Source organism: Streptomyces sp. NPDC051940 (assembly GCF_040680895.1).
Taxonomy (GTDB): domain Bacteria; phylum Actinomycetota; class Actinomycetes; order Streptomycetales; family Streptomycetaceae; genus Streptomyces.
Genome location: NZ_JBFAXR010000038.1, coordinates 1 through 56,262 on the forward strand (window position 1 = coordinate 1; position 56,262 = coordinate 56,262).

At 72.3% G+C, this 56,262-nt stretch carries 51 protein-coding genes and 6 pseudogenes (1 of these 57 only partly in view); 23 read left to right on the plus strand and 34 right to left on the minus strand.

The window, feature by feature from the left end; translation table 11 throughout:
* The first annotated feature begins 165 nt into the window (after positions 1-165).
* Positions 166-1,299 carry an epoxide hydrolase family protein gene (locus tag AB0M28_RS17110; RefSeq protein ID WP_365404702.1) on the plus strand — a complete coding sequence of 378 codons (1,134 nt, stop codon included), beginning with the start codon at positions 166-168 and terminating at the stop codon, positions 1,297-1,299.
* A 15-nt stretch (positions 1,300-1,314) separates the two neighbouring features.
* Here AB0M28_RS17110 and AB0M28_RS17115 read toward each other — a convergent pair whose 3' ends face one another.
* From AB0M28_RS17115 to AB0M28_RS17150, 8 genes are all read right to left on the minus strand, one after another.
* Positions 1,315-2,076: an ankyrin repeat domain-containing protein gene (locus AB0M28_RS17115; protein WP_365404705.1), complete on the minus strand. Its 762-nt coding sequence runs from the start codon at positions 2,074-2,076 to the stop codon at positions 1,315-1,317.
* Between the two features lie 150 nt (positions 2,077-2,226).
* The gene (locus AB0M28_RS17120) at positions 2,227-2,898 is read right to left on the minus strand and encodes a hypothetical protein (RefSeq protein ID WP_365404708.1); all 672 of its coding nucleotides are present in this window, start codon (positions 2,896-2,898) and stop codon (positions 2,227-2,229) included.
* On the minus strand, positions 2,898-3,665 hold the full coding sequence (locus AB0M28_RS17125) for an HAD family hydrolase (RefSeq protein WP_365404711.1): 768 nt from the start codon (positions 3,663-3,665) through the stop codon (positions 2,898-2,900). Before AB0M28_RS17125 ends, AB0M28_RS17120 begins: the two co-directional genes overlap by 1 nt.
* Before the next feature lie 284 nt (positions 3,666-3,949).
* Complete coding sequence (locus AB0M28_RS17130) at positions 3,950-4,270, minus strand: DUF1048 domain-containing protein (protein WP_365404714.1); 321 nt, start codon at positions 4,268-4,270, stop codon at positions 3,950-3,952.
* Between the two features lies 1 nt (position 4,271).
* Complete coding sequence (locus AB0M28_RS17135) at positions 4,272-4,628, minus strand: DUF1048 domain-containing protein (RefSeq protein WP_365404717.1); 357 nt, start codon at positions 4,626-4,628, stop codon at positions 4,272-4,274.
* Complete coding sequence (locus AB0M28_RS17140) at positions 4,625-4,951, minus strand: PadR family transcriptional regulator (RefSeq protein WP_365404720.1); 327 nt, start codon at positions 4,949-4,951, stop codon at positions 4,625-4,627. The genes AB0M28_RS17135 and AB0M28_RS17140 overlap by 4 nt, the downstream gene beginning before the upstream one ends.
* Before the next feature lie 144 nt (positions 4,952-5,095).
* Positions 5,096-5,761, minus strand: coding sequence for an SDR family NAD(P)-dependent oxidoreductase (locus AB0M28_RS17145; RefSeq protein WP_365404723.1), 666 nt, complete (start codon positions 5,759-5,761; stop codon positions 5,096-5,098).
* Between the two features lie 217 nt (positions 5,762-5,978).
* Positions 5,979-6,932, minus strand: a complete 954-nt coding sequence (locus AB0M28_RS17150) for a cyclase family protein (protein ID WP_365404726.1) — start codon at positions 6,930-6,932, stop codon at positions 5,979-5,981.
* A 203-nt stretch (positions 6,933-7,135) separates the two neighbouring features.
* Here AB0M28_RS17150 and AB0M28_RS17155 point away from each other — a divergent pair, with 203 nt between their 5' ends.
* Positions 7,136-7,750, plus strand: coding sequence for an AAA family ATPase (locus AB0M28_RS17155; RefSeq protein WP_365404729.1), 615 nt, complete (start codon positions 7,136-7,138; stop codon positions 7,748-7,750).
* Positions 7,751-7,798: 48 nt separating this feature from the next.
* Here the strand turns inward: AB0M28_RS17155 and AB0M28_RS17160 are convergent, their stop codons facing one another.
* The 4 genes from AB0M28_RS17160 to AB0M28_RS17175 all read right to left on the minus strand — a co-directional run bounded on the left by AB0M28_RS17160 (position 7,799) and on the right by AB0M28_RS17175 (position 11,323).
* Positions 7,799-8,596, minus strand: a complete 798-nt coding sequence (locus AB0M28_RS17160) for a hypothetical protein (protein WP_365404732.1) — start codon at positions 8,594-8,596, stop codon at positions 7,799-7,801.
* A 123-nt stretch (positions 8,597-8,719) separates the two neighbouring features.
* Positions 8,720-9,085, minus strand: coding sequence for a metalloregulator ArsR/SmtB family transcription factor (locus AB0M28_RS17165; protein ID WP_365404734.1), 366 nt, complete (start codon positions 9,083-9,085; stop codon positions 8,720-8,722).
* Positions 9,086-9,269: 184 nt separating this feature from the next.
* Entirely contained in the window at positions 9,270-10,985 is a 1,716-nt protein-coding gene (locus tag AB0M28_RS17170) for a SulP family inorganic anion transporter (protein WP_365404737.1), read from the minus strand.
* On the minus strand, positions 10,982-11,323 hold the full coding sequence (locus tag AB0M28_RS17175; RefSeq protein ID WP_365404740.1) for a metalloregulator ArsR/SmtB family transcription factor: 342 nt from the start codon (positions 11,321-11,323) through the stop codon (positions 10,982-10,984). Before AB0M28_RS17175 ends, AB0M28_RS17170 begins: the two co-directional genes overlap by 4 nt.
* Before the next feature lie 119 nt (positions 11,324-11,442).
* On the opposite strand from AB0M28_RS17175, the gene AB0M28_RS17180 reads away from it, so the two are divergent.
* Entirely contained in the window at positions 11,443-11,802 is a 360-nt protein-coding gene (locus AB0M28_RS17180) for a zinc ribbon domain-containing protein YjdM (protein WP_365404743.1), read from the plus strand.
* A gap of 219 nt (positions 11,803-12,021) precedes the next feature.
* Entirely contained in the window at positions 12,022-13,815 is a 1,794-nt protein-coding gene (locus AB0M28_RS17185; protein WP_365404746.1) for a protein kinase, read from the plus strand.
* A gap of 28 nt (positions 13,816-13,843) precedes the next feature.
* Here AB0M28_RS17185 and AB0M28_RS17190 read toward each other — a convergent pair whose 3' ends face one another.
* Positions 13,844-14,392, minus strand: coding sequence for a TerB family tellurite resistance protein (locus AB0M28_RS17190; protein ID WP_365404749.1), 549 nt, complete (start codon positions 14,390-14,392; stop codon positions 13,844-13,846).
* A 137-nt stretch (positions 14,393-14,529) separates the two neighbouring features.
* Entirely contained in the window at positions 14,530-15,858 is a 1,329-nt protein-coding gene (locus AB0M28_RS17195; RefSeq protein WP_365404752.1) for an aspartate aminotransferase family protein, read from the minus strand.
* An 87-nt stretch (positions 15,859-15,945) separates the two neighbouring features.
* Here AB0M28_RS17195 and AB0M28_RS17200 point away from each other — a divergent pair, with 87 nt between their 5' ends.
* The gene (locus AB0M28_RS17200; RefSeq protein WP_365404755.1) at positions 15,946-16,854 is read left to right on the plus strand and encodes a LysR substrate-binding domain-containing protein; all 909 of its coding nucleotides are present in this window, start codon (positions 15,946-15,948) and stop codon (positions 16,852-16,854) included.
* A gap of 28 nt (positions 16,855-16,882) precedes the next feature.
* Here AB0M28_RS17200 and AB0M28_RS17205 read toward each other — a convergent pair whose 3' ends face one another.
* A complete protein-coding gene (locus tag AB0M28_RS17205; protein ID WP_365404758.1) occupies positions 16,883-17,233 on the minus strand; it encodes an MmcQ/YjbR family DNA-binding protein in 351 nt (116 codons plus the stop codon).
* A 24-nt stretch (positions 17,234-17,257) separates the two neighbouring features.
* Positions 17,258-20,233 (minus strand): AAA family ATPase, encoded by a 2,976-nt coding sequence (locus AB0M28_RS17210; RefSeq protein WP_365404761.1) that lies wholly within the window; start codon positions 20,231-20,233, stop codon positions 17,258-17,260.
* A 165-nt stretch (positions 20,234-20,398) separates the two neighbouring features.
* Between AB0M28_RS17210 and AB0M28_RS17215 the strand changes: the two genes are divergently transcribed.
* Positions 20,399-21,877 carry a glutamate--cysteine ligase gene (locus AB0M28_RS17215; RefSeq protein WP_365404763.1) on the plus strand — a complete coding sequence of 493 codons (1,479 nt, stop codon included), beginning with the start codon at positions 20,399-20,401 and terminating at the stop codon, positions 21,875-21,877.
* Positions 21,878-21,967: 90 nt separating this feature from the next.
* Here the strand turns inward: AB0M28_RS17215 and AB0M28_RS17220 are convergent, their stop codons facing one another.
* Positions 21,968-22,411: an SPW repeat protein gene (locus AB0M28_RS17220; RefSeq protein ID WP_365404766.1), complete on the minus strand. Its 444-nt coding sequence runs from the start codon at positions 22,409-22,411 to the stop codon at positions 21,968-21,970.
* A 416-nt stretch (positions 22,412-22,827) separates the two neighbouring features.
* On the opposite strand from AB0M28_RS17220, the gene AB0M28_RS17225 reads away from it, so the two are divergent.
* Positions 22,828-24,777 carry an amino acid transporter gene (locus AB0M28_RS17225; protein ID WP_365404769.1) on the plus strand — a complete coding sequence of 650 codons (1,950 nt, stop codon included), beginning with the start codon at positions 22,828-22,830 and terminating at the stop codon, positions 24,775-24,777.
* 22 nt (positions 24,778-24,799) lie between these two features.
* On the opposite strand, the gene AB0M28_RS17230 is transcribed toward AB0M28_RS17225, so the two are convergent.
* Both AB0M28_RS17230 and AB0M28_RS17235 read right to left on the minus strand, forming a co-directional pair.
* Positions 24,800-25,519, minus strand: a complete 720-nt coding sequence (locus AB0M28_RS17230) for a DinB family protein (RefSeq protein ID WP_365404772.1) — start codon at positions 25,517-25,519, stop codon at positions 24,800-24,802.
* A gap of 106 nt (positions 25,520-25,625) precedes the next feature.
* Positions 25,626-26,009, minus strand: a complete 384-nt coding sequence (locus tag AB0M28_RS17235) for a nuclear transport factor 2 family protein (protein ID WP_365404774.1) — start codon at positions 26,007-26,009, stop codon at positions 25,626-25,628.
* A gap of 87 nt (positions 26,010-26,096) precedes the next feature.
* Here AB0M28_RS17235 and AB0M28_RS17240 point away from each other — a divergent pair.
* Positions 26,097-26,684, plus strand: a pseudogene (locus AB0M28_RS17240) (helix-turn-helix transcriptional regulator); the annotation flags it as partial.
* Between the two features lie 28 nt (positions 26,685-26,712).
* Positions 26,713-26,868 (plus strand): hypothetical protein, encoded by a 156-nt coding sequence (locus AB0M28_RS17245; RefSeq protein WP_365404777.1) that lies wholly within the window; start codon positions 26,713-26,715, stop codon positions 26,866-26,868.
* Positions 26,869-26,881: 13 nt separating this feature from the next.
* On the opposite strand, the gene AB0M28_RS17250 is transcribed toward AB0M28_RS17245, so the two are convergent.
* Entirely contained in the window at positions 26,882-27,496 is a 615-nt protein-coding gene (locus AB0M28_RS17250; RefSeq protein ID WP_365404779.1) for a helix-turn-helix domain-containing protein, read from the minus strand.
* Positions 27,497-27,584: 88 nt separating this feature from the next.
* On the opposite strand from AB0M28_RS17250, the gene AB0M28_RS17255 reads away from it, so the two are divergent.
* Complete coding sequence (locus AB0M28_RS17255; protein ID WP_365404781.1) at positions 27,585-28,622, plus strand: LLM class flavin-dependent oxidoreductase; 1,038 nt, start codon at positions 27,585-27,587, stop codon at positions 28,620-28,622.
* A 39-nt stretch (positions 28,623-28,661) separates the two neighbouring features.
* Positions 28,662-29,360, plus strand: a pseudogene (locus AB0M28_RS17260) (NADPH-dependent F420 reductase); the annotation flags it as partial.
* A 42-nt stretch (positions 29,361-29,402) separates the two neighbouring features.
* On the opposite strand, the gene infA reads toward AB0M28_RS17260, so the two are convergent.
* Together infA and AB0M28_RS17270 are read right to left on the minus strand one after the other, a co-directional pair.
* Positions 29,403-29,627, minus strand: coding sequence for a translation initiation factor IF-1 (infA, locus tag AB0M28_RS17265; protein ID WP_365404784.1), 225 nt, complete (start codon positions 29,625-29,627; stop codon positions 29,403-29,405).
* Entirely contained in the window at positions 29,624-30,418 is a 795-nt protein-coding gene (locus tag AB0M28_RS17270) for a GNAT family N-acetyltransferase (protein WP_365404787.1), read from the minus strand. Before AB0M28_RS17270 ends, infA begins: the two co-directional genes overlap by 4 nt.
* Before the next feature lie 292 nt (positions 30,419-30,710).
* Here AB0M28_RS17270 and AB0M28_RS17275 point away from each other — a divergent pair, with 292 nt between their 5' ends.
* Positions 30,711-31,835: an FAD-dependent oxidoreductase gene (locus AB0M28_RS17275; protein WP_365404790.1), complete on the plus strand. Its 1,125-nt coding sequence runs from the start codon at positions 30,711-30,713 to the stop codon at positions 31,833-31,835.
* Positions 31,836-31,862: 27 nt separating this feature from the next.
* Here the strand turns inward: AB0M28_RS17275 and AB0M28_RS17280 are convergent, their stop codons facing one another.
* The gene (locus tag AB0M28_RS17280; protein ID WP_365404792.1) at positions 31,863-32,840 is read right to left on the minus strand and encodes a LacI family DNA-binding transcriptional regulator; all 978 of its coding nucleotides are present in this window, start codon (positions 32,838-32,840) and stop codon (positions 31,863-31,865) included.
* A 200-nt stretch (positions 32,841-33,040) separates the two neighbouring features.
* Between AB0M28_RS17280 and AB0M28_RS17285 the strand changes: the two genes are divergently transcribed.
* On the plus strand, positions 33,041-35,920 hold the full coding sequence (locus tag AB0M28_RS17285) for a glycosyl hydrolase (protein ID WP_365404795.1): 2,880 nt from the start codon (positions 33,041-33,043) through the stop codon (positions 35,918-35,920).
* Positions 35,921-36,198: 278 nt separating this feature from the next.
* Positions 36,199-36,486, plus strand: a pseudogene (locus AB0M28_RS17290) (helix-turn-helix transcriptional regulator); the annotation flags it as partial.
* Between the two features lie 293 nt (positions 36,487-36,779).
* Here AB0M28_RS17290 and AB0M28_RS17295 read toward each other — a convergent pair.
* Both AB0M28_RS17295 and AB0M28_RS17300 read right to left on the minus strand, forming a co-directional pair.
* Positions 36,780-37,724, minus strand: a complete 945-nt coding sequence (locus tag AB0M28_RS17295) for an NAD(P)-dependent oxidoreductase (protein ID WP_365404798.1) — start codon at positions 37,722-37,724, stop codon at positions 36,780-36,782.
* Between the two features lie 162 nt (positions 37,725-37,886).
* Positions 37,887-38,864: a DUF5937 family protein gene (locus AB0M28_RS17300; RefSeq protein ID WP_365404801.1), complete on the minus strand. Its 978-nt coding sequence runs from the start codon at positions 38,862-38,864 to the stop codon at positions 37,887-37,889.
* Positions 38,865-38,912: 48 nt separating this feature from the next.
* Here AB0M28_RS17300 and AB0M28_RS17305 point away from each other — a divergent pair, with 48 nt between their 5' ends.
* Positions 38,913-40,109, plus strand: a complete 1,197-nt coding sequence (locus AB0M28_RS17305) for an MFS transporter (RefSeq protein WP_365404804.1) — start codon at positions 38,913-38,915, stop codon at positions 40,107-40,109.
* On the opposite strand, the gene AB0M28_RS17310 is transcribed toward AB0M28_RS17305, so the two are convergent.
* The 5 genes from AB0M28_RS17310 to AB0M28_RS17330 all read right to left on the minus strand — a co-directional run bounded on the left by AB0M28_RS17310 (position 40,072) and on the right by AB0M28_RS17330 (position 44,198).
* Entirely contained in the window at positions 40,072-41,241 is a 1,170-nt protein-coding gene (locus AB0M28_RS17310; protein ID WP_365404807.1) for an NUDIX domain-containing protein, read from the minus strand. The genes AB0M28_RS17305 and AB0M28_RS17310 overlap by 38 nt on opposite strands.
* Positions 41,242-41,288: 47 nt before the next feature.
* On the minus strand, positions 41,289-43,172 hold the full coding sequence (locus AB0M28_RS17315; protein ID WP_365404810.1) for an ATP-binding cassette domain-containing protein: 1,884 nt from the start codon (positions 43,170-43,172) through the stop codon (positions 41,289-41,291).
* Positions 43,169-43,627: an NUDIX domain-containing protein gene (locus AB0M28_RS17320; protein ID WP_365404813.1), complete on the minus strand. Its 459-nt coding sequence runs from the start codon at positions 43,625-43,627 to the stop codon at positions 43,169-43,171. The genes AB0M28_RS17315 and AB0M28_RS17320 overlap by 4 nt, the downstream gene beginning before the upstream one ends.
* Positions 43,624-43,752, minus strand: a complete 129-nt coding sequence (locus AB0M28_RS17325; RefSeq protein ID WP_365404816.1) for a hypothetical protein — start codon at positions 43,750-43,752, stop codon at positions 43,624-43,626. The genes AB0M28_RS17320 and AB0M28_RS17325 overlap by 4 nt, the downstream gene beginning before the upstream one ends.
* Before the next feature lie 302 nt (positions 43,753-44,054).
* Entirely contained in the window at positions 44,055-44,198 is a 144-nt protein-coding gene (locus tag AB0M28_RS17330) for a hypothetical protein (protein WP_365404819.1), read from the minus strand.
* Between the two features lie 253 nt (positions 44,199-44,451).
* On the opposite strand from AB0M28_RS17330, the gene AB0M28_RS17335 reads away from it, so the two are divergent.
* The 5 genes and pseudogenes from AB0M28_RS17335 to AB0M28_RS17355 all read left to right on the plus strand — a co-directional run bounded on the left by AB0M28_RS17335 (position 44,452) and on the right by AB0M28_RS17355 (position 50,951).
* Complete coding sequence (locus AB0M28_RS17335) at positions 44,452-45,429, plus strand: DUF5937 family protein (RefSeq protein ID WP_365404822.1); 978 nt, start codon at positions 44,452-44,454, stop codon at positions 45,427-45,429.
* 96 nt (positions 45,430-45,525) lie between these two features.
* Entirely contained in the window at positions 45,526-46,800 is a 1,275-nt protein-coding gene (locus AB0M28_RS17340) for an epoxide hydrolase family protein (protein ID WP_365404825.1), read from the plus strand.
* A gap of 120 nt (positions 46,801-46,920) precedes the next feature.
* Positions 46,921-47,115, plus strand: coding sequence for a hypothetical protein (locus AB0M28_RS17345; RefSeq protein WP_365404828.1), 195 nt, complete (start codon positions 46,921-46,923; stop codon positions 47,113-47,115).
* A gap of 534 nt (positions 47,116-47,649) precedes the next feature.
* Positions 47,650-48,259 (plus strand): annotated as a pseudogene (locus AB0M28_RS17350) (hypothetical protein).
* A gap of 183 nt (positions 48,260-48,442) precedes the next feature.
* Positions 48,443-50,951, plus strand: a pseudogene (locus AB0M28_RS17355) (LuxR C-terminal-related transcriptional regulator).
* Between the two features lie 9 nt (positions 50,952-50,960).
* Here the strand turns inward: AB0M28_RS17355 and AB0M28_RS17360 are convergent.
* Together AB0M28_RS17360 and AB0M28_RS17365 are read right to left on the minus strand one after the other, a co-directional pair.
* Positions 50,961-51,761 (minus strand): alpha/beta fold hydrolase, encoded by an 801-nt coding sequence (locus AB0M28_RS17360; protein ID WP_365404831.1) that lies wholly within the window; start codon positions 51,759-51,761, stop codon positions 50,961-50,963.
* 223 nt (positions 51,762-51,984) lie between these two features.
* Positions 51,985-52,158: pseudogene (locus tag AB0M28_RS17365) on the minus strand (alpha/beta hydrolase); the annotation flags it as partial.
* A gap of 189 nt (positions 52,159-52,347) precedes the next feature.
* Between AB0M28_RS17365 and AB0M28_RS17370 the strand changes: the two are divergent.
* The 3 genes from AB0M28_RS17370 (at position 52,348) to AB0M28_RS17380 (ending at position 54,567) form a co-directional block, all read left to right on the plus strand.
* Positions 52,348-52,620, plus strand: a complete 273-nt coding sequence (locus AB0M28_RS17370; protein WP_365404834.1) for a DUF2255 family protein — start codon at positions 52,348-52,350, stop codon at positions 52,618-52,620.
* A gap of 216 nt (positions 52,621-52,836) precedes the next feature.
* Positions 52,837-53,691 (plus strand): Bax inhibitor-1/YccA family protein, encoded by an 855-nt coding sequence (locus AB0M28_RS17375; protein ID WP_365404837.1) that lies wholly within the window; start codon positions 52,837-52,839, stop codon positions 53,689-53,691.
* Between the two features lie 393 nt (positions 53,692-54,084).
* Positions 54,085-54,567, plus strand: coding sequence for a hypothetical protein (locus AB0M28_RS17380; protein ID WP_365404839.1), 483 nt, complete (start codon positions 54,085-54,087; stop codon positions 54,565-54,567).
* 136 nt (positions 54,568-54,703) lie between these two features.
* On the opposite strand, the gene AB0M28_RS17385 is transcribed toward AB0M28_RS17380, so the two are convergent.
* Both AB0M28_RS17385 and AB0M28_RS17390 read right to left on the minus strand, forming a co-directional pair.
* Entirely contained in the window at positions 54,704-56,143 is a 1,440-nt protein-coding gene (locus AB0M28_RS17385; RefSeq protein WP_365404842.1) for an NAD(P)/FAD-dependent oxidoreductase, read from the minus strand.
* Between the two features lie 55 nt (positions 56,144-56,198).
* On the minus strand, positions 56,199-56,262 hold the 3' portion of the coding sequence (locus tag AB0M28_RS17390) for a VOC family protein (RefSeq protein ID WP_365404845.1). Its footprint extends 383 nt past the window's final position; only the last 64 of its 447 coding nucleotides appear in the window; its start codon lies beyond the right edge, outside the window — the gene reads right to left on this strand; the stop codon is at positions 56,199-56,201.

Sequence of the window (56,262 nt, forward strand, 5' to 3'; positions counted from 1 at the left end):
TGGTCCCGCCGTACCGCGACCGGCGCCCGCTGGACGTGACGGACCTGGACGCGCTCCAGTTCGGCGGGGACGCGGGCGCCCCGGTGATCCTCGGCGGGGGCGGGTCGACAGGCTCGCCCCCGCTGCCGTCGTACAAGCTGGGATCGGACACGTCTGGAGACTCCTGTGACCCACCGCGCGCCCATGATCGCCGTCACCGAGGCCGAGCTCGGCGAGCTGCGCTCACGACTGCTCCGCACCCGCTGGCCGACCCCCTGGCCCGACACCGGATGGGAGGCCGGCACCGACCCCGGCGAACTGCGCCGCCTCGTCGCCCACTGGGCCTCCGACTACGACTGGCGCGCCCAGGAAGCCGCCATCAACGCCCTGCCGTCCCACCTCGCGGACATCGACGGAACTCCCGTGCACTACCTCCGCTTCGACGGCGAGCACCCCGGCGCCCTGCCGATCGTCCTGACGAACGGATGGCCCAGCTCCTTCCTCGAACTGACCACCCTCGCCCGCCGGCTCGCCACGCCGTCGCGGTACGGAGGCGACGCCGGGGACGCGTTCACGGTCATCGTGCCCTCGCTGCCCGGGTTCGCCTTCTCACCGCAGCGGCCCTCGCTCGCCGGGGCGCCGCAGACCCATGAGATCTGGCACCGGCTCATGCACGGCGAACTCGGCTTCGAGCGCTACGCCGCGCACGGCGGCGATCTGGGCGCCGGCATCACCTCCCGGCTCGGCGAGGCCCACCCCGAGGCGGTGGCCGGCATCCACCTGCTGGCGGTCGCCGCCCCGGCCGCCTACGACCCCGCCGGTGTCACGCCCGAGGAGCAGGAGTACCTCGACTCCGTCGCGCGGTGGTCCGCCGACGAGGGCGGATACCAGCACCAGCAGAGCACGCGCCCTCTCACCCTGAGCTACGGGCTGGCCGACTCGCCGGCCGGGCTGCTCGCCTGGATGGTGGAGAAGTACCGCGCGTGGAGCGACTGCGGGGGCGATCTGTCGTCACGGTTCAGCGACGACTACCTCCTCACGCAGGCGTCGCTCTACTGGTTCACCGGGACGGTCTCCACGTCCTTCCGGCCCTACTACGAATACGCCCGGGGGCTGACGCGGCGAGTGGAGCGGGTCGACGTACCCACCGCGCTCGCGGTGTTCCCCGCCGACCTCACCCGGCCGCCGCGCAGCTGGACCGAGCGCACGTACCACGTCACCCGGTACACCCGCATGCCCCGCGGCGGCCACTTCGCCGCCCACGAGGAACCGGAGCTCCTCGCGCACGACATCACGGAGTTCTTCCGCGCGCTGCGGTGAACATCGGGGGTGCGGCTACCGGTCGCCGACCGCCGGCGGGTAGGAGGCGAGGAGGTCGACGATGGCGGCGTGGCCGGTCTGGATGTCTGTCCACACGCGCGGTTCGCCGCCGCGCAGCACCTCGGCCACCAGCACCGCCGAGTCGTCCTCGGCGAACTCCTCGCGGACCACCACCCGGTCGCCGGGCAGCGCCTCGGCCAGGATGCGGGCGCGATGGCGGACCTCCCTGCGCAGGTCGACGCCCACCCAGGGCCGCGCCGCCTCCCGGGCGGTCAGCCCCTCGTCGTCGCGGGCCGTGGTGTCGGCGCCGGCCTGCACGAGCGCCTCGACGACCTGCAACGAGCCGCGGGCGGCCGCGCGGTGCAGCGGGGTACGCCCGGCCTCGTCGGCGACGGAGGTGTCGGCGCCGTGGCCGAGCAGCAGCCGCAGGGTCGAGGTGTGCCCGTTCTCGGCGGCCCACAGAAGCGCGGTGTTGCCGTCCCACTCCCGCAGGTTCACGTCGGCGCCCGCGGTGATCAGCTCGGCCACGGCCTCCGTGTGCCCCCAGCAGGCGGCCGCGCACAGGGGCAGCCCGTCCTCGTCCTGCGGCCCGGGCGCGTCGGGATCGGCCCCGTGCCGCAGCAGCACGCGCACCAGATCGGACCGCCCCTCGACGGCCGCCTCGTACAACGCCGCCCGCAGCCGCTCGGGCGGGTCGTCGCCCTGCTCGAGCAACTGGGTGAGGACCCGGAGGTCCCCCTCGTAGACGGCTTCGAGTAGCTCGGCGCTGCGGTCCATGGGGTTCAGTATCGAAGGCTCACCGGGGGCGGGGGCGGGCGGCGCGCCGTTCCGGTGATCCGCGGGCGGGCTTCGCGGCCGGCGGGGGTGCGAGACCTCGGCCTCGGCGGGGAGCAGCTCGCCGAGATCCTCCCCGCCGGCCCGTGCGCGCTAACTGTCGCGGCGGGGCCGGCTTCCCGCGCCGAGATCCCATGTCCGGAGTTCGCGTTGCGCGGTCCCGTTGTTGCCGAGCTGGAAGACGGCGAAGGCGGCCGGGTGGAACGCGAAGGCGTCGAAGGGCCCGCTCTCCAGATCGGCGAGGAAGTCGAGTCCGGCAAGGCCGACGGTGACGTGCGCGATGAAGTTCTCGCCGCTGTGATCGGGCACATACCGCTCGACATACTCGATGGTGTTCTCGTTGATCTCAGGCTCCTGCTCCGTGATCACGTAGGCGTCGGCGGTCCCGCCCTGCGCGACGAACGGCTCGACCGCGACGATCAGCGAGCGCTGCAGGTCGAGTACCCCTTGACCCGGCTGGACAACGATGCCGGCGAGACCTACCCCGGGGTAGGAAGCGACCTCCATGTGAGCAACCTTGACTCCGCGCAGCTGGAGCGAACCCTGATCCGCCGCGCCGATCACGCCCGCGACCGCGTCGAAGACGCGTTCGAGCTCGCTGGTGCGGACGTAACGCTGCAGCAGCGTGATGTGGGGCCGGTGCCGGGCATCGAGCGCGAAGCCGTCGGGAACGCTGGTGCGCATCTGCGCGTTCAGCGCCCCGGCCTGCTCCAGCATCGTCTCGTCCGGGAGCATGAGGATGTCGACGGCGGTGAGGTCGCTCATCAGAAGACCACTTTCCAGTCGTTCTTGATGCTGACCAGGGTCCATCCCTGGCGCTTCGCCTCCCCCACCGATTTCTCGGCAGCGGCCGTATAGGCGAATTCGCGCTCCTCGTCGTCGTGGACGAGGAGCATCGCGAACGTCGCGCACTCCAGCATCTCGATGTCGACGTCCGCGTTGCCGCCCGCGAAGGCCGGCATCCGGCCGGTCGTGGCGAAGATGTGCTCGGGCTTCCCCGGGCCCAGGGCGATCCCGCCCAGCACCTTGTCGGTCCGGTAGAGCTCGCCGTCCCGGTACTCGTACTGAGCGGCCGTCCCGATTACGTCCTCCCTGTTGAGGCCCCAGGCGTCCTCGGCGATCACCCGCATGAAGTCCCGGCCTCCTCCAGAGCAGACGAAGATCCGGAACTCGCACGACCTCAGCAGGTCGAAGAGTTCCAGCATCGGCCTGTAGACCAGCTCGGTGTAGCGCACGCCGAAACGCTCGGACTTCGCACCGTCCAGGTACCGCAGCACCTCGGCGTCGAACTCGCCTGGCGTCGCCCCGTGCCAGTTGCGGGCGAGCGCCTCCTCAAGTGCCATGATCGCGTCCGGGTGCTGCTGACCCACCGCTGCGAAGAAGTCGTGGTCCTGCTCGAGGATCGCCTTGTAGGGCTGCTTCTCGGCCAGCGAGGAATCCTGCCGGCCCGCCGCCGCCAGAGCACGGAAGATGAAGTCCAGCTGAACCGGCAACGGCTGCTCGACCCAGAGAGTGCCGTCATTGTCGAACACCGCCACCCGCGCCGCAGGCTCCAGATACCCGTCACCGGGGGGTCGTCACCCGGCGAACGAACTCGACAATGGCCCGCTTCGCAGTCCCGTCGTTCCAGCTCGCAAGCATTTCATCCATGCAGTGTCCTTCCGTTGCCTCGGCGCACCTCCGGACGTGGTGAGTTCGCCGACGCCATCCACATCGGAGGTCTTGGTCGCCCACGCTAATCTCCGGCTGACCATTCACAGCAGATCCCACCGTCTCGCCGTGTCGCCGCCCGACATGGGCCCGGCCGTCCCGGGTGTTACGCCTCGGCCGTGCCGGGTTCCCTGCCTGAGGATTCCTGGTAGACGTCCGCGTAGGTGCGGGAGTCCTTGATCAGGTCGTCGCAGAACGCGGCGACGTCGTTGCCGATGAGCTGCACGACCCCCTTGCCCGCCGCGGCGCCTTCCTCGAAGAAGTCGACGATCCCGGGGAGTACGTCGGGCAGGTCGACCGGTCCGACCTTGAACAGGTACTTCTGCATCTCCCTGTAGACGATCCGGTAGTCCTGAGGGAGCGCTTTGACCCGGGCCATGTGCGCCCGCCACTGCTTCTTGCCCTCGATGATGTCCTGGATGCTCACGTCAGCCTCCCAGCCGGCTCAGCTTCTTCGCGACGTTCCTGTTCAACTGCTCGCGCCACCGGTCGCGATAGGTTCGGGCCCCTTCCCCACCGGCCAGTGCCGTGCAGAAGCCCCCGATGTCGTCGCCGAGCACCTCGTGGACGCTCTGCCCGTCCGCCGCTGCCGCCTCCAGCAGTCCCAGGGCACCGTCGAGGATCGGCATCAGGTTGCGGCCGGTGAAGTCCCCGTAGGGGAAGAGGTGGGCGATGATCTCCCCCCACGCCGCCCGGTAGTCGTCCGGCAGGGCCTCGGCCCGGGCTTCGAACGCCTTCCATTCCCTGGTGAGATCGCTGCCGGTGATCCTCTCCCAGAAGTTCATCTCCCGCCCTCCTTGAGCTTGTTGATGCGCGACGAGACGTACTGCCATTTCGCCCAGAACTTGGCGAGTTCCGCGCGTCCGGCGTCGTTGAGCGTGTAGAACTTGCGCGGCGGACCGACTCCGGATGGTCGTTTCGCCACCTGGACGAGCCGGTTCCTCTCCAGTCTCAGCAAGATGGTGTAGACCGTCCCCTCGACGACGTCGGCGAAGCCGAGCTCGTTCAGCCGACGGGTGATGGCGTACCCGTAGGTCTCCTCACCGCCGATGATCTCGAGCACGCACCCTTCGAGCGTGCCCTTCAGCATCTCCGTCAGGTCCTCCATCCCGAATCCTCCTCGACCCCTCGCAGTACTGCGTAGCACTGAGTACCACTACAAAGTATCACCGAGTAGTGGGGGGGATGGCAGTGCGACGAGGGGCGATCATCCCGGCCCGCCCTCGCGCAGACGCCGAAGCGGGCGGAGCGATCAGTCGGGCATGGGCTCCGCGTAGTGCCGGAACTGCTTGCGGTCGGTGTGGATGGCGTACAGGCGCTCGGCCAGCACCGCCGGGCTGGAGTGCTCGGCGTCCGGGCTGATGACCCCGGGGATGATCAGCTGTGCGGCGTGGATGTTCCACGGGGCGAGCACGTCGTGGAGCATCCGGGCGTAGGCGCTCTCCGCGGCGAAGGCGATCGAGGTGCCGGCCCGCTCGGGGTTCGGGCGTACGGCGCTGCCGCCGTTGACGAACAGCAGCGTGCCGCGGCCGAGCGCCCGCATCCCCGGCAGGACGGTGTTGACGCAGGTGAGCGGGCCCCTGACGGAGAAGGCCAGCGGGGCGTAGAGATCGGACGCGCCGGTTTCGAGGACCGGCTTCATGAAGTCCGGCGGGGGTACCGGGCTGTACTGGAGGATCTCGACCGGCCCGAGCGTCTCGGTGGCCTCCTGAAGGGCGTCGACGAGGGAGTCGGGGTCCAGGACGTCGGCGGCGAACCCGCGGGCCTGGATGCCGTTGCTGCCCAGTTCGGCCGCCAGTTCGTCCAGGCGCTCGGCGCCGCGGGAGAGGAGCGCGACGCTGTGCCCGGCAGCACCGAATCGCCGGGCGCTGGCGAGCCCGAGGCCGGGGCCTGCGCCGATGAGAGCGTACGTGGTCACGGTGAGTCCTTTCGCGAGCTGTATACGAGGTGCGGGCCCGCGCCGGCGGTATGTCAGGGCTTGGGCAGCGCCCTGATCTCTTTGCGGAGGCCGCTCACGATCGAGCCTCACACAGGGGAGCAGGGGCGGAAAGCGGAGGAGACCCTCCGGGTAGGGCTCACCGCGTCGCCGCCCGCACCGTGGTGGGCGTACGGGACCCGCCGCGCGCCCGCGGCAGTCAGAAGGTGGCGATCGGGTTGACCGGGCTGCCCGACGTGCCGGCGAGGCGGACCGGTGCGACGGCGAGGTGGAAGTCCCACTGGCCGAGGTCGGCAGCCGTCGCCGCGCACGCCTCCAGGTCGCAGTTGTCGAGCATCCACAGACCCATCGCGACGAGGCTCACCGCGTGCACCGGCATCAACACCTCTTCGTACCCCGACGGCTGGACGTCCTGGGGAGTGTCGGCGCCGATCAGCGCGACCCCCCGTTCGTGCAGCCACGGCAGGCAGGACGCGTGCCAGCCGGCCTGCGTGACGCCGCCGGCCGTACCGCCCTCGTGGCGGGCGCGGCCCTGGCCGGTCCGCAGGAGTACCGCGTCGCCGGGTCGCACCCGCACACCCTGGCGACGCTCGGCCTCCTCGAGATCGGCGGGGAACACACCCTGTCCCGGTTCCAGCCACGGCGCATCGCGCACCCGCGCGACGTCCAGCAGCACCCCACGCGTGATGATCCCGTTCGCCGCCGCCGTGACGGCCGCCCACGCCGATCCCGTCGCCGCGTCGACCAACGAGTGCGAGCGCCCGTTGTACATCGCGCCGTCCCAGAAGATGTGGCACGGCGAGTCGAGGTGGGTGAGGGTGTTGCCGTGGAACGTGATGCCGAGCCGCTCGGACGAGAAGCCCCAGCGCCGGTCGGCATGGAATGCGGGCGGCATGTTCTCGGCACCGGGCATGTCGACGGCGTACGGGCACGTCGTCGTCGACCGTTCCATGTCCGCCGGTACGGCGACCTCCCATGCGCACGACACGCTCCTGCCGTGGCGTACGGCTCGCGCCGCCGCCAGCCGTACGCCGTCGGTGATGTGGTTCAGCGTGCCGAGCTCGTCGTCGTCGCCCCACCGTCCCCAGTTCGACAGCGTGCGGAAGTATCCGAGCACGTCGTCCTGCGTGGGCATCGGTCGCCCTGCCGTCATCCCAGCATCGACTCCTCCGGTCACGCGGTTCCGGGCACCAAGGCAGGCTACGGCACACCCGTGATGGCGTGTTGCCGCCTGCGGCAGATAGGGGGAACGCTCCGCTCGATGGCCCAGCGGCGCGGACTTCTACGTCCCGAAGGGCGACCCGTGGCACCGAAAACGACTGGCTCCGCCATGGAAGTCCTCCCTACGCTCGGCCGATGAGCGCCGCGTCCAGTGAGCCCGCATCCGATCTGCTCTTCGTCACCGGGCCGCCGGCGGTCGGCAAGATGACGGTCGGGCAGGAGATCGCCGACCGGACGGGGTTCCGGCTGCTGCACAACCACCTGACCATCGAGCCCGTCCTGCAGCTCTTCCCCTTCGGCAGTGCCCCGTTCAAGCGCCTGGTCGGCGACTTCCGCCGGCGGTTGGTCGAGGAGGCGGCGGCGAGTGACCTGCCGGGCCTGATCTTCACCTATGTGTGGGCCCACGACGTACCCGAAGACCACGCGGTCGTGGAGCGTTACGCCCAGTGCTTCCGCGTACGAGGGGGCCGCGTGCTGCATCTGGAGCTCACCGCCGAGCTGCGGGAGCGGCTCAGCCGCAACACCGGGCCTTCGCGGCTCGCCGCCAAGCCGTCCAAGCGGAACGTCGACGCCTCCCGCCGCAACCTGCTCGACCTCGACGCCCGCCACCGCCTCAACTCCGAGCCCGGCGAGCTCGACGGCTGGGCGGATGCCAGTCTGCGGATCGACAACACGCACCGCTCCCCGCAGGACGTCGCCAACGAGGCCATCGACCACTTCGGCCTCGCTGTGCCTCGCGAAGCACCTTGAGGCGAACCCGGGATCGAGATCCGTTGTCGCCGCCGGTGGCCGCGGGTATCACCCGCTCGGTGGCTGGGAGCCGTCCTGGTCCTTGTCCTGCTGCTGGGACTGCTGGGACTGGCTGGGGGCGCCGGCGATGGCGTTCTGGAAGCGGGTGCGGAGGCCGTTCCAGCGGGCGTCGTGACGGTCCGCGCGGCGGGTGGCGCGGGTGAGCTTGTGCGGGCGGCGGCCGTAGAAGCGGTGCGCCCAGGGTGAGGTGGGACGGGCGAGGCGGATCGCGCCGATCGCCCCGACCACGGGGATGACCACGCCGATCACGCCCATGCGGAACTTGCCCTTGGCGAACGCGACCACGGCGATGAGGGTCCCGATGATGAGGTTCACCGACCACACGGCCAGCCCCTGCTCCTCCGGCCCCCCTCCGTCGTCCACGTCGAAGGGGGACGAGCCCAGCAGCACCATGCCGACGACCACGACCGTCAGCACGGTGACCTCGACCGAGGTGCGGCCCTGCTCGCTCCAGTAGACGTCGTGCAGGTGGACGATCAGGGCGAACTCGTCCAGCACCAGACCGGTGCCCATACCGAACACGACGGCGGCCACGGACCTGGCGACCACGTCCTCCCCCACGAAGATCGCGCCGAAGCCCCCGATCACCATGAGGACGACTCCCGGCACCACATGGTGGATGTGCATCCCGCCGGGGTTGACGTTCCGGAACGGTCCCCGCCCGGCGCGGATCATGCGGGTGATGCCGCGGGTGACGAGGAAGGTGACCACCAGGGCCGCCAGCGCCAGCAGCGGGGGCACCCGGCTGGTGTCGACCATGGTGAGGGTGAGCCGGCCGTCAGCCATGCCGCGTGTGCGCCTTTCGCCTTGATCCATGGGCCTTTCCGGATCATTGTGGCGAAAGGCGCGACGGACCGCCCGCCGCCTCGCCGCACAGCGGGCGTACGCCCCGTGATCCGGCAAGGGTGGTCAACTCCCCGAGGGCCCCGCCGGTGGCGGCTCCTGCGTGCCGGCCTCCCGCAGATCGGCCAGCAGTTCCGCCTGGCCGGCCAGCACCCCGGACAGGATCGCCCGGGCCACCCGCAGCAGTTCGGCCACCTGCGGAGAGGTCAGCGAGTAGTACACCGTCGAACCCTGCCGGCGGGATGCGACCAGGTTCGCCCGCCGCAACACCGCCAGCTGCTGGGACAGATGGGCCGGCTCCACGCCGATCTCGGGCAGCATCTCGGCGACCGCGTGCTCGCGGACACTGAGCAGCTCGAGCACGCGGATGCGGACCGGGTGTCCCAGGGTTTTGAAGAAGTCCGCCTTCAGTTGGTAGAGCGGTGCGCTCACGGCGACATCTCCTCCCGAGGGGAGAAGGACCGGCGCCGCGTCCGGCCCGGCATCGCGCGTCGCATCCACCCGAGCGTCTTTGGCATGCCGCCCATCTTGACCCGGATCGATCGGGCTCATGACCCGGACACGGGCAGGAGGCAGTGCCGCGGGCGAACGCGGACGTGCCGGCGCTGCCCCGGGGTCAGCGGGCGGTCTCCTCGCGGGGGCTGTGCTGGACGGGCAGGATCCCGGCGGACTGCAGACGGCCCCGGGCGGCGCGGATCGCGTCCGGGGTGGTGGGGTACTCGCCGCCCTCGCGGCGTAGCAGGTCCAGCGCACCGACGGAGTCCAGCACGCGGTGCTGTCCGGGGCGTATCCCCGAGATCAGCACCGCGATCCCGCGCCGGTTCAGCTTCTCGACCGCGTCCTTGAGCACCTGCGCACCGGTCGCGTCCATCGTCGTCACCCGGGACATCCGCAGGATCACCACCCGCACGTCGGCGACCTCGCTCAGCTCCAGCAGAAACCGGTGGGCGGCGGCGAAGAACAGCGGTCCGTCCAGCCGGTACGCCACGATGTGCTCCGCCAGCAGCGCCCGCTCCTCCTCGGAGTGCGCACCGGGCAGCTCGCCGGCGACGTCGACCTCGTCGAGCCGGACCTGCTCGGCCACGGCACGCAGCGCCAGCGCCCCGGCCACCACCAGGCCGATGATCACGGCGTAGACCAGGTCCAGCGCCAGGGTGGCCGCGGCGGTCAGAACGAAGACCACGGCGTCGGAGCGCGTGGCCCGGGTCATCGCCCGCACGCTGCCGACCTCGACCATCCGCACCGCGGTGGCCAGCAGCACGCCGGCCAGCGCGGCGAGCGGGATCTGCGACACCAGCGGCGCCGCGGCGAAAACGATCACCGCGAGCACGGCGGCGTGGGTGAGCGCGGCCAGCCGGGAGCGGGCTCCGGTACGCACGTTGACCGCCGTACGGGCGATCGCGGCGGTGGCCGGGACCCCGCCGAACATCGGCGCCGCCAGGTTCGCGATGCCCTGGCCGAACAGCTCCCGGTCCGGGTCGTGCTTCTGGCCGACCGTCATGCCGTCCGCCACGGTCGCCGACAGCAGCGACTCCAGCGCGGCCAGCGCCGCGACCGCCACGGCGGGGGCGAGCAGCGACGACAGGGCGGTCGGGTCGAGGAAGCCGAGCGACGGCGCGGGCAGCCCGGCCGGCAGGTCGCCGATCGGCGTCGCGTCCAGGCCGATCAGGCGTACGGCCAGGGTGGCACCGACCACGGCGAGGAGGGAGAACGGGACGGTGGGCCGCCGGCGCGCTCCGACCAGCATGACCGCGGCGACCCCGAGCGACAGACCCAGCGCGGTCCAGTCCGGTGACGAGGCGAAGTCCGTGATCGCCCGCCAGGCCACGAGGAGCACCCGCTCGCCCTCCGGCCTGGCCACCCCGAGTGCGTCCGGGACCTGCTGCAGGCCGATCACGGCCGCGATGCCCAGGGTGAAGCCCTCCACCACCGGGGCCGGGATGTACCGCATGTACTTCCCGGCACGGGCGAGGGCCAGACCGATCAGCATCAGGCCGGCCAGGAAGCCCACCGCCAGCACGCCGCCGGCCCCGTACCGGGCCACGATCGGCACCAGCACCACCGTCATCGCGCCGGTGGGCCCGGACACCTGAAGGTTCGAGCCGCCGAAGAGCGCCGCCAGGGCGCCGGCCACCACGGCCGTCGCGAGCCCCGCCTGCGCGCCCAGTCCGGAGGAGACGCCGAAACCCAGCGCCAGCGGCAACGCCACGATCGCGACCGTGAGCCCGGCCAGCAGGTCCCGCCTCGGGTTCCGGCGCATGGCGGCGAAGTCGGCCGGGGCGGGCAGGAGGGAACGCACCGGGCGCCAGGCCCGGCCGAGCAGCGCATTCACCCCGCGCCGACCTCGGCTTCCCGCAGCTCGGCCAGCAGCTCCCCCTGCCCCGCCAGCATCTCGGTGAGGATCCTCCGCGCGGCGCGCAGCAGCTCGGCGACATCCCCGCCCGCCAGCTCGTACACCACGCTGCCGCTCTCCCGGGTGGAGCGCACGATGCCGGAGCGGCGCAGCACGGCCAGCTGCTGCGAGAGCGTCGGCGGCTCCACCTCGATCGCCGCCAGCAGGTCCCGGACCGGCAGCGGGCCGTCCTGCAGCAGCTCCAGCACGCGGATGCGCACCGGATGCCCCAGCATCCGGAAGAACTCGGCCTTGGCCTGGTACAGCGGCACCGACACGAAACCGCCACTCCCCTCACATGCGTCACCGGCGGCGAACTCCGACGGACACACTATCTAGCCAATTGCATAATTTTGCAATTTGCCATTCCGGCGGATGGTCCACCTATGCTGGTGACGTGAACGAGAACCTTCCGCCCTGCCCGGAGTGCTCCAGCGAGCACACCTACGAGATGAACGCCCTGATGGTGTGCCCGGAGTGCGGCCACGAATGGGTGCCCGCCGCCGACGGCGGGACCGGGCCGGACACCGCGGACGCACCTGTGGTGAAGGACGCCGTCGGCAACGCGTTGCGGGACGGCGACACCGTCACCGTGGTCAAGACGCTGAAGGTCAAGGGCAGCCCCTCGGGGATCAAGGCCGGCACCAAGGTCCGCAACATCCGACTGACCGACGGGGTCGACGGACACGACATCGACTGCAGGATCGACGGGTTCGGCGCCATGCAGCTGAAGTCCAGCGTGGTCAAGAAGGCGTGACCGGAGGCCCCGCTGAGGCTCTCCCACGTGAACGGTGGCGACCGGCGAAGGGCCGCTCAGGTTCTTTCAATGTGAACGCGAAGTGGCCCGTACGGCCTGTTCGGTGACCCGCAGTCGAACCGAACCGCATCCCCGGAACCCTTCAACTCGCCTGCCCCGTAAGCCCCGTTAGTGTGTCCCCGGCACAGAGGGAACCAACCTCGAATCGGGGAGTACGCGATGGCGGGCGAAGGTCGGGCGGACGACGGCGGCAGGATGATCGCCGGCCGCTACCGCACGGTGGCGATGCTGGGGCGCGGCGGGATGGGCACCGTCTGGCGGGCCGTCGACGAGACGCTGGGACGCCAGGTCGCGGTCAAGGAGCTGCATCCCCCCGCCGGAGCGGACGCGGCCGCGGCGCTGGCCGGGCTGCAGCGCCGTATGCAGCGTGAGGCGCGGGCGGCGGCGCGGATCAACCACCCCGGCGTGGTGTCCGTGCACGATGTCACCGAGCACGAGGGCCACCCCGTCATCGTGATGGAGCTGGTCGAGGGCGAGTCGCTCGCCGACGTGATGCGCCGCGACGGCGTCCTCGATCCCCTGGACGCGGCCGGGATCGGCGCCAGGGTCTCCGAGGCCCTGGCCGCCGCCCACGAGGTCGGCGTGCTGCACCGCGATGTCAAGCCCGGCAACATCCTGCTCGAAAAGGGCGGCCGGGTGGTGCTGACCGACTTCGGTATCGCCGCCATCGACGACGCCGGCGACGCCGACACCCTGACCGGCCACGGCGAACTCGTCGGCTCCCTCGACTACCTCGCGCCTGAACGGGCCCGCGGGACGCAGCCGGGTCCGCCCTCCGACCTGTGGTCACTGGGCGCCACGCTGTACGCCGCGGTGGAGGGCGGGACCCCGTTCCGCAGCTCGTCCACCTGGTCCACCATCACCGCGATCGTCGTCCAGCCGCTGCCCGAGCCGCGCCGGGCCGGGCCGCTCGCGCCGGTCCTGCACGCGCTGATGGCCAAGGATCCCGGATCCCGTCCGGACGCCACGCAGGCGGCGCGGCTGCTCGCCGCGGTCGCGGCGGCCGAGCCCCTGCCCACCGACGCGACCGGGACGGTGCGCCTCGGCCGCCCGGCCCCGCCGGCGTATGCGTCGGAGGCGCCCTCCCCGCCCATACCGGCGGGGTCCTTCGGACCGCCGCCCGCCGCCCCCGACCAGGACACCGCCCCGGCGGTGACGCCCCGCGCGACGCACACATCCGGCGTCTCCCCCGCCGGCCCCCGGCCGCGCCGCCGCGGGCCGGCGATCGCCGCGGCCGCCGCCGCCGTGCTCGTCGTCGGCGGCGGCGTCACGTATCTGGCGGTCGACAACGGCGCCGACGCGAACGCGGGGGCTCCCGCCGACGCCACACCCACACAGTCGGGCGGGCCGTCGTCGCAGGACCCCGGCGGCGCCTCCTCGAAGCGCCTCAGCAGCCCGTCCGCGGACGGCGGCAAGGGGAAGAAGGGCGCGGGCGGCACGGCAGCCTCCCGCAGTGCCGAACCCGCGGACAACCACTCCCCCACCGCCGGCAGTTCACCGACCGCGTCGAACGCACCAGCCCCGGAGCCCTCGGCAGCCGACTCCGGTGACGAGTTCGTCAACACCAAGAGCGGGAAGTGCCTGTCCCTCGACGGCACCGCCAACGGCACCCCCGTCGTCCAGCGGACCTGCTCCGGGGGCGCGGAACAGCAGTGGCGCTGGGCAGGATCCGGCACGCTGCGGCACGTCACGTCCGGGAAGTGCCTGTCGGTCGACGACGGCGGCAGCACCGCCGACGGCGCCCGGGCCGTGCTGTGGACCTGCATCACGGACTGGGACGCACCGGAGCAGCGGTGGACCCGCACCTCGAGCGGTCAGATGAAGAACAGCAAGAGCAGCAAGTGCCTGTCGATCGCCGACGGCGGCAGCACCGCCGACGGCGCGGGGGCCATCCAGTGGAGCTGCATCACCGACTGGGACGCCCCCGAGCAGCGCTGGAAGCAGACCACCTGACCGCCGGGCCGTGACGGGCCGCGCCGGGTCAGAGCTGGAACTCGGCCGGTGAGACTCCCAGCGTTGCGCACGCCTCGCGGATGACCGTCTGCTCGGGCTGGGAGAAGTCGCCGTCCGCCGCCGCGATGACGATGCCGGTCTGGATCACCGCCCTCGCCTCGGTCGGCTTCTTGGCCGCCTTCGCGATGTCCCGCATGGCCTCGGCCCTGCCCTGCGCGAAGTCGCGGGTGAGCCGGTCCACGTGCGCGTTGAAGCGCTGGCGCAGCTGGTCGGGCGGGAAGTTCTGGAGTACGTCGTTGCTGAGGATCATCGACTCCACGTGCTGGCGCTCGGCCGGGTCCACATGGCCGTCGGCGGCGGCCACCAGCGCGCACATCGCCATGCTCGCGTCCCGGTACGCACCGCTCTTCAGCTCGGTCTTCAGCGAGCCGAGCTGCGTCTTGAGCGTGCTCACCAGCTGGGACCGGGCACCACTGCCGGAACCCCCGCCGTGGCGCTGCCCGCCCATCGGGGAACGCCCTCCCTGCGCCTGCTGGAGCGCTCTGGCCTGGTCCTTGAGCCGGTTCCACACTGCCATGCCTGGGTCACCTCGGTCTGCGTCTGCGTCATCGGTCCGGCCCGCGTGCGGGCGCTCACCGGATCAACGGCCGCGGCAAGGTAAAGGTTCCACCAAGCCAGGTGGTCCGCCGGGCGCGTGGTCACCGGGCAACGCGGTCAGCGCCCGGCGGTGGCGTCCCCGATCGCCTCGTCCAGGATCGCCAGGCCCAGCGCCAGCTCGTCCTCGGTCGCGGTCAGCGGCGGCGCGATCCGGAAGACCCCGCCCATCCCCGGGAGCTGCACGATGTTCATGTGCAGGCCCAGCTCCAGGCAGCGCCGGGTGACCCGCGCGCCCAGTTCGTCCGAGCTCTGCTTCGTCTCCCGGTCCGCGACCAGTTCGAGACCGGCCAGCAGGCCCCGCCCGCGGATGTCGCCGACCACCGCGTGGCGTGCGGCGATGTCCTCCAGGCCGCGCCGCAGGAACGCGCCGAGCGTCCGCGCCCGCTCGTCGAGCCGGTCCCGGACCAGGACGTCGAGGACGGTGTTGCCGACCGCCGCCACCAGCGGGTCGGCGACGTGTGTGGTGTAGAACAGGAACCCCCGCTCGTACGCGTCCTGCTCGATCTCGGCACTGGTGATCACGGCCGCGAGAGGCAGGCCGGCGCCGAGCGTCTTGGAGAGCGTGAGGATGTCGGGGACCACGCCGTCGCGCTCGAACGCGTACCAGGTCCCGGTGCGGCACAGCCCGGTCTGGGCCTCGTCGAAGACCAGCAGCATGCCGCGCTCCCGGCATTTTGCCTGCAGGGCCGCGAAGTATCCGGGCGGCGGTTCGATGATGCCGCCGGAGCTGAGGACCGGCTCGACCAGGCACGCCGCCAGGCTCCCCGTCGACTGGGCGTCGATCAGGTCGAAGGCGAAGTCCAGTTGGCGGCGCCAGTCGAGTGCGCCGTCGGCCGTGGTGAAGTCGGGCCGGTACGCGTTCGGCACCGGGATGGCGAAGTTGCCGGGCGCGGCCGGGCCGTAGCCCTTGCGGCCCGCGCTGTACGTGGCGGACGCGGCGGCCTGCGTCATGCCGTGCCAGGACCGCGCGAAGGCCACGATCTCGTGCCGCCCGGTGACGAGTTTCGCCATCCGGACGGCGGCCTCGTTCGACTCGGCGCCGGTCGTCAGCAGCAGCGCCTTCTCCAGCGGCGCCGGCAGGGTGCCGGCCAGCCGCCGGGCGAGGTCGACCACCGGGCGGCTGAGCATGCCGCTGTAGAGGTGGTCCAGGGTCGCGACCTGCCGCTGGACGGTGGTGACGATCTCCGGGTGCGAGTGGCCGAGGATGGCGCTCATCTGGCCGGAGGTGAAGTCGAGGATCTTCCGGCCGTCGGCGGTGAACAGGAAGCTCCCCGCGGCCCGGTCGATGATCTCGCGGGTGAACTCGCCGCCGTAGCGGACGAGATGCCGTTCGGCATCGGACCAGAACGCTTCGGCGGGCGGCGCGGTGATCGTCGTAGCAGCCATGGACCCGACGCTAGGGCGCCTCCGAGCGACACGTCCATCTCACGTTTCCGGCTTTGCTGTACGGCTCGTCCGCACAAGGATGGCACCATGATGAATCCCTGGCGGCTGCGGCTGCTCAGCCAGCTGGACACACTGGGCACGGTCCGGGCCGTCGCCCAGGCCGCCCACCTCAGCCCGTCGAGCGTGTCCCAGCAACTGGCCGTGCTGGAGGCCGAGACCCGCACGCAGCTGCTGGAGCGCACGGGGCGGCGGGTGCGGCTCACCTCGGCCGGGCTGATCCTCGCGCGGCGGGCCCGGGCGATCCTCGATCACATGGACGGCGTCGAGGCGGAGCTGCGCGGGTTCGGCGACGAGCCCGCCGGGCTGGTGCGACTGGGGGCGTTCCAGAGCGCGATCCACAGCATGGCCGTGCCGGCGGTGACCCGACTGGCGAGCGAACACCCGCACCTCGAGGTCGAGTTGCTGGAGCTCGAGCCGCACGCGAGCGTGCCCGCGCTGCGCACCGGCGACGCGGACATCGTGATCACGACCACGGACTTCGACGAGCTGCCGCTGGGGCCCGACCTCGACTTCGTGACGCTGGCGACGGACCCCGTCCTGCTGGTCCTCCCGCCCGAGCACCCCGCGGCCCGGCGCGGCGCGGTGGACCTGGCCGCGTGCGCCGACGAGCCGTGGTCGTTCGACGTTCCGCAGTCGTACATGGCGAATCTCGCGCTGCGGCTGTGCCGGCAGGCGGGCTTCGAGCCGAAGGTGGTGTGCCGGTTCAGCAACTACATGATGTCCCTGCAGCACGTCGAGGCCGGTCTGTCGATCGCCCTGCTGCCCGGCCTGGCGGTCGACCGCCGGTATCGCGTCGCCACCCGGGAGCTCGGCTCCCCGGTCACGCGCACGATCACCGCGGCGGTACGTCGCGGGTCACCGCCTCGTGCGGCGGTCCGCGCAGTGCTGGACGCGCTGCGCCACCAGGAGCACGGCCGCGGCGCGGTGAGGCCCTGACGACGCCCGGCGGCCGTCTCAGGTGCCGTCAGCCGGCGTCGCCCAGGTGTTCCGCGGCCACCCGCTTCGGGACGACCATCCGCCAGGCGTCGATGACGATCTCCCGCATCTCGTCCGCGTCCAGCGCGCTCGTCCTCGCCTGCACCCAGTTGAAGCGCTCGTCCACCGGGTCCGGCATCAGGAACTTGTCCGGCTCGGCTGCGACGAGGTCAGCCCGTTCCTCCTTGGGGAAGGCAAAGCCCATCACCGTCTCGTCGCGGGAGAACGCGACGTAGACGATCCCGCGGACCCGGAACTTCACCCGGTCCCTGACGAGCGCCTCCTCCGTGCGCGGCAGGGCCCGTGCCACGGACCTGACGTCCTCGACTGTCACCGTCATACGGCCACGATCCCACGCCCGCTACTAGGCCGTGGTCTCCGGTTCGATCAGTCCCTGGCGGTAGGCGACCGCCACGGCCTCGGTGCGGCTGGCGGCGCCCAGCTTGGCCAGGATGTTGGAGACGTGGACGCTGGCCGTCTTGCCGCTGATGAACAGCTCCTCGCCGATACGGCGGTTGGTCAGGCCCCGGGCGAGCAGCAGCAGCACGTCGCGCTCGCGCGCCGTCAGGACGGACGCCTCGGGCTGGGGCCGGGCCTGCAGCCGGCCGCGCCGGATCAGGGCGTCGACGTCCTCCAGCAGTGGCCGCGCGCCGAGCGTGGCCGCCGTCTCGTGGGCGGACCGGGCACAGTCGGCCGCCTCCGTGCGACGGTCCGCGGCCAGCAGGGCCTCGGCCAGCCGGCTCTCGCAGCGGGCCCGTTCGTACGCGTCGCCGTACTCGGCGAAGGCGGCGACCGCCTTCTCCCAGGCACCGGTGTCCGCGCGCCCCGCCGCCCGGCTCTCCTCCGCCTCGGCGCGGGCCAGCCACGCCCTGCCCTCGGGGCCGTGGCCGTCCTCGCTCTTCTCGGCCGTGACCCGGGCCAGCGCGGCGAGTTCGGCCGCCGTGTCCGTCCAGCGGCGGACGCTCTCCTCGTCGCCGGTGAGGCGGCCGTCGCCGGCGGCGTCAGCGACGGCGGACAGGGCCAGCGCGGCGAGGCGGACGGCGATGTCGTGGTGCTCGAAGCCGGATCCCTCGGTGAGCCGGGCGATCGTGGACCGTACCTGTTCGACGGCCGCCTCGGGGTCGTGGCGCATGGCCGCGTCGTCGGTCAGCACGATTCCCGCGACGATCCAGGCCATCGTGTCGAAGGGCTGGGCTAGCAGCGCGCGGGCACCGTCCGCCGCGCCCTGCTCGCCGCGGCCCAGCGCGACGTACAGGGCGGGGCCGGTGACGAACGCCCCTGCCGCGGGCATCCGTTCCGCGTCGGCCCTGGCCGCGTTCGCGCAGTCGTCCCAGCGGCCGAGGGTGTAGAGCGCCAGGGACTGCAGGTAGCGCATCATCAGCGGATAGGGCGCCGTCAGCAGGCCGGCCCTGCGGGCGCGGTCGAGCCCCTCCGCGAGCCAGGTCAGGCACTCCTCCAGGACGCCGGACTCGAAGCAGCCGATGGCCAGGTTGAACAGCGCGCGCAGTTCGATGGAGTCGTTCTCGGCCCGCCGGGCCAGATCGCGGGCCTGCCGCAGCCGCAGTCTGCCCTCGGGCGTGCGGCGGCCCTCCCCCTCGAGGCCCACCAGGGAGATGGTCAGGTCGGCCTGGGCGTCGGGCATGCCGAGCGACTGCGCCTTGCCGAGCGCCTCGACGGCCACGCGGTGCGCGGTGTCCTCGTCGCCCACGTAGTTGGCGGCCATCACGTGCGTGGCGGCCGCCCAGACCCAGGTCCGCGAGGGCGGGTCGGGCGCGATCATGGCGAGGGCGTCGCTGCTGTGGGCGAAGGCGGCGGTCACGCTGTCGATGTCCATCAGCCGGCCGGCCAGGGTGTAGCGGACCCGGGCGGCCAGCTCGGAGTCGGCGTCGGAGCCCACGCGGGCCAGCGCCGCGCGGGTGAGGGAGACGGCGCGGTGGCTCTCGCCGGCGTGGGCGGCCGCGGCCGACGCGCGCAGGGTGAGGGTGATCTCGGTGAGGCCCGCCGTGTCGGGCCGCTCGGTTTCGTCGACCGCCTGCCACAGGTCGAGGGCGGCCTCGAGATGGCGGAGCTCCTCGGCCGGTGCGCCGATGTGGCGGGCGTACTCCGCCGCCTCGAGCGAGGCTTCGAGTGCGCCGGGCAGGTCGTGGCTGGCGCGCGCGTGGTGGGCGCGGGCGGCCGGGCGGCTGCGGGTGGCGGGCAGCTGGGCGAACACGCGGTGCAGGCGGACGCGCTCGCCTGGCAGCAGGTCGGTGTAGACCGCCTCCTGGATCAGTGCGTGCCGGAAGGCGTACGTGTCGCGCTCGGCGGTGGCTTCCACGGCACCCGGGCCGGAGACCAGGAGCCGCCGGCCGATCGCCTCGCGCAGGGCTGCCTCCAGTTCGTCGTCGGGGAGCTCGACGGCGGCGCGCAGGACCTCGTGCTCGACGCTGCGGCCCGCGACGGAGGCGGTGCGCAGCACCTGCTGGGCCGTACCGGAGAGTTGTTCGAAGCGGACGAGGAGGACGTCGGCCAGCCCGCTGGGCACGTCGGCCGAGCCGGGGCCGCCCGGATCGTCCGCGGTGGCGGCGAGCAGCTCCTCGGCGTAGAAGGCGTTGCCCTCGGCCCGTTCGACGATGCGGCGCACGGTGGGGTCGGGCAGCGGAGCCGTGCGCAGGGTGCGTACGAGCCGCTCCACGTCGCTGTCGGCGAGCGGCCGGAGCTCGAGCCGCTCGACGGCGGGCAGCCGGATCAGTTCGGCGAGGAGCGGGCGCAGGGGGTGGCGGCGGTGCAGGTCGTCGGTGCGGTAGGAGGCGACGACGGCCATCCGCTGGTGCGTGCCGCCGGCGCGTTGGAGGGTGGCGCGGCTGAGGAGGAAGCGCAGCAGGTCGCGGGTGGACTGGTCGGCCCAGTGCAGGTCCTCGAGGACGATCAGCAGCGGGGCGGCCTCGGCGAGGTCGGCGAGCAGCGCGGCGATGTCCTCGAAGAGACGCAGGCGCGCGTCGGCGTCGCGGCCGGCGCCGTCCGCGGCGGGCCGGCCGCCGATGAGCCGCTCGGCCAGCGTGTGCGAGGCCAGGATCGGAGCGAAGCGTTCGTCGGCGGCGAGGGTGCGGAAGATCTCGGTGAGGGGGAGGTAGGGCAGCCCCACGTCACCGAGGTCGACGCAGTGCCCCGTGACCACGGTCATCCCGGCCGCCGCGGCCCGGGTGGCGGTCTCGTCGAGCAGCCGGGTCTTGCCCACCCCGGCGTCGCCCGCGACGAGGACGGCGCGGGCCTCGCCCTCGCGGGCGCGGTCGAGCAGGCCGGTCAGACGGGACAGCTCGGCGTGGCGTCCGACGAGGGGTGATTCGGTGGGGAGTGGCACGGAGCCATGGTGTCACGGGGGGCCGACATCCGGTCCGGCCGCTCCCGCCCCCGGCCCGCGGGACGGCCCGCGGTCCGCCGCCCGGAGGCGCCCCGAGCCCGGGTGGGCGCAGAGCGCCGTGCCGGAGGTGTTCCCGCGAACGGTCCGGCGTGCGAACGTAACGGTATGGGCGAGCAGGTCGCGCGGCGCGAGTTCAGCCGGGAGGACCGGGCGCGATACCGGAGCAAAGTACGCCAGTGCCTCGATGTGTTCGCCGAGATGCTGCGCGGTGCCCGGTTCGACTCCGAGCGGCCGATGACCGGCCTGGAGATCGAGCTCAATCTCGTCGACGCGGGCGCCGAGCCCGCGATGCGCAACGCCGACGTGCTCGCGGCGATCGCCGACCCGGCCTTCCAGACCGAGCTGGGCCAGTTCAACGTGGAGATCAACCTGCCGCCCCGGCGGCTGGCCGGCGACGGCCCGGCCGCCTTCGAGCGGGACGTGCGCGCCAGCCTCAACGCGGCCGAGGAGAGGGCGCGTACGGTCGGCGCGCACATGGTCATGATCGGTATCCTGCCGACGCTGCGCCGCGCGCACATCACGCTCGGGTCGCTGTCGGCCAACCCCCGCTACGCCCTGCTGAACGAGCAGATCTTCGCGGCGCGCGGCGAGGACCTGGACATCCGCATCGACGGCGTGGACCGGCTCGCCGTGACCGCCGAGTCGATCGCTCCGGAGGCGGCCGCCACCAGCACCCAGTTCCATCTGCAGGTGAGCCCGCCGCAGTTCGCCGCGTACTGGAACGCCGCCCAGACGATCGCCGGGGTGCAGGTGGCGCTGGGCGCGAACGCCCCGTTCCTGTTCGGCCGGGAGCTGTGGCGCGAGACCCGGATCCCCCTGTTCGAGCAGGCCACCGACACCCGGCCGGAGGAGATCAAGGCGCAGGGCGTACGGCCGCGGGTGTGGTTCGGCGAGCGCTGGATCACCTCGGTGTTCGACCTGTTCGAGGAGAACGTCCGGTATTTCCCGGCGCTGCTGCCGATCTGCGACGAGGAGGACCCCGCCGGGACCCTGGCCCGGGGCGACACACCCCGGCTGCCCGAGCTGCGGCTGCACAACGGCACGGTGTACCGCTGGAACCGCCCCGTCTACGACGTGGTTCACGACCGGCCGCACCTGCGGGTGGAGAACCGGGTGCTGCCGGCCGGTCCCACGGTGGTCGACACCATGGCGAACGGCGCCTTCTACTTCGCCGTGGTCCGGATGCTGGCCGAGGCGGAGCGGCCCCTGTGGTCGCAGATGTCGTTCAGCGCGGCCGAGGAGAACTTCCACGCCTGCGCCCGGCACGGCATCGCGGCCACGGTGTACTGGCCGGGCCTCGGCTATCTGCCGGTGACCGAGCTGGTGCTGCGCCGCCTGCTGCCGATGGCGCACGAGGGGCTGGACCGCTGGGGCGTGGCCCCGGCCGAGCGCGACCGGCTGCTGCGCGTCATCGAGGGGCGCTGCCTGACCGGGCGCAACGGCGCGACCTGGCAGACGGAGACGGTGCACCGTCTCGAGGACGACGGCGACCTGGACCGGCGGGCCGCGCTGCACGCGATGCTCACGCGGTACATCGAACACATGCACGCGAACGTTCCCGTGCACGAGTGGCCCGTGCGCTGACCGCTGCACGCGTCGGCGCACGGGATGTGAGGGGCCGGCCCGTCCGACGGCGTGGGCCCGGCCCGGGTGTCTCCTTTACGGGGCGGGTTTCTACGGCTGGGGGGTGCGCTTGGCCGCCGTACCGGCGCACATCAGCCCCAGGACCACCGCGAGGCCGCCGATGATGACGTTGTTGAGGATGACCCCGGCGTCCGGGCTCTCCCCGACTACCCACGGGGCGACGACCATCCAGGCGCCGATCGCGCAGAACGCCCAGCTCAGGCCGTACATACGCTCAGGAGCCCGGGTGAATCCGAGGGCCAGCAAACAGATCGCGACGCCAACGATGAGGTTGTGCGTCACGAGGTCGGGCTGGCTCGTCGTGTAGTGGAGTATCCACGGGGACACGGCGCAGTACAGACCCAGCAGGAACACCGGCCCGTCCACGAGCGCCACATCGCGGCCGCCGAGCATGCGGGCGTACCTGTCCCGCATCTCGGAAGCGTCGGGGTGAGTGGTGATGTCACCTCTGGTGGTAGGCGAGATGTTGGTCATGACCCGTCTCCTTCGACTCGTAGACCCGACCACATCCAGCGTGGAGTACGGCTTATACCGTCTAGATATATTCTGCCCTTATTTCTTCCTTATGTGTAGAGGTCAGAAGCCCACACGATTCCTAACGGAATCTTGACGCCCCCCATACGGCGCCGCGCCGGGCCCGTTCACCCCCGCACGGAGGAGACTCGGCCCGACGGGAGAACCCGGTTTGCGACTGTATGTCGTCACACCAAAGCACCTGAATCCTCTTCTATGATCCAATTCCGCAGCAAAACCTCCATAACCGGTCAGATCACCCCTCAACACCCGCTCTCATCCACCGCACTGCGGCGGGTCTTCCCTGTTTACGCTGATCGGCGCCGTCCTTCCGTGACGAGCTGACACCCGTCCCTCGCCCCATCGGGAGCACATCCATGTCCGCGTCAGACACCGCCGGTACGAGCCGCCTGCGCGCCTGGATGCTCGAGGGGTTGTCGGACATGGGCCGGCACCAGAAGGGCACACAGGCGGAGCGCGGGAGCGCCCACAGGGGGCAGCGCTGGTGGCGGGTCATGTGCCTCACCGGCGTCGACTACTTCTCCACGCTCGGCTACCAGCCCGGCATCGCCGCGCTCGCCGCCGGGCTGCTGTCGCCCATCGCCACGATCGTGCTGGTCGTGGTCACCCTGGCGGGCGCGCTCCCCGTCTACCGCAGGGTGGCCGAGGAGAGCCCGCACGGGCAGGGCTCGATCTCGATGCTGGAGCGGCTGCTGTCGTTCTGGAAGGGCAAGCTCTTCGTCCTGACACTGCTCGGCTTCGCCGCCACCGACTTCCTCATCACGATCACCCTCTCCGCGGCCGACTCCTCCATCCACCTGCTGGAGAACCCCCACACGCCGGACTGGCTGCACGGGCGGCAGATGCTCGTCACGCTGCTGCTCATCGCGCTGCTCGGAGCGGTCTTCCTCAAGGGCTTCCTGGAGGCCATCGGCGTGGCCGTGGCGCTGGTCGGGGTGTATCTGGCGCTCAACGCGGTGATCGTGGTCAACGGCCTGTGGCACCTGGCCACCGAGTCGCATGTGATCAGCGACTGGTCCTCGGCGCTGACGGCCGAGCACGGCAACGTCGTGGCCATGGTCGGCGTCGCCCTGATCGTCTTCCCCAAGCTCGCGCTGGGGCTGTCCGGTTTCGAGACCGGCGTCGCGGTCATGCCGCACGTCGAGGGCGATGCCTCCGACACGGAGGAGCACCCCCGCGGGCGGATCCGCGGCGCCAAGAAGCTGCTCACCACCGCCGCGCTCATCATGAGCGGGTTCCTGATCACCTCCAGCTTCATCACCACGCTGCTGATCCCGGAGGAGGCGTTCGAACCCGGCGGTGCGGCCAACGGCCGCGCGCTCGCCTATCTGGCGCACGAGAACCTCGGCAGCGCCTTCGGCACCGTCTACGACGTCGCCACCATCGCCATCCTCTGGTTCGCCGGCGCCTCCGCGATGGCCGGGCTGCTCAACCTGATGCCGCAGTACCTGCCCCGCTACGGGATGGCCCCGCACTGGGCCCGCGCGGTACGTCCCATGGTGATCGTCTTCATTCTGGTGGCGTTCCTGGTCACCTGGATCTTCGACGCCGACGTCGACGCCCAGGGCGGCGCGTACGCCACCGGCGTGCTCGTCCTGATCTGCTCCGCGGCCATCGCGGTGACCATCGCCTCGCACCGGGCCGGACAACGGAAGTGGACCATCGCCTTCGCCGCGATCTCGGTGGCGTTCGTCTACACCACCGTCGTCAACGTCATCGAGCGGCCCGACGGCGTCAAGATCGGCGCCTGCTTCATCGCGGGCATCATCATCCTGTCCCTCGCCTCCCGGCTCGCCCGCGCCTTCGAACTGCGGGTCACCGGCGTGACCCTGGACCCGATGGCACAGCGGTTCGTCCGCGACATGTCCCACCGCACGCTGCGCTTCATCGCCAACGAGCCCGACGCGCGCGACGTCGCCGAGTACCGGGACAAGATCCAGCAGATCCGTGCCGACAACGACGTACCGCCGGAGGACGACCTGATCTTCGTCGAGGTCACCGTCCTCGACCCGTCGGAGTTCGAGGCCCATCTGCGGGTGTGCGGCGAGGTCCTGCACGACCGCTACCGCGTCCTGACCCTGGAGCACTCCTCCGTCCCCAACGCCCTGGCGGCCTTCCTCCTGCACGTGCGCGACCTCACCGACCAGCGCCCGCACATCTACTTCGAGTGGTCCGAGGGCAACCCGTTCGCCAACTTCCTGCGCTTCTTCCTCTTCGGCCAGGGCGAGGTCGCGCCCGTCACCCGCGAGGTACTCCGGGAGGCCGAACGCGACCGGTCGAGGCGCCCGCGCATCCACGTCGGCTGACCGCGCGGCGGGCGGGGCGCCGTTACGGCGCGGGCTTCGACGTGACCCGCCACAGGTCGCGCAGCAGCGCGATCTCGGCCATGTGGTGGATGAACTCGAAGACCGAGCCCGACAGCGCGGAGACGTAGGGCTCGTACGGGGCGGAGCTGTACGGGTACGCGCACAGGCCGACGGTGTCCAGCTGCTCCTCGGTGACCGATCCGACGCTGTCCCGCCAGCGGTCGACCACCGCCCAGAACCGCTCGAGGGTCTCGGCGGCGGACGGGCTGAAGTCCACCATCTGGTGGGGGTCCTGGCGGCGTTCGCCGAAGGTCCACTCCCAGTCTCCGGCGAACTCGTAGTGCAGATGCCCGAGCCGCCACGCGATCGTCGTGACCGGCGCCTCGTCGGGCTCGGGCTCACCGGTGTGGGCGAGGACCTCCTCGACCCTGGCGACGCCGACGCTCCAGTCGTCGGCGATCTGCTCGACGGTCATACCGCTCTCGACCTGCCGGGCGACCTCCGCGTACTCGCTCGCCGGGATGTCGGGGGCGCCGCGGTCGATGACCCAGGCGCCGGGTCCGAAGGCCCGAGCCGTCCTCGCCTCGCCCCGCGGCCGGATCGACCAGCAGCCGGGCACGGGCTCCCACAGGTACTCCTCGTCGCCGAGGCCGGTGAGCCGCACCTGGGCCATCTCCCGGGCCTTGTCGAACTGTTCGAGCAGAATGCCCAGCCGGTCGGTACGGCTGCCCTCGGTCTCCATGCCAGCTCCCTTCGGGGTCGTATGCCGTGCCGTACGGCACGGGCGGAAGCTAGCCGCTGAGGCAGCGCGGGCGCGACTGATTTCCCGGCCCGGCGACACACGTCGGTCAGCCTTCGGCCGACTGCCACCACAGCAGGTTCGCCGCCGAGTCGGCGACGGGTTCGATGAGCTCCCATGCCTCGGCGATCAGGCCGTCCTCCAGCCGCCAGATGTCGACGGCCGCGATCCCGGGGCCGCCGCCTTCGATCCAGCGGTGCGAGTGCAGGACGACGTGATCGCCGTCGGCCAGCACATGGCGGAGTTCGACCCTCAGTCCGGCCAGGGGGACGGCGCGGACGGCGGCGAGCCACTCGGCCTTGGTGGACGAGGTCGCGTCCGGCTTGTGGTGGATGAAGTCCTCGCTCAGCCGCCGCGCGAGCGCGTCGACGTCGCCCGTCCCGACCAGCTCCGCCAGGGTCTGTTCGACGATCTTCTTGTTCTCGGTGGTCATGCGCCCAGTGTTCGGCGCACTCCCGGCAGTTGTCGATGAACTCCCATTTCATGGCGCCCGGCGCCGCGAAGGGTAGCCTCGGTCAGCGTGGCGACGGTCGGGGAGCTTCTACGGCAGTGGCGGCATCGCCGGCGGATCAGCCAGCTCGATCTCGCGATCGCCGCCGACGTCTCGGCCCGCCATGTCAGCCTGGTCGAGACGGGCAAGTCCAACCCGAGCGCGGACATGGTCCTGCGGCTCGCGTCCCACCTCGACGTACCGCTGCGGGAACGCAACCGGCTGCTGCTCGCCGCGGGCTTCGCACCCCGGTACACCGAGCGGCCGCTCGACGGTGACGCGCTGTCGTCGGCACGTGACGCCGTCCGGCGGGTGCTGCGCGCGCACGAGCCGTATCCGGCGCTGGTCCTCGACCGCCGGTGGAACATCGTGCTGGCCAATCGCGCCGTGGACCCGTTCTTCGCCTACGTCGCCCCGGAGCTGCTGCGGCCGCCGGTCAACATGCTGCGGTTCGGGCTCGACCCGCGCGGGTTCGCCCCGCACATCGTCAACATGGGCGACGTGCGGGCCGTACTGCGCGCGCGGGTCTCGCGTCAGCTGGCGGTCGCTCCCGACGCGGAGCTCGGCGCGCTGTACGAGGAACTGGCTGGCGCCCGGCGGCGGGGAGGAGACGGGCGGGCGTATCGAGTCCGACATCGTCGTCCCGATGGTCTTCCGGTTCGGCGCCCGGGAGTTGCGGCTGTTCTCGACCATCACGACGTTCGGCACCCCGGTGGACATCACGCTGGACGAGGTCGCGATCGAGTCGTACTACCCGGCGGACGCGGAGAGCGCGGCCTACTTCACCGAGTCGCCGCCGTAGGGTCCGGTGGGGGTCACGTCCGGCAGAGCCGTTCGACCAGCGTCTGCCAGCTGTCCGCCAGTGGCGCCGTGTCCGGTGCGGGGGCCGGGTCGGGGCCCGGTAGCGAGAGGAAGATCAGCAGCGGGCCCTCCAGCGCCGACGTCAGCTGCAGCGTGAGGCTGCCCAGGTCCGGGACCGCCAGGTGCGCCTGGCGCAGGAGCATGCCGATGTGCGCCCGGGTGAAGCCGACGCCCTCGCCGGCCGGGACCGGGCGGTTGCGGTCCAGCGCGGCGCGCGCGATGACGTGGTGGGCGGTGAGGAACTCCGTCCGGGCGCGGCCGTACGCGATCAGCCGCTCCACGGGGGCGGCCCCGGGGCCCAGCGGCGGCGGGCCGGTCAGGACCCGCTGCTGGAAGGCGTACTCGTCGTCGTCCAGCAGCGCGTGGAAGATCCCGGCGCGGGTGCCGAAGCGGCGGTAGACGGTGCCCTTGCCCAGGCCGGCGCGCTCGGCCAGGCCGTCCATCGTGACCTTGTCGGCCCCCAGCTCCGCCATCATCGCCCGCGCGGCGGCCAGCAGCTGCTTCCGGTTGCGGGCGGCGTCCGCGCGCTCCGCGCGGGGACGGCCCACGGGCACCAGGGATCGGTCCATGCCGTCCAACCTACTCCTCGGGAATAGGAAGCGGGGTAAAGTCCGCTTACGCTCACGAGACGCCACCGTACCGTGAATGGAGCCCCTCATGTCTGACGTCACCTTCGGCCTGGACACCTTCGGCGACGTGCCGACGGACGACGCCGGCGCCCTCGTCTCCGACGCGCGGGCCGTCCGGCAGGTCGTGGAGGAGGCCGTGCTCGCGGAGGACACCGGCGTCGACGTCCTCGCCCTCGGCGAGCACCACCGCCCCGAGTACGCCGTCTCCAGCCCGGAAACGGTGCTGGCCGGCATCGCCACCCGCACCAGCCGCATCCGCCTCTCCTCCGGCGTGACCGTGCTCAGCTCGGACGACCCGGTCCGGGTGTTCCAGCGCTTCTCGACGCTGGACGCGCTGTCGAACGGCCGGGCGGAGATCATCCTGGGGCGCGGCTCCTTCACGGAGTCCTTCCCGCTCTTCGGTTACGACCTGGCCGACTACGACACGCTGTTCGAGGAGAAGATCGAGCTCTTCGCCGAGCTGCTGAAGGAGAAGCCCGTCACCTGGAGCGGCACCCAGCGGGCTCCCCTGGTGCACGCCGACGTCTTCCCGAAGACGGAGTCCGGCCGCCTGACCACCTGGGTCGGGGTCGGCGGCTCGCCCGAGTCGGTGGTCCGTACCGCCCGTTACGGATTCCCCCTGATGCTCGCCATCATCGGGGGTCCGCCGAAGCGCTTCGCCCCGTACACCGAGCTGTACCGGCGCGCCGCCGACAAGTTCGGCACGACGGCGTACCCGGTCGGCGTGCACTCGCCGGGCTTCGTCGCCGACAGCGACGAGGAGGCACGCGAGCTGCACTGGCCGCACTTCAAGCTGATGCGCGACCGCATCGGCGCGCTGCGCGGCTGGCCGCCGGTCACGTCCGAGGAGTACGCGCACGAGATCGAGAACGGCTCGCTGTACGTCGGCTCCCCGGAGACGGTCGCCCGCAAGATCGCGGCCACGGTCGGGGCGCTCGACGCGGGACGGTTCGACCTGATCTACACCACCGGGCCCGCGTCGATGAGCAGCCGGATGCGCGCCGTCGAGCTGTACGGCAGCAAGGTCGTCCCCATGGTCCGCGACATCCTCGCGGACGGAGAGTGACGGCGCGGTTGCAGGCGTCGTAAGAGTCGTAAGAGTCGTGAGAGACGCAGGAGAGAACACATGGACACCACCGTGCGCACCCTCGGCATCCTGGGCGCGGGCAAGGTCGGTACCGTGCTCGCACGGCTCGCCCTGGCGGCCGGCTACCGGGTGCTCATCGCCGGATCCGGCGACCCGGACCGTATCGCCCTGACCGCCGAGGTGCTCACGCCCGGCGCCGTCCCCGTCACCGCGGCGCAGGCCGCGGCCGGGGCGGACGCGGTGATCCTGGCCCTCCCGCTGGGGAAGTACCGCACCGTTCCGGCCGAGGAGCTGCGCGGCAAGCTGGTGCTGGACGCGATGAATTACTGGTGGGAGACCGACGGGGTCCGCGAGGACCTCACCGATCCGCGCACCTCGTCCAGCGAGATCGTGCAAACGCATCTGCCGGCCTCGCGGGTGGTCAAGGCGTTCAACCACATGGGCTACCACGACCTCGAGGACCGCGCCCGCCCCGCGGGCACCCCGGGGCGGCGGGCACTCGCGATCGCCGGTGACGACCCCCGCGACCTGGCCGAGGCGGCACGGCTGGTCGACGCGTTCGGCTTCGACCCCGTCATGGCGGGCCCGCTGGCCGAGGGCGTGCGCCTGGAGCCGGGCACCGAGGCGTTCGGCGCGGTCGCCGAGGCCGGGGCGCTGCGGGCGATGCTCGATCGCTTCGAGCGGCCGGAGCGGACCCCGGTCACCCAAAGGGCGTGACCGGGGCCCGCGATCAGCTGCCGCGGACGGTGCCGGCCGGCGCTAGTTCCGGTAGCGGAACACGATCCGGCCGCGCGTCAGGTCGTACGGCGGGAGCTCCACCAGGACCCGGTCCTCCAGGTAGATCCTGATGTAGTGCTTGCGCATCTTCCCGCTGATGTGCGCGAGCACCTGGTGGCCGTTGTCGAGCTCGACGGTGAACATCGCGCTGCGCAGGCACTCGACGACCCTGCCCTCGGCTTCGATGACGTTCTTGTTCCTCGTCATCGGACCAGCTCCAGATTGCTGCCGACCGGCCGGGCGCCGATGCCCCGGAACAGGGCCGAGGCCGCTTGGTTGGACTCGTGTACTTCGGCGTGGGCCACGGCGTACCCGGAGCGGTGCAGCGTCCCCAGTGTGTGCGCGAGCAGTGCCCGGGCGATGCCGCGGCGCTGCTCGCCGGCCCGGACGGCCACCAGCCCGATGCGCGGCCGGTTCACCGTCACCACGCGGATCAGGCCCAGGTAGCGGTCCGCAGCGGCGGCCACCGCGTACTTCGACGGGTCGACGATGGTGTCGCCCTCGGGGTGCGGAATCACCTCCGCGGGCATCGACCGCCACCACCCGCCGGCCGCCTCGACGTCGTCGCGGATCGCGCGGTCCACCGCCCGCAGCAGACCCTCGTCCGCCTGACCGGCGGGCACGATCGTCACGCCCGGGGGCGGGAGTACGTCTTGGAGCCCGGTGGTCCGCGGATCGGTCGGCACCGCGTACTCCCACTCGCGGCGCCCGTCCGTGAACCCTGCGCGACGCCAGTTGGCCGTCAGTTCGCGGTCGTCCTCGTCGACCACCGTGTACAGGGGCGACGGGAGTTCCGCCAGCATCGCCTCGGCGAGGCGGTCGAAGGCGGCGTCGTGCCATGCGTCGATGCCGACGAACAGGCGTCCGTCGGGCCGGGTCTGCGCATACCCGCTGCCGACCACCAGGTCGTCGTCCAGTGCGTGCCATTGCCTGTCGGCTACGCGCGTGATCACCACGGCGTTCCCGCTCAGGCCGGATGGAGAAGGCTTCGTGTTCATCGGAGTCTCCCTTCCAGGAGTGCCTCGTTCTCAGGCGCTCCTGGCGACACCGAAGGTCAGCCGCCGGACCGTGACGGGATGAGGGAGCACCCATGGGTAACTGTGTTCACGGGTCTCACCTCCCTACGACGACTCACGATCCGCCACGACGGTATCCGCGGCGCACCGCCTCGCTCAAACTCTTTTCCCGGTGGCGCGCGTGCCGGAGTGTCCGGTCAGGGGATCGCCGGCCGGGAGGGCGGCGGTACGGGCATGCTGGGGACGGGAGTTCGCCGTCCGGGAAGGGGTGTACATGGGGATCGGGTCTGTGAAGCGGCCCGTACGGGTCGCTGTCGTCGGAGTCGGCGTCCTCGGAGCCTGCGTGGGCTGGAACCTGTCCCGGCGCGGCGCCGAGGTGGTCCTCATCGACGGGGGTCAAGCGGGCGAGGGCGTCACCAACTGGTCCTTCTCCTGGGTCAACGCCAGCAACAAGACCGTATGCAGGTCCTACTTCGACCTGAACGTCGCGGGCATGGCGGCGCACCGCGAGCTGGCCGGGACCATCGGTCCGGACTCGTGGTGGTATCCGAGCGGGCATCTGCGCTGGGCCGGCGATCCCGCGGCGGAGGCGAAGCTCCTGGCCGCGGTCGAACTGCTGACCGGCTGGGGCTACCGTGCCGAGGTGTGCACGGGGGCCGAGGTACGCCGCCGCCTCGAACCCGCCGTCACGGTGCCCGGCGATGCGGCGGTCGTGTACTACCCCGACGAGGGCTGGGTGCACGGACGTCATCTCGTCGCCCGTCTGGTCCGCCAGGCCGTCGCGTCCGGCGCCGAGCACCGCTTCGGCGTCGCGGTGCACGACATCGGCACGGGTGCCGACGGGAGCGTTCGCGACGTCGCCCTGTCGGACGGGAGCCGGCTCGATGTCGACATCGTCGTGAACGCGGCCGGTCCCGGCGCCGCCCGGATCGCCGGCCTCGTCGCACGGCACCTGCCGATGCGCCGCGAGCCGGGCGTCGTCACCCGGCTCGACTGCGTGAAGGTCCCGGTCCGCCGGGCCATGCACGCGCCCGGCATCGAGTTGCGTCCGGACGGGGACACCTCGGTGGTCCTCCACAGCCGCGAGGTCGACGCGCTCATCGACACCGGCGAAGATCCGGCGGAACTCGCCCGGCTGCTCCACGAATCGGCGCGCCACGTCGTCCCCGAACTCGGCGACTGCCCCATCGCGCAGACCCGCGTGGTCAACCGGCCCATCCCGGCGGACGGGTTCCCCTCGGTGGGAGCGGTGCCGTCCGTGCCCGGCTACTACGAGGCCGTCTCCCACAGCGGGATCACGCTCGGGCCGGTCATCGGCCGGCTGCTCGCCGCGGAGATCCTCAGCGGGGAGAGGGACGAGCTGCTCGCCGACTTCCGTCCGGAGCGGCTCTCCCCGTGAACCGCGTAGGTCCGCGGCCGGCGGACCTCAGGCGGACGAGCGTACGACGAGCTGCGGCCCCTGCCACGCGTCGGGGAGATGCGGTTCCCGCCCCTCCAGCGCCGCGGCGATCACCTCGGCGCGGTGCCGGCCCGCCGCCCGCAGGTCGAAGGCGACCGTGGTCAGCGGCGGGTCCGTCAGGCGCGCGGTGGGGATGTCGTCGGCGCCGACGACGGCGAGGTCGCCCGGTGCCGTCAGGCCGTGCCGGCGCAGCCCGGACAGGACCGCGGTCGCCGTCTCGTCGTTGAAGGCGCACACCCCCGTCACCGACTGCGCCCGCCAGCCCGCGACGGCCCGCGCCGCGTCCGCGGCCTCCAGGGGCGTCTCCAGCACAACGGGCGCGGCCACGCCCGCCTGCGCGCACGCGGTGGCGGCGCCCAGCAGCCGACTCTCGGCCATGGGCTGCAGGGCGGGGTCCGGGGGCAGGGCGTAGCCCAGCCTGCGGTGGCCGCGGGCGACGAGGTGTTCGGCCTGCAGCCTGCCGACCGCCCGCATCCCGACGTCGTCCGACGCGCCGCGCGGCAGTACGACGTCCGCGCCGGCCCGGCACAGGGCCTCGGCCGTGTCGTCGTCGATGGAGTCGAGGCTGGTCACGGCGGAGGCGCTGAGGGTCGCGCACACATCGGGCAGGGGACGGCCGTGGGCGCCCGCGAGATGGGTGACCAGGGTCAGGCCGCGGACGGCCAGAGCGGACGCCAGCTCCTCGACGAAGCGGCCGATGCTCTGCCCGATCGGCAGGTCGGGGACGGACAGCAGGACGATGTCGCTGCGCCCGGCGGCCAGGGCACGGGCCGAGGCGTGCGGGCGGTAGTCGAGGCGCCGGGCGGCCTCCAGGACGCGGCGCCTGGTGTCCTCGGGGATCGTCTGGCCGGGGCGGTCGTTGAGCACGAAGCTCACCGTGGTGCGCGAGACCCCGGCGGCGCGGGCGACGTCCGCGCTCGTGGTCCTCTTGGCAGGTTGCGTCATGGCCCTCTCGTCGACCGTGGGACTGCGGTGGTGCCGACCGGGTCATCGTAGGACCCGGCCCTTCGTTATGCGCTCGTAATCTCCTGCCCTCTTGCTCTCACCCCGTTCCTGTCATGTACTAACGCGCGTTAGTCCTGAGGATTGAATCGTTTCATCTCCGCGATCCGTCGCCACCGCACTCAAAAGCCCCTGGAGCCGTCATGCCCCCTCTCTCCCGCCGGCAGTTCTGGGCCGGCGCCACCGCCGCCGCCGTCGCGCCCACGCTGGCTCCCGCGTTCACCGGAGCCGCCGCCGTACCGGCCGCCGCCGCGTCGCCGGTCCCCGGGTTCGCCCGCCCGCCGGCCGGGGCCCGGCCGAAGATCCGCTACTGGTGGCCGTGCGGCGAGATCACCGCCGAGACGGTGGACGCGGAGCTGAAGGCGATCGCGGACCGGGGCTTCGGGGCCGTGGAGATCCAGTGCTTCTTCACCTCCGACCCGAAGCGCTACGGCTGGGGCAGCCCCGTCCTGACCGAGCGCCTGGAGCAGGCCGTCGCGGCCGGCCGCGCGTACGGCGTACGCGTCGACCTCACGGTGGGCCCGGCGTGGCCGCTGCTGACGCCCGGACTGACCCCCGACAGCCCCGAGTCGGCGCAGGAGCTCGTGTACGGGCGCACGGTGCTCGCCGGCGGGGAGTCGTACGACGGGCCGGTGCCGGCCGGCCCGGCGCCCGCGGCGGGCGTCACCCGGCAGACCCTCGTCGCGGTGCAGGCGTTCCGCTGCGCGGGCCCGGCGGACGCGAAGCCGACCGTGCTGGAGAAGGACACCCTGGTGGATCTCACCGGCGCGGTGCGCGACGGCTCCGTCTCCTTCACGGCGCCGGCGGACGGGACGTGGCTGCTGCTCGGGTTCTGGCAGCGCGGCACCGGGCAGATCCCGGTCGTACGGCAGTCCGTGTCGGCCGAACCCGCCTACATCGTCGACCACTTCAGCGCCGCGGGCACCCGGTCGGCGACCGACTACACCGACGCGCACGTGCTCACGCCCCGGCTGCGCAGCCTGCTACGGGCCAACGGCGGCGACGTCTTCGAGGACTCCCTCGAGCTGGACTCCGCGCAGCACTGGACCTGGGGCCTGCTCACCCGCTTCGAGCAGCTGTGCGGCTACAGCCTCCGCCCGCTGCTGCCCGTGGTGTTCATCGACAGGATCCACCGGCAGTACACGCCGGTGGGCCCCGACGACGCCCCGGACTTCGAGTTCACCGACGGCATCGGGGCGCGCGTCCGGGAGGACTACTACCGCACCCTCACCGACCTCTACCTCTCCGAGCACGTGGAGCCGCTGAAGCAGTGGGCGCACGGGCTGGGCCTGAGGCTGCGTGCCCAGCCCTACGGCACCACCACCGACGTCGCCACGGTGGGCGCGGCGCTGGACGTGAACGAGACGGAGTCCCTCGGCCTCGCGCCGGGTTACGCCGACGAACCGTTCCGCTGGATCTCCGCCGGCTCCGTCCACCTCTCCGGCCAGCGCGTGTACTCGCTGGAGGGCTGCGCCACGCTCGACGAGGCGTACGCGCAGACCTGGCCGCAGATGCTGGCGCACTTCAACACCGCCTTCGCGCACGGCGTCAACCAGATCGTCTTCCACGGCTACTCCAGCGCCGAGCGCGTCGGCGAGACCGGCTGGCCCGGCTGGTCCCCCTTCACCAGCCAGGGCGGCAACGGCTTCTCCGAGGCCTGGGGCCCGCGTCAGCCCACCTGGGCCGACACGGACAAGATCACCGACTGGACGGCGCGGGTGCAGCATGTGCTGCGACAGGGGCGCCCCTCGGTGGACCTGGTGGTCTACCGCCACAGCTACGGCCACGACGTGCGGGTGCCTGAGGGCGCCGCGGGTTACACGTACGACTACGCCGGACCCGACCAGCTGGCCGGCACCACCGTGGCGGGCGGGCGGCTGGCCCCCGACGGCCCCGGCTACCGGGCGCTGGTCCTCGACCGCCCGCCCACCCTGCCGGTAGCCACCGCCCGGCTGCTGCTGGCGCACGCCCGCAGCGGCCTGCCCATCGTGGTCGTGGGCGCCCTGCCGGACCGCGTCCCCGGCGCCCACCGGGCCGGTCGGCAGGACGCCGAACTCGCCCGGCTGCTCCAGGTGCTGGTCCGTCAGCCGTCGGTGCGCCGGGTGTACGGCCAGGACGGGCTGGCGGCGGTGCTGAAGGAGTTGGGGGTCACGCCTGCCGCCGACGCCGCCGGTCTGGCGGCGGTACGCCGGACCGTGCCCTCCGGCGAGCTGTACCACCTGCACAACCCCACCGACCGGACCGTCACCGCGGACGTCTCCCTCGCCGGCACCGGCAGGCCGTACGAACTCGACGCCTGGACCGGCACGATCGCCCCGCTCGGCCGCTACCGCGCGGGCTCCGGCCGGGTGAGCGTTCCGCTCAGCCTCTCCCCCGGCGCCTCCACGATCATCGCCCTCGCCGGGCGCCATGCCCCGCACGCGGTCGCCACCACCGGCGGCGAGGTCGTCGTCGGGGACAGCGGCGCGCTGCGTCTGCGCGCCACCGCCGCCGGCACGTACACCGTCACGCTGGACGACGGCACGCGGCGCCGGGTGGTGGTGCCCGTGGTGGCGGCCGCCGCGCAGCCCGGCGGCTGGACGCTGTCCGTCGACGACTGGCACCGCGGTACGGACGGCAGGCTCGCGATCACCCGGCACGACCTCGAACTCGGTGCTCTGCGGCCCTGGTCCGAGCTCCCGGGCCTGGCGGACGTCTCCGGCGTCGGCACCTACCGCACCACGTTCCACCTCACCGGCGCGGACGGTGCCTGGCTCGACCTCGGCCGGGTCACGGACACGGTCGAGGTGACCGTCAACGGCACGGTGCTGCCCGCCCCGGACCAGGTCACCCGGCACCTCGACCTCGCGGATCAGGTCAGGGAGGGCACGAACACCCTCACCGTCCGCGTCGCCACCCCCCTGCGCAACCGCCTCCGGGTGACGGAGGGTTTCCCGGCCCAGACCGCCAAGACCCGCCAGGAGTACGGCCTGCTGGGGCCGGTACGGATCACGCCGTACCGGGAGGTGCCGATCGCCGGCTGACCGGCGGGGCGTCCGGCCCGGAGAGCTCGATGATGTTCCCCAGGTTGTCCCTGATGAACGCGATGCGCCGGCCGGAACACGTCGTCGGGCGGTACGGGACGCCGCGACGCGCCCGCCATCAGCTCGATCCTGACGGCGCCGCCGACGAGGAAGACGAACCGCGTGCCGTGGGCGTCGAATCGCTGGTCGACGGTGAAGCCGAGCCGGCTCGCGTACCACTCGACGGTGGTGTCGAGATCCTCGGCGGTCACGCGGAGGCCAGGAGCGAGAGTCGGCGTATGGCGAGTGACGGGACGGCACTGGGTGCGACGCTCCACGCGTGGCGTGACCGCATCTCCCCGGCGTCGGTGGGGCTGCCGCACGGAGGTACGCGCCGCGCGAAGGGGCTGCGGCGGGAGGAACTCGCCGAGCCGGCGGGGATCCCCGTCGACTACGTGGTGCGTCTGGAGCAGGGCCGCTCCACCACCCCGTCGGCGCAGGTGGTCGCCGCACTCGCGCGCGCCCTGCGGCTGACCGGTCCCGAGCGGGAGCACCTGTTCCGGCTGGCCGGTCTCGTCCCTTCCTCCGGGTTGGAGGTCTCGACGGCGGCGGCCCGCATCTGTCGCACTGGCCCGTGACGTCGCGCGATCAGGGCGCCGCCGAGACCGCCGTCGTGGCCGATCTGCGCCGTGCCACGGGGCGCTTCCCGCTCAGCGCGCCTGACCGGCCTGGTCGGCGAACTCATCGCCGGCAGCGACCGCTTCGCCGCGCTGTGGGCCTCCGGTGCGGTCGGCGCCTGGCCTGCCGCCCGGGTCCGACCGCGTGACGTGGCTCCACGCGGTACCGGACCGGGCGGCCGGGAGGTTCGACCACCGGCGGGTCACCGCCGCATCATCTCCCTGAAGCCCTGTCGCCACGAGGCGTACCGCGGCGTCCAGCCGAGGTCCTTCTTCGCCTTCGCGTTCGAGGCGCCGCGGATCTGCGTCGAGGCCATGGCGATGAACTCGCCGGCGAGCAGACGGCCCACCCAGCGGGGGACGTTCATGGGCTTCTTCGCGCCCGCCGCCTCCGCCAGGAACGGCAGCCATTCGGCCAGCGGTGCCGGGTCGTCGTCCACGATGTTGTAGATGCCGGGTGCACCGTGGTCGACCACCGTGACCGCGGCGGCGGCCGCGTCCGCGACGTGCGTGAACGACCAGACGCCGCCGCCTCCGCCGACCACCGGGAACTGGCGCTTTGTGACCAGCTCCAGCTGCTCGCCGCCCGGCTCGATCGACGTACCGGGGCCGTAGAAGCCGCCGTACCGCAGCACGATGCCGTCGATGCCGGGTGCCGAGGTCACCGCCTCCTCCAGGTGCCGGATCGCGGCGACGGTCTGTTCGCTCCCGGGCGCCGGATGTGTGTCGACCGGATCCTCCTCCGTCTTCACCGGGCCTCCGGTACGGGCGTACAGCACCTGCATCGCGCTCTGCGCGACGAACCGGCGTACGCCGAACTCCTTGGCCGCCGCCAGGAGGTTGTCGGTGCCCTCCGTGCGCAGCCGGTTGGTGACCGCGAAGTCCCGGTCCACCTTGCGCAGCTTCAGGTTGCCGGCCAGCGCGGTCGCCTGATGGATGATCACTTCCGGCCGGTACCGCTCCACCACGTCCCGTACCGCGGCGGCGTCGAGCACGTCCAGCACGACCGCGGTCGCCCCCGCGTCGCGCAGCCGCGCGGTCTTGGCCTCGGAGGTGGTCGCCGCGACGACCGAGTGGCCGGCCTCGACGAGCTGCGGCACGAGCTGGCTGCCGACCGCGCCGGTGGCACCGGTGACGAGAACCTGCATGATGATCTCCTCAGGGAGAGAAGCGGCTTCCGCCTGCTTCGGTGTCGTTCTGACACCGCTGGGACGGTTGCCGTCGCGGCGGATGTGACATCACCGGGATCCGCGGCCGCCGATGTGGCCCGGATCACGCCGGGTCAGTCCTGAGGCCGGGCGGGGCGGGACTCAGGGCGTGGCGCACAGCGTGTCGCCCAGTCGCGACCGTTCGTAGAACACCTCGCGCCCACTGCGGCGGCGCGTCACCAGCCCGCCCTCCCGCAGCACCGTCAGATGCTGGCTCACCGCGCCCGGGGCCATGGACAGCCGCCGCGCCAGGCTGGTCGTCGTGGCGGCGTCGCCGAGCGAGACGAGGACCCGGGCCCGGGTCCTGCCGATCAGCGCGTCCAGCGCCCCCGGCGTCGGAACGGTCCCCTGCGACCAGAGCGTGCCGACGCCGGGTACGGGATAGGCGAGCATCGGCTGGTACGGCTCGGCCATCACGGCCGTGTCCGGCCAGTGGAAGACACTCGGGACCAGGATCATGCCGTCGCCGCTCAGCGGTCCGCTGCGCCGCCACACCCGGGTGCGCACCCGCAGCCGCCCGTGGTCCCAGGCGATGTTCGGGTGCAGGTCGTTGAACATCGCGCCCGCGCCGTCCCGGGCCAGCTGTCGGGTCCGGCGCAGGACCTCCGCCTCGAACAGGCCGCGGATCTGCGGCCAGAACCGGGCCAGCGCCGTGTCCCAGAACAGCCTCAGTTCCGCGGCCGCGCGGCTGACCCCGGCGGCGGGGTCGGCCAGGAAAGCGCGCAGGACGGGTCCGTCCGCGCCGGGCAGCCGGCTCGCCTCCGCGACGGCCTCGCCGAGGTCGGCCGCGCCGACGGCGGCCAGTTCCGCGTCGATGTCCGGCAGCGGACTCGTCGGCGCGGGCGTCAGGAAGTCCGCGAAGTACGGGCCCGGCGGCACCAGCGCGAACAGCAGCCGCAGGTCCGGCCCGGCCAGCCGCGGCCGCACCGCCCGGATCCACGGCAGGTGCAGGGCCTGCCGGCCGGGCTCCTGCAGCACGCGCAGAGCGGCCACCGCCTCGGACACTGGCGAGAAGGCGAACCTCAGCCTCGCCAGGTCGACCGAGGTGAAGTCGAACTCGGCATACGAGGGTTCAGTCACGGATGAAACATTTAGGGGCTCGCGGGTCCCGGGTCAACCATGACCGGCATGGCAGTCCTCACGCCCCGGCCGTCCCGGGCACCCTCCGGTCCCTCGTCGTTGCCGCGCCCTTTCTGGACGCTGTGGCTCGGCGTCGTCATCAATCGCACGGGCGCGATCGTCCAGCCCTTCCTGTCCGTGTACCTGGTCGAGGTCCAGGGCTTCACCCTCGCCCGGGCCGGAGCCGTCATGACGGCCTTCGGCGTGGGGTCGCTGCTCTCCCATGTGCTGGCCGGCTGGCTCACCGACCGGTTCGGCCGCCGGCCGACCCTCACCTGCGGCATGCTCGCCACCTCGGCCGCGATGGTCGCCCTCGGCGCGGCGCGCGGATTCACGGCCGTGGCAGTGGCGGCGTTCCTCCTCGGGCTCACCATCGAGTCGTACCGGCCCGCCGCGCAGGCGATGGTGGCCGACCTGGTACCGCCTCCGCTGCGGCAGCGGGCGTACGGGCTGCTGTTCTGGGCGACGAACCTCGGCTACGCGGTCGCGATGGTCGCCGGCGGCCGGCTCGCCGACCACGGGGCGCATGCCATGTTCGGCGTGAACGCGGCCGTGGCACTGGTCTTCGCCGCCGTGGTGTGGCGCGCCGTACCCGAGTCGCGCCCGGCCGAGGGGCCGCCGCCCGGCCCGCAGCTGCGCACCGCGCTGCGCGACCGCCCGATGCTCGCGGTGTGCGCCGTCACCTCGGCGTACGGCCTGCTGTTCGCCCAGGCGTTCACCACGCTCCCGCTCGCGATGGCCGAACAACGGGTCAGTCGCGCGGACTTCGGCCTCGCCATGGCGCTGAACGGGGTCCTGATCGTCGTACTCCAGCTGCCGGTGACCGGATGGCTGGCGCGCTGGGACCGCGTCCGCGTGCTGGCCGCCGGGACCACCGTGGTGGCCGCCGGCTTCGCGCTCACCGCGCTGGTCCACGACGCGCGCACGCTCGCGCTCACGGTGGCGGTCTGGACCGCCGGGGAGATCGTCGTGGCCGGGACGCTGCCCTCGATCGTGGCGGACCTGGCCCCGCCCGGACTGCAGGGCACGTACGCGGGCGTCTCCGGCATGAGCTGGGCGGCGGGCGCGGCACTCGCACCGCTCGCCGGCGCGGCCCTGCTCCCCGTGGGACCGCGCCCGCTGTGGCTCACCCTCGGCGCCGTGGGCGCGGCCGCCGCGCTGGGCACGCTCATGGCCGGCGCCTCGGTTCGACGGCGTACGGCGTGAAGTGGGCCGGCGGATGGTCGACGGGGAGGTCGCTGCGCCAGGCGGTGAGGACCTGCGCGCTGCAGACGAACAGACCGTCGGGCAGCCGGTGCAGCGGCCACCAGCGCCAGTCGCCCAGCTTCTCGTCCGGCTGGTCGCGGGGCTCGCCGCGCCAGGCGGTGACCTCGGCGGCGACCGTGAGGCGGACGACCCCCTGGACGTCGTCGAGCAGCGTGCCGAGCAGCCTCACGTCGGCAGGGCGTGCGTGCAGGCCCGTCTCTTCGCGGACCTCGCGCACGACCGTCCCGGTCAGGGACTCCCCCGGTTCCACGGTGCCGCCGGGCAGCTCCCAGGTCCCGCGCCGGTGCCGGCCCAGGAGCACCCCGCGCGGGGTGTGCAGGACGGCGCCGACACCGATCGCCGCGTGCGCGACCGGCGGGAGCGCGGCGCGGGGCCGGGACGTGACGCGGGGCGGGCGGTGGGCGTGGAAGAGGCGGTACGAGACGGGGTTGCCGGCGTCCGGGGCGTCGAGGGTGTCGACCTGGTCGAGGCGCAGGCCGTGTTCGACGAGGAGGTCCTCCCAGAGGGTCGGGGTCAGCACCCACATCCGCACGGCCAGCGTGCCGCCGCCGGCCAGGTGCAGCGTCTCGGGCCTGGCGGCGACCTCGGAGGCGGGCCCGTGCCCTGCAGCGTCGGTGTGCAAGGCGGTGAAGTGGAGCCGTCCGCCGGGGGCCAGGGCGCGGGCGACCGCGGGGAGGAGCCGGTGGGGGTCGATGTAGGGGAAGGTGTTCATCGCGTAGATGACGTCGTACGGGTCGGTGGTGTCCAGGTGCTCGACGGCGTCGGCCTGGATGAGGTTCAGCCCGGGCAGGTCGCCGTAGCGCTCGCGGGCACGCCGGTGCTGCGTGGGTGACGCGTCCACCGCGTCGATCGTGACGCCGTACTCCCGCACCAGGTGCGCGGCGTGCCGGGCGACGCCGCAGCCGAGGTCCAGGACGCGTTTGCCGGCCAGGTCGCCGAGGACCTCGGCGCCGGGGCCCGTGTTCCACCAGCCCCAGTCGATGCGGTCCACCTCGGGCGTCGTGGTGCCGCGTTGCAGGTGGTGGCTGCCGTACCGCTGCCAGGCGGTGGCGTTGGCGGTCTCGGGGGTCATCGGGGCTGTTCCTTCCCTGCGATGGAGTTCAGCGGTCTTGAGAGAGCTCAGCGGTCCTGTGAGAGAGCGAGGAGTCCGGCGAACGTGCCGCCGGCGTGGGCGAGTTCGTCGTAACGGCCCTGCTCGGTGATGCGGCCGCCCTCCATGACCACGATGTGGTCGGCGACCTTGGTGTTCTCCAGCCGGTGGGTCACCACGATGGTGATCCGGCCGGCGGCGATCGCCTTGATCTGCTCGAAGACGGCGTGCTCCCCGCGCGGGTCCAGCTGCGAGGTCGGCTCGTCGAGGATCAGCAGCTCCGGCCGCCGGTACAGGGCGCGCGAGCAGGCCAGGCGCTGCCACTGGCCGCCGGACAGCTCCGCGCCCCCGAAGAACTCCCGGGCCAGCAGGGTGTCCAGCCCGGCCGGGAGGTCCTCGACCGCCGCGCGCATGCCGACCGCGTCGACCGCCTCCCACACCGCGTCGTCGTCGGCCGTACGGGGCTGGCCGAGGGTGACGTTCTCGCGGACCCGCAGCGGCCACTGGGCGAAGATCTGCGGGACCAGCCCGGTGTGCCGCCACACCGACGCGGGGTCCGTCCCGGCGAGGTCGGTGCCGTTCCAGGAGACCGTGCCCTTGTCGGCGAGGTAGATGCCGGTGATCAGGCGGGTGAGGGTGGACTTGCCGGAGCCGTTCACCCCGACGACGGCCAGGATCTGGCCTCGCCGGAGGGTCAGGGACACCCGGTCGACGGCGGGCTTCTCCTTGCCGGGGTAGTGGTAGCTGACCTCCTCCAGCCGGATCTCCTCCACCGGCGGGCGCACCAGGGCGTGCGGGCCGCGCCTGGGGCGCCGGGCGGCGGCGTCGTCGAGGAAGGACTGCATGTCCGCCAGATACAGACTGGTGTGGAAGACGGCAGCCCCGTTGGTCACCACCTGCGACAGGGCCGCGAGCGTCGTCTGTACGGCGATCACCGCGGTGGCGGCGACGGCCGGGCCCACCCGGCCGGTCGCGGTCAGCCACGCCAGCACCGTCCACGTACCCACCAGGAACACCCCGCCGGCGAAGGAGGAGCCGAGCGCGATGCGCAGGGTGCGCGGGGTGGCGGCGAGGGTGCGCCGGTCGATCCGTTCCGACAGGGAGCGGTACCAGAAGAGCAGGTAGTCGGCCATGGAGTTGGCGCGGACCTCGTCGCTGTACTTCGGGGTGGTCGACCACCAGCGCATCATGCCGCGCACGTTGCGGTCGACGACGTTCGCGTAGTGGATCCCGTAGTCGACCCGTGCGGCCAGCACCGCGCCGACCGCCGCCGGCAGCACGGCCAGGACCAGCAGCGGGAGCATCAGCGGATGCAGAGCGGACAGCACCCCGCTCGCGGTGACCATCCTGATCAGGGCGGCCAGGAAGCGTTGGGCGTCGTGGACCATGACATGGGTGCGGATGACGCCCATCTCCGCGGCCTCCTGGCGGTCGGAGAAGCCGTCGGCCGCGTACGCGGCGGCCTCGACGCGGCAGACCGCCTCCACCAGCGCGGTGTCGGTGGCGGTGGTCAGCCGTGGTGTGATCCGCCGGTCCGCGTAGGCGGCCAGGGCGGTCGCCGCACGGATCAGGGCGGTGGCCGCGGCGACGGCCAGCAGCGCGGGCAGCGCCTGCCGCAGCCGCTCGTCGACCGGCCCGGACCCGAGGAGCGGCCGCATGGCGCGGGCGGTGGCGGTGAGGGCGACGGCGGCGGCGACGCCGGTGGTGAGCTGGCAGACCAGGAGCAGGGTCACGGCCCGGCGGTCGACGGCCCACGCCATCGCCGCGATACGGCGCAGGACCGCAGGGAGCCGGCCGCACAGGGCACGGAAGGAGACCTCCCCGAGCGGGTTCACCGCGTGCTGCCCGGTGTAGGTGATCTCGGCGGGCGGCGGCGGGGCGGGCCGGGTGCCGGCCAGCGGTTCGGTCGTCATCGGTGTCCCCCGTCGAGCGTGATCGGCCAGCCGTGTTCGGAGTACAGCTCCCCGCCGGAGAAGCGCCGCAGGAGCGCGCCGGTGGCGGTCCCGCAGTCGGCGGGCGGAGTGCCCGGGCGTGCCCACACCAGGCCGGTGTGCCGGTGCGGGGCGGCGTTGAAGGGCTCCCCCGCCCAGCGCTGCGCGGTGAACACGACGCCGAGGCGTGGTACGCCGTCGGGGCGGAGGTGATCGGCCAGATGGCAGAACTCCAGGTCGCCGGTGGCGACTTCCACCCCGATCTCCTCCCCCACCTTCCGCACCGCCCCGGCGCGGACCGCCTCCCCCGCCAGCAGGGGACCGGCGACGAGGGCCAGCCGGCCGCCGAGAGCACGCCGCAGCAGCAGCACGTGCCCGTTGGGCCGCTGCAGTACGACGATCACGTCCACTTCGCTCCGGTCGCATCGGTCGGTCACGGGCGCGCCTCCCGGTCCGGTGCCGGGCGGTCGCCGGTGGCGGCGCGGTCCGCGGTGGCGCCGTGGAGTTGACCGACCCGCTCGAACAACAAGCGGGCACCGTTGACGTTGGGATGCAGGGACATGCGCGCTCCTCCTGGGCTGCTCGTTCGGACGGATGCTCGGAGAAACGACCCCCGTTGGAGGGCAGTCACGGCCCGGAAAGGAGGTCATCGGGATCGCGTGTTCGGTACGGCGGTGGGGGGCTTGCGCCACCGCGGCGGGCACTCGGAACGGCGCTGTGCGAATCACCCGGCCGGGGTGAGGTCACCCGGGTGGGGGATTGCCCGCACAGAGCGAAGGCCCCGACCGTTTCCCCGGTCGGGGCCTTCGCTCTGCTCCTGTCCTCGTGTGCCCGGCTTCGCGGCCGGGCGGTCCGGCCGCCATCTCAGGCGGCCTTCACCCACTCGCGGCGGGTGCCCGCGGCCTGCGACCGCGAGCGGTTCGCCTTGGCCTTGCGGGCCAGCCGGTAGGCGGCGGCCGCACGGCGCAGTTCGGCGTTGCGGGACTTGGCGATCTCGTAGTCGTACATCTTCTGTCTCCTTGGGAGGCTCTCGGCCGGTGTCCCCGGCCTTGTGTTACTACTGTCGCGCCCCAGGGGGGTCCGCCACATCGGGCGACTTCGGTATCTCCGCTCCCCCCACGCCTTAGTTCCGGGCCCGCACACCTCAGATGACGCCTAAGGCCCCGGCCGGACCGCCTAAGCAGTGCGCCGAACCGTGTCCCCGGCGCGTGAACCGGCCTAGGATCGCGACGTGATCCGGCTGCGGATGAGTTGGGCTGACGTGGCGAGGACCCGGTTCGGGTGCTCGCCGCTCGGGGAAGTCGTGCAGAGCCTGTACCAGTTGGCGTCCCGGCGGGTGTCGCCGCTGCACCGGCCGTGGGCGGCGGCGACCCGGGACGGGCTGCGCGTGGTGGACATGGCGCTGCTGGGCGCCGTGGTGCCCGCGGGCCCGTACGTGGCGGACTTCCTCTTCGCCGCGGCCGCGCGGCCCGGGACGATCGACGTGCAGCTGCAGGCCGTCGCCGCCACGGATCCCGCGACGGTGCGCGCCGACCTCGCGGCCGTGTACGGGCGCGAGCCGGTGCCGCGGGCGGCTGCCGCGGTCCAGGGCGTGGGCGGGGCACGGCGGTTGGCGGACGCGCTCGGGTGCTACTGGGAGGTGGCGATCGAGCCGTACTGGCCCCGGCTGCGCGCCGTGCTGGAGGACGACGTGGCGTACCGGGCCGGCCGGCTGACCGGCGGCGGGGTCGACGCGCTGCTGTCGGGGCTGCATCCCGAGATGAGCGTGTCCGGTGAGGTGCTGCAGATCGGCAAGCGCCGGCACGCCGTCGACCACGATCTGGCGGGTGACGGGCTGATGCTCATCCCGTCGGTGTTCGCGTGGCCGGGACTGATGGTCGACAAGGAGCCCGGCCGCCCCGCGACGGTCGTCTACTCCTGCCGCGGCGTCGGCACGCTGTGGGAGGCCGACGAGCGGGAGCCGGACGACGAGAGCGCCCTCGGGGCCCTGCTCGGGCACAGCCGCGCGGCGGTCCTCGACGCGCTGGCGCTGCCGCAGACGACCACCGAGCTCGCGCGGGTGCTCGGGCAGAGTCCGCCGTCGGTGAGCTTCCACCTGTCGGTACTGCGGCGCAGTGGGCTGGTGACGTCGTGGCGGTCCGGTCGGCGGGTGCTCTACCGGCGTACACAGCTGGCCGACGGGCTGGTCACGGCGAGCGGTCCGGAGGTGGAGCAAGGCCGGGGCGCACAGCGGATGTAGAGCTCCCGCCGATTCCACCCCCATGGAATCGTTGGGCCGCTCCCGGCGCCCCTGCCACGGTGGGTCCGCATCCACGACCTACCCCGGGAGGATCCCGTGCGCAACGAGAGCACCCGCGGCCCGAGCCGCCGCAACGTTCTGCAGTCCGCGGCCGCCGTCGGCGCCGTCGCGGCACCCCTGAGCTGGGCGGCGGCGTCGCCGGCGCACGCCGCGACCGGCCTGGCGCTGCCCGAGGCCACGACGGACGTGACGCCGTTCCGGCTCGCGGTGCCGGACGGCGCGCTGGACGATCTGCGCCGGCGGCTGGCGGCGGCCCGCTTCCCCGAGCGGGAGACGGACGGCTCGCAGGGCGCCCCGCTGGACCGGGTGCGCGCCCTGGCCGACCACTGGCGTACGCGCTACGACTGGCGCCGGGTGGAGGCCCGGCTGAACCGGTTCGGCCAGTTCCGCACCCGGATCGACGGGCTGGGCATCCACTTCCTGCACGTACGCTCCCGGCACCCCGGGGCCGTGCCCCTGCTGCTCACCCACGGCTGGCCGGGCTCCGTCGTGGAGTTCCTGGACGTGATCGGTCCGCTGACCGATCCCCCGGCGTACGGGGGCAGTGCGGCGGACGCCTTCCACGTCGTCGTACCGTCGCTGCCCGGGTTCGGCTTCTCCGACCGGCCGGCGGCGACGGGATGGAACGTCCCGCGTATCGCCGCCGCGTGGGGGCTGCTGATGGAGCGTCTCGGCTACCGCCGCTGGCTGGCCCAGGGCGGTGACTTCGGCGGCAGCGTCACGCACGAGATGGCCAAGCAGGGACCGGCCGGGCTGGCCGGCGTCCACCTCAACTTCTTCCCGGTGTTCTCGCCGCCGGTGGGCGACCCGCCGACGGCGGAGGAGCAGGAGGCGCTGGCGAAGCTGCAGCGGTTCTTCAACGACGGCGCCGGTTTCGTGTACGAGCAGTCCACCCGCCCCCAGACCGTCGGCTACGGCCTGACCGACTCGCCGGTGGGGCAGGCGGCGTGGATCTACGAGAAGTTCCTGGAGTGGACGGACAGCGACGGCAACCCCGAGCAGGTGCTCGGCGTGGACCGGATGCTCGACGCCGTGATGCTGTACTGGCTGCCCGCCACGGCCGCGTCGTCGGCGCGTATCTACTGGGAGGACGCCCGCACCGCGGCCACGCCCGACGACTTCGCCGTGCCGGTCGGCTTCACGGTCTTCCCGCACGAGATCGTCCCGACGCCGAAGGTGTGGGCGGAGCGGGTCTACGGCTCCCGGCTGATCTACTTCAACACCGCCGCCCGCGGCGGCCACTTCGCCGCCTTCGAACAGCCGGCGCTCTTCACCGACGAGGTACGGGCGTTCGCCCGGCTGGTGCGCTGAGGGCCGTCGCAAGCGCTCCGAATCGTCACCGGCTTGACTGGTGACGAAATACCGTGCAGGCTTGCCATCGTCCGGTGGAGACCAGAGCACCGTCCACGGTCGATGAAGTGGAGTACCGCCATGAGCAAGCACGTCGCCACGGACCTCGCGGCAGCGGAGCGCAGCGCCCGCTTCGGCACGCTTCCCGAGCGGATCCGCTTCGAGGACATGACCGAAGCGGCGCAGGCCGAGCCGGGCGGCGGGGCGCGCACGTCGTACGATCCCGAAGGCGACTGGAAGTACTACTCCTGCCTGGCCCTCGACTTCGGGCTGTAGGGGCGGCGGGGCGACCGGTCACCCGGTCGCCACCCGTCATACGTTGACGACCATTCCACAACTCGTAGATTGCGCCGTTATCTGCAGCGCATCCTGCCGTGGGAAGGCACCCCGGGGGCGCGGCTCCCCGGGGGTGGAAATGGACAGGTCGACGTTCGGCGCGCTGCTGCGCGAGGCGCGGCGGCGTACCGCCCAGATGCCCCGCCAACTGCCGCCCGACCTGGCGACGTTCCGCGGCCGCGAGGACGTCCTGACGGCCGCCCGCGAACTCACACGTGTGGCGACCGAGCGCGGCGGATGGCCCGCTGCCCCTGACCCTGAACATCGAACGCGTGCTGGGCGTCACCGCACGGCAGACCGTCAGGGCGGAGTTCCGGTTCGATCCGGCAGATCGGGCGTGATCTCCTGCAGCAGGGGCTGCACTCGATGAGCGGCCCGGTGGCTGGAACACACCTACCGGCTCGTCCCCGCCGGCAGACGTCATCGCGCCGCCCTCCTGACCGGGTGTCCGGCGATCCGCGCGAGAATGGACTCATGACCTCACATCCGGACTCCCGAGCACTACGGGTGCCTTCCTCCGGTCGCGCCGGGCGCAACTGACCCCGCGGGAGTGCGGTTTGTCCGCGACGACCCGCAGGGTCGCGGAACTGCGCCGCGAGGAGGCCGCCCAGCTGGCTTCGATCAGCGTGGACTACTACACGCGGCTCGTGCAGGGCCGCGTACGGGCCTCCGGTCGGTGCTCACCACACTGGCGCCTGGACATCCTCGCGTGGAACCCCGCGGCCACAGCCCTCTACACGGACTTCGCCGCTCTCCCCGCCGATCGCCGCAACTACCTCCATCTCCTGTTCACCGACCCCGGCATCCGCGCGCTCCAACGCAAACGTGGCCCACGACGCCCGCGACGCGGTCGCCGCCCCTGCGCATGGAAGCCGCCGCGGACCCCGACGACCTCCACCTCGCCCGCCTCGTCGGCGACCTCAGCCTCGACTGCGACATCTGGACCAGCCCCGACGGATCGGGGCAACGTCTGATGGTTCTCACCGCCGAACCCCACGGCCCCTCCCACGACGCACTGCGCACGCTCACCTCCTGGCCCGCCGACCGGACGGAACCGATCACGTCCAACGGCGGTGGCGCATAACGCTGCTGCGGCCCCGAGGCGTGTCCGTCGAACTCGCCTTCCCCGGCCGCCGCGAAGGCGCTCATGTGTCTCCCAGCGCTGACACACTCGCAGAAGGTTTTCGACATACGTGTGACATCACCCCTTGGGGGATTTAGTCTCGTGTCCACCCAGGAACCCAGCGTGTGAGAGCCGGCGTTCCGTCTGACTCCATGGTGCCCAGCACGATTCGTACCGGCAGGACGCTCGCTCGTCCTTCGGGACGACACCGGTGTGGGCAAGAGCGCGCTGCCGGACCGCGTCGCCGACTTCGCGGCACAGGGCGATCACCGGGTGATGCGGGCGGTCGGCGTCGAGGCCGAGTCAGGCCTCCCGTTCGCAGGACTGCACCAGTTGCTGTATCCGCTGAGCTCCTGCATCGGCCGGCTGGACGGCAGCCACCGGGAGGCCTTCGACGGTGTGTTCGGCAGAAGCCGAGGCACACCTCCCTCCGTCATGACCCGCGGCATCGCGGTCCTCGACCTACTGGCACTGGCGGCTTCGCAGCAGCCTCTCGTGCTGGTTCTCGACGACGGCCAGTGGCTGGATCCGTCCAGCACGGAGGTCTTCGGCTTCGTCGGACGCCGGCTCACCGGCAGTTCGGTGAACATCCGAAGACCTGCTGGACCTGCACCATCCCGGTCTCGATCCCCGGATCCGCCGCCTGGTCCTGGACGAGGCCCAGGGAAATCCGCTGGCCCTGCTGGAACTTCCGCCCTACGTACGGGGCGGCCGGGTAGGACCGGATCCCAAGCAGCCGTTCGGCTACACCGGCATTCCACTGCCCCTGCGTCTGCAGCATGTGTACGGTTCCCGGATCGAGGCGCTCGACGACGGCGTACGAGCGGTGCTGCTCCGCGGAGCCCTGGACGGTGTGGGAGCGGGCTCGACAGCCGTCCGGACCCGGGCTTCGCGCTACCGCATGCTGGACGCCGACCAGGCCGCCGCCCTCGGTCTGCTCGACACCGATCCGCTCACCGGTGACTTCGTCTTCCGTCACCCCTTGGTGCGCTCGACCGTCGTCCAGATGGCGACCCCCAATGAGAGGCGCGCGGCACACGCGGCCCTGTCACATGTGCACCGTGAGGATGTGGAGCGGCACGCCACACACCTGGGCGCCTCGACGATCGACCCGGACGAGAAGGTGGCGGCTGCCCTGGAGGCGGCGGCGGACTCCGCCACTCGGCGGGGTGGCGCGCTGGCCGCCGTCGCCTGGCTGACCCGGGCCGCCGAGCTGAGCGAGAGCCATGGGACGGGTCACAGCGCCTGGGCGACGCGGCGTTCGTCGCCGGACACGCCGGGCAGCTCGATCAGGCCCGGCAACTGGTCCACTCCGCCACAGCGCCCGGGCCCGGCGAATCCCCGGCTTCCGTGGTCACGTCCGCGTACGTCGCGCTGTACGAGGACGGGGACGTACGCTCCTCCCGGCTGCAGGTGGTGGCCGCCATTGAGGACCTGCGCGCCACCGGGCCCGGGGAACCGAGCGAGGTACTCACACGCCTGGAGCGATGTGGTACGTCGTGGCGCCGGTGTGCGCAAGCGGGTGGAGAGCGCGTTCGCCGACCTCCACGACCTCGAGCCCTGGGACGTCACGCGGTTGGGCGTCGCCGCCTACCACGTCGACTGCCTCAGCCAGTACGGACCCCACCTGCAGCGGCAGGTGGATCGGGAGGTGGAAACGGGGGCCGTGGCGGCTGCCATGACGATGCTGCACCTGATCATGCTGGACCAGATGGCCGTCGGCGAGTGGGACGAGGCCGAGCGCACCGGACACCGCAACCTGGACCTGACGACGTCACATCGGCACACGCTGTTCGCCCATCACACCCGGGCCTATCTGGGCCTGCTGGCCGCGATGCGCGGCCAGGTCGAACGCGCGCGGGAACTGCAGGCCGCCGTCGACGCCTGGGCCCGCCCCCGCGGCGTCGGCTTCCTCATCCAGATCGCCGACGCCATCGGCACCACCGCCGCACTCAGCGAGGGCGATTACAAAGCCGCCAACCTCCACGCCATCGGCATCACGCCCCCTGGAACCTTCCAGCCCTACGCACACCAGGCCAGCCGCACTCTCCTCGACCTCGTCGAGGCGGCCCTCCACACCGGCCGTGCCGAACAAGCCCGCGCTCATGCCCTGGCCGCACGAGACGCCGGCCTCCCCGGCATCTCACCCCGCCTTGCCGTGATCACCAATGGCGCCCTCGCCATGACGGCCACCGATCCGGCCGAGGCCGACCGGATGTACCACCAGGCGGAGACCCACCCCTCCGCCCCGCACTTCCCCTTCGAACTCGCCCGCATCCGCCTCGCCCACGGGATCCGCCTCCGGCACACTCAGGGCAGGAAGATCGCGCGCCACTCCCTCACCCTGGCGGCAGAGGCCTTCGAACGCCTGGGAGCAGCCGCCTGGACCGAACGCGCACGGGCCGAGCTTCGGGTCGCCGGCACACCTGTCGCCGCGTCTTCATCGCATCTGACGGCACTGACGTGGCAGGAGCACCGGATCGCCTCCCTCGCCGCCGGCGGGCTCACCAACAAGGAGATCGGCGAGCGCATGCACCTCTCGCCGCGCACGGTCAGCTCCCATCTGTACCGGGTCTTCCCCAAGCTCGGCATCACCTCCCGCGCCGCACTCCGCGACGCGTTGGGCAGGCTTCCCGGGGATCGGCCTGTGTGACGCCCACGTTCAGCCCTCGGCGGAGTGGGCTCGTATGCCGTTCGCCTCGAGCCAGCCGAGAACGTGGTCGGCGACCTGGCGCCATCCGCTGTCGATGACCAGCGAGTGGCCGCGGTCGGGGAACTGCTTCAAGTCGGTTACGGCCGTGCTGTCGCCGTACTGCTTGTAGACCGCGCGGGTCACCGAGTCGGGCACCAGCCGGTCCTCCTGCCCGGAGACCAGCAGGAGGGGGCCACGGCCGGCGCTGCCGGTGTCCGCCCGGGCGCGTGAGCTGCGGGCCGCGCCGGCGCGGCAGAGGTCGGTGAGCACACGGCGCGGCGCGGGCAGGGCATAGCGCTCGAAGAGCCGGTGGGCCTGCTCCTCATCCTCCGTATTGGCCAGGACCCGGTGGAACTGCTCCGCGGACAACAACACGAGGTGGTCGCCGGCGTCCGAAGGAGAGGTGCTCCCCAGGGGGTTGGCCGGAAACGGGACACCGGTGATCGGGGCGGGTGCGATGGCCACGGCGGCCCGGCCGATGTCGAGGCCGATGAGGTGTTGCGCGATGAGGCCGCCGACGGAATGGCCGACGATCACCGGAGCCAGGTCGAACGAGCGCACGATGGCGGTGTAGTGATCGGTGAGCGCGTCCAGCCCGAGGTCGGCGAATGTCCCGGGGCGCCGGCGCTCGTCGTACGCGGTGGCCTGCTCTCCCGGCCAACCGGGTGCGAAGGGAAGGAACCCGCGGCGGGCGAAGCGTTTCGCCCACGCCTCCCAGGACAGCGCGTGCATCCACGCTCCATGGATGAAGACGACGGGAGTACGGTCCACGGTGGGTTCCTCCGAGCACGATGACAGCCCGGCACCAGCACGCGGGCGACGCTTTGAGCATCGTTCGGCCACGGATCACGGGCGACAGTTGAATGACTGAATGTCGGCCGGCTGAAGCAGGAGGACGGTGTGTCCGTGCCCCGGACGGAGTCGCCCGGGGCACGGACGGCGCGGGGCCCGCGGAGGCGGCGCGCCGGCGCGGTCAGCTCGCGCTCGCGGGGGTGAGACCGCGGGGCAGACCGCCGGACTTGCCCTGGTAGGCGGCGTCGAAGGCGAGGGCGACGAAGCCGCGCTCGGCCATCAGCCGGGCATAGGTACCGGACGTCTGCTCCTTGACTCCCGTACCGGGGTGGCCGACCACCAGCGCCGGCAGCGGGCCCGACGCCGGGGTGTCGGGCGGTGGAAGAGGCAGGATTCTGCCTGGGAAAGAACCTGCCCCCTCACACGTACGTCGCAACCGGGGCGGCGACGCGACACTGGAGGGCATGAATTCGGTTTCCCCTACCCACGGTTGCGAGGCGGCCCCGCACCGACCAGCCGCAGGAGCGCCCTGGACCTGACCGCCGGCGACGGCGGCAATCCCAGTGTGGAGATCGGCATGGTCGTCGCGGGCGGTCAGCTGTACGTCCGTGCCTACCGCGGAGTCCGCTCTCGCTGGTATCAGGCTGCACGCGAGCACGGTCACGGCCACATTCAGGTGGGTGACGTCAGGCACGATGTCGCGTTCCGGACCGAGGGCGTCGAACCCTCCGCCGACATCGACGACGCCTTCCGCGTCAAGTACGGGCAGTCGGCGCACCTCCTCGTCGCCGGCGCCGAGGCACGGGCCGCGACGATCCGGATCGTGCCGGCCGGCTGAGGTTCCAGTCGTCGACGGGTCGGGGGCTCCGTCCGATTGACCGCGGCCCGGTACGACGGGACTTGCCTCCTCGATGCGTCACCTGTCAAAGTGGTGACGCAAGAGCTGCCGTCATCGGGCCGGTGGACGGCCATCGGCACACGTGTGCCGCCGCGGACGCCCGACGACGGACGTTGTGCAGCAGGCCGCGCGTGCGGCGGACGAGGAGGAACGAACATGAGGACCAGCAACCCGATCTTCTCCCGCTGGGGCGGCTCCCGTGACGCCGGCCCGGCGGGTGCTCACCAGCCCAGTCCGGTGGGCGCGACGGTCGCCGGACACCAGGCGGGCGAGTACCGGACCAATCCCTACGCCTCCCCGGCCGACACCGGCCTGCGGGCCGCCTCAACCGCGGTCACCATGGACGACGTCATCGTCCGCACCGCGACGACCCTCGGCACCGTCACCCTCGCGGCAGTGGCGTCCTGGCTGCTGCTGCCGGTCGACGAGGCGAACCTCGGCCGGTCGTACGGCATTGCCGTGGCCGCCGCCCTCGGCGCCTTCGTCCTGTCGCTCGTCCAGGCGTTCAAGCGGTCGCCGTCCCCGGCGCTGATCCTCGGGTACGCGGCGCTCGAGGGCCTCTTCCTCGGCGTGTTCTCCAGCACGGTCTCGACGTACATCGCCCCGGGCGTGGTCGTGCAGGCGGTGCTCGGCACCTTCGCGGTGTCCGCGGGCACGCTCATCGCGTACCGGATGCGCTGGATACGGGTCGACCAGAGGTTCGCCGGCTTCGTCGCCGCCGCGGCGACCGGCTTCCTGCTGCTGCTGGTCGCCGACTCCCTCTTCTCCACCTTCGGAGCGGGAGGTGGCCTCGGCTTCCACAGCGGCGGACTCGGCATCGCCTTCGGCCTCATCGGTATCGTGCTCGGCGCCGCCTTCCTCGCCCTGGACCTCAAGCAGGTCGAGGACGCCGTCGCCTACGGCGCCCCGCGTGAGGAGGCGTGGCGGGCCTCCTTCGGTCTCACCATGACGCTGGTGTGGATCTACCTCGAGGTGCTGCGCGTGCTGACGATCTTCAACAGCGACAACTGATCGCTCCGGCACCGCGGGGGCCTGCCCGGCGGGCTCAGCGGCGAGTGGCCGACCTGTTCAAAGCGTTTCGACCCGCCCCTGGCAGGGGCGGGTCGAAACGGACAGCCCGCCCGAGAGCAGGGTGGGCCACCGCCCGCCCAGCCCGGAGCCGCGGCGCCGCAGTCCGACGATGCACAGCAGCCGGAGCGATGGCTCACGGCACACCGAAGACCCACCCGGACAGTATCGCTGGTTAAACCGGTGACGAAGGCGAAGGTGGCTCGCGTTCGTCGTTCGACGGCCTGTTACCGCTTTGGGTGTTCGCCAGGCGCAAGTGTCGACACTTATCTACGCAGAGATGCCGGGCCTGGGTATCATGCGCAGCAACGTTCATATCGAGGGAGCGCGACCGTTATGAGCAACCAGTCAACCGCCACCCGGTTGGTGGACCAAGCCTCGTCGGACCTGAAGGAGAATCGCCGTCTGCAGCAGGAGCTCGTGACGCGGATCGCGGTGCTGAAGCAGGAGGAAGCCCTCCTGACGGACATCCTGAACCTCGCCAAGCGGTACGAGAGCTTCACGGACCCGACCCGACTGCCCGAGCAGTTGCAGGACGAGCCCATCGCCGCGAACGTGACGCGTCGAGCATCCGCCGGGGCCGAGGCAGCCACACGAGGGAAGACGCGTCGACCTCTTCTCGGGGACCTCCTCCTGGAGTTGCTCGGCAAGTACGACGAGCCCCGCCTCGCGAAGGAGCTGCGGGACGAACTCCTCACCGAGCACCCGGACCGCAACCCGACCCCGCAGGTGGTACGGAACACGCTCGAGTCGCTGGTGGCCAAGGGGCGCGTCCGGCGCCACAAGCAGCAGCGCTCCGTGATGTACACGAGCCACTGACACCGCCCGCCTGCCCGACCGGCGATGGGCTGTCGCAACCGGCCGGGCGCCTACGCACGCATGCGCAGGCACATGTGCTCACATGTTCCCGGTTCATCGGATCGTTGGTCCGGTGTGTCGTCGACACAAGCCCAGTTCATGAGTCCCGCCACGTCTCCAGCAGGCGCAGCCACACCTCGCTGATCGTGGGGAACGCCGGTACCGCGTGCCAGAGGCGCTCGACGGGCACCTCGCCGGTGATGGCGACGGTGGCCGAGTACAGCAGTTCGCCGACGCCCGGACCGGCGAAGGTGGCGCCGACGACGACCTGTCGGTCCCGGTCGATCAGGATGCGGGCCCTGCCCCGGTAGTCGGGGCGGTACTGGAGGGCGCCCGCGAGGTGGCCCATCTCGTAGTCGACGACATCGACGTCACCACCGGTGCGCTCGGCCTCGCGCGTGGTCAGTCCCACCGAGGCGAGTTCGGGGTCGGTGAAGACGACACCCGGGACGGCCTCGCCGTCAGCGGTGGCACCGTGCGGCGTCCAGCGGCCGGTCTCGAGGCGCTCGCCGCGGGCCCGGGCGACGATCACGGCGCCCGCGATGCGGGCCTGGTACTTGCCCTGATGGGTGAAGAGGGCCCGGCGGTTGACGTCTCCGACGGCGTAAAGCCAGCCCCCGGGCACGGCGGTGACCGTCAGGCTGTCGTCGGTGGCCAACCAGTCGCCCGGGACCAGTCCCACCGTGTCGAGCCCGATGTCCTTCGAGCGCGGGCCCCGGCCGATGGCGAAGAGGATCTCATCGGCTTCGACTTCTCCGCCGTCCGACAGGGCTATCCGGATCACCCCGTCGCCTCCTCGCCCGGCGGCGACGACCGAGACATTGAGACGCACGTCCGCGCCGGCTTCCCGCAACCGCTCGGCCACCAGCTCGCCCGCGAAGGGTTCCATACGGGGCAACAGCCCCTCCTCCCGGGCGAGCAGAGTCACCTTGCTGCCCAGCGCCTGCCAGGCGGTGGCCATCTCGACGCCCACCACACCGGCGCCGACGACCGCCAAGCGCCCGGGCGGTTTGCCGGCGCTGGTCGCCTCCCGACTCGTCCAGGGCTTCAGGTTCTCGACGCCGGGCAGCGGGGGCAGGACCGCGCTGCTGCCGGTGCACACGGCCACGGCGTGCCGGGCGCGCAGCCGGACGGTCGCGCCGTCCGGGGTCTCCACCGACACCTCACGCTCCCCGGCGAGGCGCCCGTGGCCGCGCAGCAGGTCGATCCCGGCCGACTTGACCCACTGGACCTGGTCGTCGTCCTTCCATTCGGCGGCCATGCGATCGCGGTGTGCCAGCACGGCCTCGACGTCCAGCGGGTTCTTCACGGCCGGGTCGATCCCCGGAACGTGCATGGCGTCGGCACGCAGGATCGCCGGACGGAGCAGGGCCTTGCTCGGTTCGCAGGCCCAGTAGGAGCACTCCCCGCCGACCAGTTCGCTCTCCACGAGGACGGTGCTCAGACCTGCGGCGGTGGTGCGGTCCGCGACGTTCTCGCCGACCGGGCCTGCGCCGATCACTATGACGTCGTAGGTGCGGATGTTCTCGGACGTCATGCGTCCTCCTGTCGTGGAACGGGGCGGCGGGACGGTTTACGTGATCGACCCGGTCTCAGCGGCCGGGCGCGCGCTCGGTGACCTCCTGGAGGAACCACTCGTTGCCGTCGGGGTCCGTG

Coding starts and splice junctions, on each gene's coding strand:
- AB0M28_RS17115 (WP_365404705.1), bottom strand. CDS start 2,076: ATGGACCGCAGCGCCGAGCTACTCGAAGCCGTCTACGAGGGGGACCTC.
- AB0M28_RS17120 (WP_365404708.1), bottom strand. CDS start 2,898: ATGAGCGACCTCACCGCCGTCGACATCCTCATGCTCCCGGACGAGACG.
- AB0M28_RS17135 (WP_365404717.1), bottom strand. CDS start 4,628: ATGAACTTCTGGGAGAGGATCACCGGCAGCGATCTCACCAGGGAATGG.
- AB0M28_RS17140 (WP_365404720.1), bottom strand. CDS start 4,951: ATGGAGGACCTGACGGAGATGCTGAAGGGCACGCTCGAAGGGTGCGTG.
- AB0M28_RS17150 (WP_365404726.1), bottom strand. CDS start 6,932: ATGACGGCAGGGCGACCGATGCCCACGCAGGACGACGTGCTCGGATAC.
- AB0M28_RS17155 (WP_365404729.1), top strand. CDS start 7,136: ATGAGCGCCGCGTCCAGTGAGCCCGCATCCGATCTGCTCTTCGTCACC.
- AB0M28_RS17160 (WP_365404732.1), bottom strand. CDS start 8,596: ATGGCTGACGGCCGGCTCACCCTCACCATGGTCGACACCAGCCGGGTG.
- AB0M28_RS17185 (WP_365404746.1), top strand. CDS start 12,022: ATGGCGGGCGAAGGTCGGGCGGACGACGGCGGCAGGATGATCGCCGGC.
- AB0M28_RS17190 (WP_365404749.1), bottom strand. CDS start 14,392: ATGGCAGTGTGGAACCGGCTCAAGGACCAGGCCAGAGCGCTCCAGCAG.
- AB0M28_RS17195 (WP_365404752.1), bottom strand. CDS start 15,858: ATGGCTGCTACGACGATCACCGCGCCGCCCGCCGAAGCGTTCTGGTCC.
- AB0M28_RS17200 (WP_365404755.1), top strand. CDS start 15,946: ATGATGAATCCCTGGCGGCTGCGGCTGCTCAGCCAGCTGGACACACTG.
- AB0M28_RS17205 (WP_365404758.1), bottom strand. CDS start 17,233: ATGACGGTGACAGTCGAGGACGTCAGGTCCGTGGCACGGGCCCTGCCG.
- AB0M28_RS17215 (WP_365404763.1), top strand. CDS start 20,399: ATGGGCGAGCAGGTCGCGCGGCGCGAGTTCAGCCGGGAGGACCGGGCG.
- AB0M28_RS17220 (WP_365404766.1), bottom strand. CDS start 22,411: ATGACCAACATCTCGCCTACCACCAGAGGTGACATCACCACTCACCCC.
- AB0M28_RS17225 (WP_365404769.1), top strand. CDS start 22,828: ATGTCCGCGTCAGACACCGCCGGTACGAGCCGCCTGCGCGCCTGGATG.
- AB0M28_RS17230 (WP_365404772.1), bottom strand. CDS start 25,519: ATGGAGACCGAGGGCAGCCGTACCGACCGGCTGGGCATTCTGCTCGAA.
- AB0M28_RS17235 (WP_365404774.1), bottom strand. CDS start 26,009: ATGACCACCGAGAACAAGAAGATCGTCGAACAGACCCTGGCGGAGCTG.
- AB0M28_RS17245 (WP_365404777.1), top strand. CDS start 26,713: ATGGTCTTCCGGTTCGGCGCCCGGGAGTTGCGGCTGTTCTCGACCATC.
- AB0M28_RS17250 (WP_365404779.1), bottom strand. CDS start 27,496: ATGGACCGATCCCTGGTGCCCGTGGGCCGTCCCCGCGCGGAGCGCGCG.
- AB0M28_RS17255 (WP_365404781.1), top strand. CDS start 27,585: ATGTCTGACGTCACCTTCGGCCTGGACACCTTCGGCGACGTGCCGACG.
- infA (WP_365404784.1), bottom strand. CDS start 29,627: ATGACGAGGAACAAGAACGTCATCGAAGCCGAGGGCAGGGTCGTCGAG.
- AB0M28_RS17270 (WP_365404787.1), bottom strand. CDS start 30,418: ATGAACACGAAGCCTTCTCCATCCGGCCTGAGCGGGAACGCCGTGGTG.
- AB0M28_RS17275 (WP_365404790.1), top strand. CDS start 30,711: ATGGGGATCGGGTCTGTGAAGCGGCCCGTACGGGTCGCTGTCGTCGGA.
- AB0M28_RS17280 (WP_365404792.1), bottom strand. CDS start 32,840: ATGACGCAACCTGCCAAGAGGACCACGAGCGCGGACGTCGCCCGCGCC.
- AB0M28_RS17285 (WP_365404795.1), top strand. CDS start 33,041: ATGCCCCCTCTCTCCCGCCGGCAGTTCTGGGCCGGCGCCACCGCCGCC.
- AB0M28_RS17295 (WP_365404798.1), bottom strand. CDS start 37,724: ATGCAGGTTCTCGTCACCGGTGCCACCGGCGCGGTCGGCAGCCAGCTC.
- AB0M28_RS17305 (WP_365404804.1), top strand. CDS start 38,913: ATGGCAGTCCTCACGCCCCGGCCGTCCCGGGCACCCTCCGGTCCCTCG.
- AB0M28_RS17310 (WP_365404807.1), bottom strand. CDS start 41,241: ATGACCCCCGAGACCGCCAACGCCACCGCCTGGCAGCGGTACGGCAGC.
- AB0M28_RS17315 (WP_365404810.1), bottom strand. CDS start 43,172: ATGACGACCGAACCGCTGGCCGGCACCCGGCCCGCCCCGCCGCCGCCC.
- AB0M28_RS17325 (WP_365404816.1), bottom strand. CDS start 43,752: ATGTCCCTGCATCCCAACGTCAACGGTGCCCGCTTGTTGTTCGAGCGG.
- AB0M28_RS17330 (WP_365404819.1), bottom strand. CDS start 44,198: ATGTACGACTACGAGATCGCCAAGTCCCGCAACGCCGAACTGCGCCGT.
- AB0M28_RS17345 (WP_365404828.1), top strand. CDS start 46,921: ATGAGCAAGCACGTCGCCACGGACCTCGCGGCAGCGGAGCGCAGCGCC.
- AB0M28_RS17375 (WP_365404837.1), top strand. CDS start 52,837: ATGAGGACCAGCAACCCGATCTTCTCCCGCTGGGGCGGCTCCCGTGAC.
- AB0M28_RS17380 (WP_365404839.1), top strand. CDS start 54,085: ATGAGCAACCAGTCAACCGCCACCCGGTTGGTGGACCAAGCCTCGTCG.
- AB0M28_RS17385 (WP_365404842.1), bottom strand. CDS start 56,143: ATGACGTCCGAGAACATCCGCACCTACGACGTCATAGTGATCGGCGCA.